The sequence below is a fragment of the Pseudomonas sp. TH07 genome (assembly GCF_016651285.1).
GTDB lineage: Bacteria > Pseudomonadota > Gammaproteobacteria > Pseudomonadales > Pseudomonadaceae > Aquipseudomonas.
The window spans coordinates 3,738,210-3,795,880 of the sequence record NZ_JAEKED010000001.1; the positions used below are offsets into that span (position 1 = coordinate 3,738,210).

The window sequence follows — 57,671 nt, forward strand, 5'->3', positions numbered from 1 at the left end:
TGTATGTCTGTTGCGTAGAACTAATGCAGCGCTTGTGCCAAGTCGCCACCGGCAGGGTTTTGCCGGGGTTGCTCCGCGCACTGGCGCCTGTTCATGCACCGAATCAAGGCGCGGCGCCCTTTTTCAGCGCGGCAGCGACTACGGGGGAGGATTTGGGGTTTCAGTGCAGGAGCAGAAATAGCAGCACCAGATTGAGCAGCAGGGCGGCCAGGGCCACGCTGCGCCAGACTTTCAGCGGCTCGCGTTCGAGCAGGGGGCGCGGGCGTACGCTCAGGCTGCCGCGCTCACCGTGTTCCAGGGCCAGTAGCCATTCCTCGGCGGTCTCGAAGCGTTGGCCGGGGTCGGCATTTACCCCGCGCTCCAGGTTGTGTGCCAACCAGTCCGGCAGATCCGGGCGATAGCGGCTGGCGCTGGTCGGGAGGCCGAAGCGCGGGCGCTGGAAGGCTTCGATCTCGCCATGGGGGTAGTGCCCGGTCAGCAGCAGGTACAAGGTCACGCCCACGGCATACAGGTCCTGCTGCGCATTCGGCGCAGCACCGCTGAAGGCCTCCGGGGCGATGTAGCTGGGGGTGCCCGGCAGCAAGTTGGCCGGGTCCTCGCACAGGCCGGGGCAGTAGGCCAGGCCGAAGTCCAGCAGGCGCAACTCGCCGTCATCGCTGAGCAACAGGTTCTCGGGCTTGATGTCGCGATGCAGGATCTGTCGCCGGTGCAGCAAGCCCACCACGTGCAGCAGGCGCTGGGCCAGTGTCTGCCATTGCGCCAGGGGCAGCGGGCCGTTTTTGGCGAACAGTTCGGCCAGGGTACTGCCCGGGTATTCGCGCATTACGTAGTACAGGTGCTGGCGTGAGGTGCTGGCGTGGACCTCGGGAAAGTAGCGCCCGGCTACCCGACGCAGCAGCCATTCCTCGGCCAACAGGGCTTGTCCGGCCCGATGATCGTTGTCCAGTTGAGTCGGCAGGGTTTTCAACAGCCAGGGCTGCAACTGGGCATCGCGTACCCGATAGCGCAATGACTGCTGGCTTTGCCCGAGCACGGCCTCGACCTGCCAGCCCTCGAACGCCTGGCCGGGCTTGAGTGGCGGCGGCAGGGGCCATTGCTGCAGGTGGATCAGGGCATCGCCGATCGAGTGTTCGCCCAGGGTGTCGACCCGTATCAGCAGTGCGCTGGCATTGTCCTGGCTGCCCGCCAGATGCGCGGCAGCGACCAGGGTCTGCACGGCGCTGTCGAGGTCGGGCTGATCATGCAGGATCGCGGCAATGGCCGTGTCGCCGAGGGTCGCCCAAACCCCGTCGCTGAGCATGAGCAAACATTCACCCTGGCGCAGCTCATCGTCGAGGAAGTCCACCACCAGGTGCTGATCCAGGCCCAGCGCGCGCTTGAGCACGTGCTGCATGCCGGGTTGCTCCCAGACGTGGTCCTCGCTGATGCGCTGCAGATACCCGGCGTGCCAGCGATAGACCCGGCAGTCGCCAACGTGGGCCAGGGTGAATCGCCGGCCACGCAGCACCAGCGCGCTGACGGTGGTCAGCAACGGCTGGCCACCCCCGTTGGCTTGCAGCCAGCGATTCTGCGCCAGCAACAGACGCTCCAGAGCCTGGGCCACGGGCCAGGTTTGCGGGGTGGCGTAGTAGTCCAGTGCCAACGCCTGCAAGGTCGAGCGCGCCGCCAGGCCTCCATCGGCGCATTGGCTGACGCCGTCGGCGATGGCGAATAGCAGCCCTTTGCTGGCCGCCAGCGCCGGTGCCGGCGTCACCAGGCGCAGCGCGTCCTGGTTTTCAGACCGAGGACCGATGGCGCTCGCCTGGGCGTGACTCAGTTGCAGGCTCATGGGCGGCTCAGACCCGCGCCGCGGTGACGGCGGCGGAGCCCCAAGTGGTGCGCCAGCGACGTTTCACCCCATGCAGACCGAACCAGGCCAGGATGCCCAGGCCGGCAAACAGCCACAGTGCCAGTTGATAGCTGCCGGTGCTTTGCTTGATCGCTCCCATGCCCGCCGCCAGGGCAAAGCCGCCGATGCCGCCGGCCATGCCGATCAGCCCGGTCATCACGCCGATCTCGCGACGAAAGCGTTGTGGCACCAGTTGGAACACCGCACCGTTGCCGGCACCCAGGCCGAGCATGGTGCAGACAAACAGCGCCAGCGCCGCGTAGGAACTGGGCAGGTTGAAGCCGACTGCGGCAATGCACAGCACCGCTACGCCGTACATGCCGAGCAAGGTCCGGATGCCGCCGAAGCGATCCGCCAGGGCGCCGCCCAAGGGGCGCATCAGGCTGCCGCCGAAGACACAGGCTGCGGTGTAGTAGCCGGCGGTGACCGGGCTCAGGCCGTACTGGTCGTTGAAGTAGCCGGGCAGAGCGCTGGCCAGGCCGATAAAGCCGCCAAAGGTCACGCTGTAGAAAAACATGAACCACCAGCTGTCACGGTCGCCCAGGGCTTTGAAATAGTCCGCCATGGACTTGGCCTTGGGCCGTTCCGGCGCGTTCTTGGCCAGCCAGGCGAAAATCACCAGGGTCAGAATCAGCGGGATCAAGGCGAAGCCGAACACATTGCTCCAGCCAAAAGCCGCCGCCAGCACTGGCGCAAGCAGGGCCGCAAATACCGTTCCCGAGTTGCCGGCACCGGCAATCCCCATGGCCTTGCCCTGATGCTGCGGCGGGTACCACTGCGAAGCCAGGGGCAACGCCACGGCGAATGAAGCCCCGGCCATGCCCAGAAATACCCCCAGCAGCAGGGCCTGTTCATAACTGTGGATACCCAGTTTCCAGGCGCCGAACAGGGCACAGATCACGATCACCTGGCCGATCAGCCCGGCGGTTTTTGGCGACAGGCGATCAGCCAGCAGGCCCATGGCAAAGCGCAGCAGGGCTCCGGCCAGGATCGGTGTGGCGACCATCAGGCCGCGCTGCTGGGTGGTCAAGTGCAGGTCGGCGGCTATCTGCACTGCCAGGGGGCCGAGCAGGTACCAGACCATGAAGCTCAGGTCGAAATAGAGAAAGGCCGCGAACAGGGTCGGGGCGTGGCCGGATTTCCAGAAGCTTGAATTCATCGCGCACCTCAGCTGAAAAGAGTCTCGAAAGGAGTCATGAGCCTTCAGGTGGTGCACCGTCACGGCCGCACCACCGGCCCCGGGCTGTGGGGCCAAAACGAAAAAACGCCGCAACCCTGTCTGCCTGAGCGAAGGGTGTGCGACGTCTTTGTCGTAGGTGGGGCAACCGCCGTTGGTTACCTGCGGAGTTTCCATAGCAAGAGCTGAGCCAACCCGGCTGAGGCGATGGGGCTCAGCCGAGCAGTTCACTCATGGCGATAATCTGCTCGGCTACCTGGATTAGTTTCTGCTGACGGCTCATGGCTTGGCGGCGCATCAGGGTGTAGGCCTCTTCCTCCTGGCAGTGCTTCATTTTCATCAGCAAGCCCTTGGCTAATTCGATGCGCTTGCGCTCGGCCAACTGCTGGTCCCGCGCATGCAGCTGGGCACGCAGCGCCTGGTCACTTTCAAAGCGAGCCATGGCCACATCGAGGATCGGTTGCAGGCGTTGGGTCTGGATGCCCTCGACTATGTAGGCGCTGACACCGGACTTGATCGCCTGGCGCATCACCCCCGGGTCGTGCTCGTCGGTGAACATCACGATCGGCCGCGGCTGATCGCGGCTGACCAGCACCACTTGCTCCAGTACATCGCGGCTGGGTGACTCGGTATCGATCAGGATCACGTCCGGACGCACCGTTTCGACCCTGGCCGGCAGGTCGATGGTCAAGCCGGACTCGTCGATCACTTCGAAGCCGGCCTCGATCAGTGCCGCCTTGAGCCGGCCGACTTTTTTTGCGGTGTCATTGATCAACAGGATTCGCAACATGCTCCAAGGCTCCTGTCAGCGGCTGGCGAGAAGGGGTGAGCTGTCGCTCATGGCGTGCAATTTGAAGCTGCGTGCATAGCCGCCCGGGTCTGTGCCGTCCCAGATTTTGCCGTCGATCAGTTGGCTGCTGCGCATGTCCTGGCCCCAGGACGCAACGCCCACCGCCGTGGCCGCCTCGCGGTACAACCCAAGCTGTTGCACCTGGCGGGCGACGTCGAGGTAGTCCGGGTCTTCGCGCAGCAGGCCCCAGCGGCGGAACTGGGTCATGAACCACATGCCATCGGACAGGTACGGCAGGTTGACCGCGCCGGCATTGTGAAAGCGCAGGGCATGGGGGTCTTGCCACTGGTTGCCGAGGCCGTCGGCATAGTCCCCCAGCAGCCGCGGCTGGATGCAGTCGAGCGGGGCGTCGAGGTAGGCGCCGGCGCTGAGCAACTGCGCGGTACTTTCACGGTTTTCACGGCTTTGTTCGATAAAGCGGCTGGCCTCGAGGACCGCCATCACCAGCGCACGGGCGGTGTTGGGGTACTGCTCGACAAAGGCGCGGGTGCAGCCCAGGACTTTTTCCGGGTGGTCGGGCCAGATGGCCTGGGTGGTGGCCAGGGTAAAGCCTTGGTCCTGGCGCACCGCGCTGGCGCTCCAGGGCTCGCCGACGCAAAAGCCGTCGATGCGCCCGGCTTGCAGGTGCGCCACCATTTGCGGCGGCGGCACCACCACGCTGTCGACATCCTGCAACGGGTGGATGCCCTGGCTGGCGAGCCAGTAGTACAGCCACATGGCGTGGGTGCCGGTGGGAAAGGTCTGGGCAAAGGTCAGCTTTGCACGACGTTGGTGCACGTGCTGGTAAAGCGCTTCAGGACTGGTCACCTGCAGCCCTTGCAGCTCTCGCGACAGGTTGATGCTCTGGCCGTTCTGGTTCAGCCCCATCAACACCGCCATGTCGCTGGCATTAACGCCGCCGATGCCCAGGTGCACGGCATAAATCAGGCCGTACAGGCTGTGGGCGGCATCCAGTTCGCCGCTGACCAGTTTGTCCCGCAGGCTGGCCCACGATGCCTGGCGCTTGAGGTTCAGGGTCAAGCCATAGGGCTGGGCGAAGCCCTGGGTTGCAGCAACCACCACCGAGGCGCAGTCGGTCAGTGCCATGAACCCCAGGTCGATGGCGCTCTTCTCCGGGGCGTCGCTGCCGTTGACCCAGGCCAGCGGGCCGATTGCGAGTTCATTCATGAGCCTGACCACCTTGCAATGAAAAAGCGCCGTACCCGAGCGCCTGGCAGAGCCAGGGCGGGTGACGACGCCTTTGTCCGTATCGATAGGGGCACCCTGCCGCCGTTGGCAGAAGTACTGATGTACACCTTGGTGCAAGGCATATGCCATTCACCGCTGATTTCACTGTGCGCCTCGCGTGCAGGCCCCGGGCCCGGCTATAATCGCCGCCTTATTCGCCGCCACCGAGTCAAGCCCGCCCATGTATACCCTGGCCCGCCAGCTGTTGTTCAAACTCTCCCCGGAAACCTCCCATGATCTGTCCCTGGACCTGATCGGCGCGGGTGGGCGTTTGGGCCTCAATGGGCTGTTGTGCAAGGCGCCGGCGCAGATGCCGGTGCGGGTCATGGGGTTGGACTTTCCGAACCCGGTTGGCCTGGCTGCCGGTCTGGACAAGAACGGTGCGGCCATCGATGGTTTTGCCCAGCTGGGGTTTGGTTTTGTCGAGATCGGCACCATCACCCCGCGTGCACAGCCCGGCAACCCCAAGCCACGGATCTTCCGTCTGCCCCAAGCTGAAGCGATCATCAACCGCATGGGCTTCAACAACCTGGGCGTCGATCACTTGTTGGCGCGGGTGGCTGCAGCCAAGTATCAGGGTGTGTTGGGGATCAACATCGGCAAGAACTTCGACACCCCGGTCGAGCGCGCGGTGGATGACTACCTGATCTGCCTGGACAAGGTGTATGCCCACGCCAGTTACGTCACGGTCAACGTCAGTTCGCCCAACACCCCGGGCCTGCGCAGCCTGCAGTTCGGCGAGTCGCTCAAGCAATTGCTCGGTGCCTTGAGCGAGCGGCAGAAGGAGTTGGCGCTGCGTCATGGCAAGCATGTGCCATTGGCGATCAAGATCGCTCCGGACATGACCGATGAAGAAACCGTGGACGTGGCCCAGGCCTTGATCGAAACCGGCATGGACGCGGTGATTGCCACCAACACCACCCTGAGCCGCGCAGGTGTCGAAGGGCTGGAGCAAGGTGAAGAGGCGGGCGGCCTGTCCGGTGCCCCGGTGCGCGACAAGAGCACGCACACGGTCAAGGTGCTGGCGGCCGAATTGGCCGGGCGCCTGCCGATCATTGCGGTTGGTGGTATTACCGAAGGCCAGCACGCGGCTGAAAAAATCGCGGCCGGTGCCAGTCTGGTGCAGTTGTATTCGGGGTTCATCTACAAGGGACCGGCGTTGATTCGCCAGTCGGTGGATGCCATTGCGGCATTGGCTGCGCGGCAGTCGTAACCCTCAGGCTTAAGAGCGGCGCGCCCAGGCCTGTTTGGCCTGGTGGCGGGGAGCAGTCTTTCGCCATGAATCGCGGCCAATAAAAAGGGCTCCTTCAAGGAGCCCCTGGGCCGAAGCCCGCCGTCCGGATGGGACGTGCGTGGTTAAGTCACAAGCTATTCAAGTTTTAGTGTCGGAATGGTGCCCTTATTTAGCCGACAGCGTGAAGTTCGTTGAGTCTGTGGATGCCCGCAGTGCCTGTCATACCGTCCCAATTGTCGCCGCGTCCTTCGCGCCAGCCGTTAATCCAGGCTTGACGTACCGACGGTAGAGTAAATGGGCAAAGCTCACGGGATTTGCCGTTAACGCCATAGTGATATCCGCGTACAAATGCTTTTTCCAACGGATCACGCTTAAGTCTTCTCATAGGGTGTTTCCCTCACTTGTTGACTGTACTTATGTCCTATCGACCTCTACCTGAGGTCGGGCAGAATGCTTCTGCCGTTGGTGCTCGCTGCCGGCGTGGCGAGCTTGATTGTTGACGTCATTGCGGCGTCAACCTGTGTTGAGTTCTAACCAATAGGTCACACGGTGGGAATGATCGTTTTGTCATAAGGACGTAACGATAATGCGGGTAAGGCCATAAGAACGGCTGGATGCGAACCGTTTTTATTGGGCAAAGCCTGCTGTGATGAGCCTTTGGTTAGATGACGGTGTTAATGCTTTAGTAAGAATGTCGACCTGTTGCAGTCGGGTATTATTCGACGAAGGGTCGACTTATGACATTTTGTTGCTCGACTTTTTATCTGCCTCTGCCATCTAAGCTTTTTCTACCCCTGTGGTGAGCTGGTCGGCAGGGGTGGGACGGCACACTTTCGTGCCACGCGAGCGCTCTTCAAGAAAAGCGCTTGATTGAAAACCGGGCGGACAATGCGTTGTCCGTTCACTTATGCCAAAGGCCCTGGAACTCCCATGTCGGATCGTTACGAACTCTTCCTCACTTGCCCTAAAGGCCTCGAAGGCCTGCTGATCGAGGAAGCCGTCGGGCTTGGCCTTGAGGAAGCGCGCGAGCACACCTCTGCCGTGCGCGGCATGGCCGACATGGAGACCGCTTATCGGCTGTGTCTCTGGTCGCGCCTGGCCAACCGGGTGTTGCTGGTGCTCAAGCGCTTCCCGATGAAGGACGCCGAAGACCTCTACCACGGTGTGCTGGATATCGACTGGCAAGACCACATGCTCGCTGACGGCACCCTGGCGGTGGAGTTCAGTGGCCACGGTTCGGGCATCGACAACACCCACTTCGGCGCCCTGAAGGTCAAGGACGCCATCGTCGACAAGCTGCGTACCCCGACCGGCGAGCGCCCTTCGATCGACAAGCTGAACCCGGACCTGCGCATTCACCTGCGCCTGGACCGTGGCGAAGCCATCCTTTCCCTCGACCTGTCCGGCCACAGCCTGCACCAGCGCGGTTATCGCCTGCAGCAAGGCGCTGCGCCGCTGAAGGAAAACCTGGCCGCCGCGATCCTGATCCGTGCCGGCTGGCCACGCATTGCCGCCGATGGCGGGGCGCTGGCTGACCCGATGTGCGGCGTGGGTACCTTCCTGGTGGAAGCGGCGATGATAGCTGCCGACATCGCCCCCAACCTGAAGCGCGAACTGTGGGGCTTCACCGCCTGGCTGGGCCACGTCCCGGCGCTGTGGCGCAAGCTGCATGACGAAGCCCAGGCTCGGGCCCAGGCCGGCCTGGCCAAGCCGCCGTTGTGGATCCGCGGTTACGAGGCCGACCCACGACTGATCCAGCCCGGGCGCAATAACGTCGAGCGCGCCGGCTTGAGCGAGTGGATCAAAATCTACCAGGGCGAGGTGGCCACCTTCGAGCCGCGTCCGGACCAGAATCAGAAAGGCCTGGTGATCTGCAACCCTCCCTACGGCGAGCGCCTGGGTGACGAAGCCAGCCTGTTGTACCTCTACCAGAACCTCGGCGAGCGTCTGCGCCAGGCCTGCCTGAACTGGGAGGCGGCGGTGTTTACCGGTGCCCCGGACCTGGGCAAGCGCATGGGCATTCGCAGCCACAAACAGTACTCGTTCTGGAACGGCGCCTTGCCGTGCAAGCTGCTGCTGATCAAGGTCCTGCCGGACCAGTTCGTCACGGGTGAGCGCCGTACCCCGGAGCAGCGCCTGGCCGAACGTGAGCAGGCCGAGGCCGACAAGGCCCCGCTTGAGCCGCAAGAGCGCCAGTACAACAAGAATGGCAACCCGATCAAGCCCGTACCGGCGCCGGCTCCAGTGGTCGAGCAGGCGCGCTTGAGCGAAGGCGGGCAGATGTTCGCCAATCGCCTGCAAAAGAACCTCAAACTGCTGGGTAAATGGGCCAAACGTGAGGGCATCGAGTGCTACCGGGTCTACGATGCGGATATGCCGGAGTACTCCCTGGCCATCGACCTGTATCACGACTGGGTCCACGTTCAGGAATACGCCGCGCCGAAATCCATCGACCCGGAGAAGGCCCAGGCCCGTCTGTTCGACGCCTTGGCCGCCATCCCCCAGGCGTTGAACGTCGACAAGAGCCGGGTAGTGATCAAGCGTCGCGAGCGCCAGAGCGGCACCAAGCAGTACGAGCGCCAGAGCACCCAGGGCAAGTTCACCGAAGTCACCGAGGGTGGAGTCAAGCTGCTGGTCAACCTGACCGATTACCTCGACACCGGGTTGTTCCTCGATCACCGGCCGATGCGCATGCGGATTCAGAAAGAGGCCGCCGGCAAGCGCTTCCTCAACCTGTATTGCTACACCGCGACGGCCAGTGTGCATGCGGCCAAGGGTGGGGCGCGCAGCACTACCAGTGTCGACCTGTCCAAGACTTACCTGGACTGGGCGCGTCGCAACTTCTCGCTCAACGGTTTCTCCGACAAGAACCGCCTCGAGCAGGGCGACGTGATGACCTGGCTGGACGCCTGCCGCGATGAGTTCGACCTGATCTTCATTGATCCGCCGACCTTCTCCAACTCCAAGCGCATGGAAGGGGTGTTCGACGTACAGCGCGATCACGTGCAGTTGCTCGACCTGGCCATGGCCCGTCTGGCACCGGGCGGCGTGCTGTATTTCTCCAACAACTTCCGCAAGTTCCAGCTCGATGAACACCTTGAATCGCGCTATGCGGTCGAGGAAATCAGCGCCAAGACCATCGATCCGGACTTCGCTCGCAACGGCAAGATCCACCGCGCCTGGAAAATCACCGCGCGCTGATCGGCACTTGAATGCACGGAGCCTTGATATTCAAGGCTCTTGGCTATTTTTGCGCTGGTCAAATTAATGGCCAATAGCTATAAGTGACTCGCAGCCAGCTTGGTCCCCAAGCCCCCTCCGGCGTTGTGAGTCTGCTTATGCGGTTACGCGTGGTACGCCCCAGAATTCTCGGTTTCATCAGCGAAGACGTTTCGGCCTGGCTGGTCGCGGGCGTGGCGTTGCTGGCGGGAAGTGTATTGACCGGATTATTGGCCTGGTCGACGCTCAACCTGTACCAGCAACAGTTGCGCCAGCGCTTCCACTTGCTGGCTGGGGAGCGCTTCAGCCGGATTGAAGAGCGCTTTCAGGATCAGGAGCAGCGGCTCGAAGGACTGCGGCGCTTCTTCTCCAATTCCGACGCGGTCACCCGTCAGGACTTCGATGGCTACGCCGCGCCGTTGTTGCTCCGCACTCAAGCCTATGCCTGGGCTCCCAGGGTCAGTCGTGCCGAGCGTCCGTTGCTGGAGCGCAGTGTGCGCGAGCAGGGCATCAGCGATTTTTCCATTCGCCAGTTGAACGCCGCCGGCGAGCTGGAGCCTGCGGCCGAGCGCGATGAATATGTGCCGGTGCTCTACAGCCAGACCCAAAGCTGGCTTGGCTCGCCCTTGGGCTATGACCTGCTGGCCCAGCCCCTGCGTCGCGCCACCCTGGAGCGTGCCCGGAGCCAGGGCGGGATGGCGGTGTCCCAACCCTTGCACCTGGTCAGCGTCGATCCGGCCTACGCCAACGGCATATTGCTGGTAGCGCCGGTCAACCGGCTTTCCACCAGTGGCAGGCCAACCACCGAGCCTTACGGCTACGTCCTGGCGATCATCAGCATGCGGCAATTGGTGGCCGACGGCTTGCCGCAGCCTGCCAGTGACAACCTGGCCGTGCGGATACTCGACCTGTCCACCGAGGGCCGGCATGAGGTCCTGTACGAGTCGAGCAATGCCCCTGCCGACAGCTCGCTGCTGGCAACCCGGCTGCTGCGCCTGGCTGATCACTATTACCAGGTGGATATCCGGCCCAGTGCGGCGTTTCTCCTGGCCAATCATTCATCGGCGGGCAGCCTGATGGTCCTTGGCGGGTTGCTCAGTGTCCTGCTCAGTGCCTTGCTCTATGTGCTGGTCAGCCAGCGCCAGCGTGCGTTGCACCTGGTCGAGCAGCGCACCGAGGAGCTGCGCACCCGGGAGCGTGAGTTGCGTGGCACCCACGGCCAATTGCGCAGCGTGCTGGATGCGGCGACCCAGGTGGCGATCATTGCTACCGACCTGCATGGCACCATCAGCACCTTCAATGCCGGCGCCGAACAGATGCTCGGTTACAACAGCGCCGAGGTGCTGGGCAAGCTGACCCTGGAAAGCCTGCACCTGCCCGCGGAGCTTGCAGACCGCGCGCGCCAGTTCAGCCGGCATTACGGCAAGCACATTTCGCTGGCTCAGGCGATGCTGGCCGGTGCCGAGGAGGAGGGTATCCACGCCGCCCGCGAGTGGACGCTGGTGCGGCGTGACGGTAGCCAGCTGGCGGTGAACATGCTCGCCACCCCGGTGCTCGATGAGCATGGCCTGTGGGTCGGTCACCTGGCGATCTGTATTGATATCACTGAACGCAAGCGGGTCCACGAGGCACTGGCCGCCCGCGATCAGTTGCTGAAAAAGCTCACGGCCCACGTCCCGGGCGGGATCTACCAGTTCAAGATGGAAGTCGCGGGGCACGCCAGCTTCAGCTACGCCAGTGACGGTATCCGTGAGATCTACGAGATCGAGCCCCATTTGCTGCAGCAGGATGCAGCTGTGGTGTTCGATCGGATCCACCCCGAGGATCTGGCGCGGGTGCGGGCCTCGATCCGGGCCTCGGCCACGGACCTCAGCCCCTGGCAGGAAGAATACCGCGTGCTCCTGCCCCGGCGCGGCCTGCGCTGGGTGCGCGGCGCGGCGACCCCGGAGAACCTGCCCGGCGGGGGCGTGGTATGGCACGGCTACATCTCGGATATTTCCGATCTCAAGCGCGTGGAGGAGGAACTGCGGGCGCTGTCGGTCACCGACTCGCTGACCGGTATCCACAATCGCCGGTACTTTCACGAGCGCCTGCAGGCCGAAATGGAACGGGTCACCCGGGGGGCGGGTGATCTGGCGGTGATCATGCTGGATATCGACCACTTCAAACGCATCAACGATCAATTTGGGCACGGGGCCGGTGACCGGGTACTCAAGTGCGTCTGCGAGCGCATTCGCTATCGCCTGCGGCGCAGTGACGTGTTCTGCCGCCTGGGTGGCGAAGAGTTCATGGTGCTGTGCCCCGGCACCGATGGGGGCAAGGCATATGCCCTGGCTCAGGAGTTATGGCAGAGCCTGCGCAGTTCTCCGATCGACAGCGTGGGTGTGGTTACCGCCAGTTTCGGCATTGCCAGCTGGCGTGACGGCGAGGGCGCCGATGCGTTGTTGCTGCGTGCCGACGCGGGGGTGTACGCGGCCAAGCAGGCCGGGCGCGACAGGGTCGAGCGCGAGATACCCTGAACCTGATGGGCTGAGTGCTGGCCTCGGCCCATCAGGTGCAGCGGCTTACAGGTCCGAAGCGGCAGTGGCCAGTTTTGGCTGGCGATACAGGTCCAGCAGCACCTGGTCCAGCACCGACGAGGCGCCGAAAGGTTTCGGATCGTTGAGAATCGCTACCACCGCCCAGGTATTGCCGTTGCTGTCACGGCTGTAGCCGGCGATGGCGCGCACGGTGTTCAGGGTGCCGGTCTTGATGTGTGCTTCGCCGGACATGGCGGTGCGTTTCAGGCGCTTGCGCATGGTGCCGTCCATGCCGGCAATCGGCATCGAACTGATGAACTCGGCGGCGTACGGGCTTCTCCAGGCGGCTTGCAGCAGGCCGGCCATTTCCCGTGCGCTGACCCGCTCGGCGCGAGACAGGCCGGAGCCATTTTCCATCACCAGGTGCGGCGCGGTGATGCCTTTCTTCGCCAGCCACTGGCGCACCACGCGCTGCGCGGCCTTGGCATCGTCGCCATCGGCGTCGTTGCGGTATTGCGCGCCCAGGCTCAGGAACAGCTGCTGGGCCATGGTGTTGTTACTGTATTTATTGATGTCGCGGATGATCTCCGCCAGGTCCGGGGAGAAGGCCCGGGCCAGGACCTTGGCGTCTTTGGGTACCGCAGCCAGGCGGTCTTTTCCCTGGATGCTGCCACCCAGTTCCTGCCAGATCGCCCGTACGGCGCCGGCGGTGTAGGTGGCATGGTCGAGCAGCGACAAGTAGGTCTGGGAGCTGCAGCCATCGCCCAACTGGCCGTTGACGGTGACTGTGACGCTGCCGTCCGCCTGGGCGACCGGGTTGTAGCGCACATCGCCGGTGCATTGCTTGCCGGGCGCGGCCTTGACCTGGTTGTCGATGCGGATCTTGGCGATCGGCGGTTCAACCGACACCAGCACCCTGCCCGAGTCGTTGCGTGCGACAAAACGCAGGGCCTTGAGGTTGACCATCAGCGAGTCGGGCTTGACCAGGAACGGCTTGTTTTCGTCATTGCCGTCGTCATTGAATTCCGGCAGTTGCGGTTGCACGAAGAAGTTGCGGTCCAGCACCAGGTCGCCGGTGACTTGCTGCACGCCGTTGGCTCGCAGGTCACGCATCAGCAGCCAGAGTTTCTCCATGTTCAGCTTCGGGTCGCCACCGCCCTTGAGGTACAGGTTGCCGTTGAGGATGCCGCCGCTGAGGGTGCCATCGGTGTAGAACTCGGTCTTCCACTGATGGTTGGGGCCGAGCATTTCCAGCGCAGCGTAGGTGGTGACCAGCTTCATGGTCGAGGCCGGGTTGACCGAGACGTCGGCGTTGAAAACAGTCGGGGTGCCGGGGCCGTTGAGCGGGATCATCACCAGCGACAGGGCGTTGTCCTGCAGCTTGCTGGCTTTGAGGGCTTGTTGAACCTTGGGGGACAGAGTGGTGTTGACGGGAGCTGCGGAGACGGTGAAGGCCAGGGGCAAGATAAAACTGGCGAGAAGCAATGGACGCAAAGATTTGATCATCTGAAATAAAACCCTGCAGGCGAGGGGGAAAAAGAAGAGGGCATGAAGATAACTTCCCTCGGTGGTCATGAAAGTGTCGGCATTATGCCCCAAGGTATAGCGCCTTGTGCCGTGCGGCGGGCGGCTAATCCGCTATTTTTTTCCCAATGGCCTGCTCGCACGTCTATAGAGTCAGGCAATCACTTGCTTAAACTGCTAAAGTGCCGCCCGTTATTACTTAAGAGGATTGTTCCATGGCTACTAACCGTTCCCAGCGTCTGCGCAAAAAACTGTGCGTCGATGAATTTCAAGAGCTGGGTTTCGAACTGAACCTGGATTTCAAAGAAGATCTGGGTGAAGAGGCTATCGACGCTTTCCTCGAAGCCTTTCTGAAAGAAGCGATGGAAGCCAACGGCCTCGGCTACGTTGGTGGTGATGACTTCGGCCTGGTTTGCCTGAGCAAGCGCGGTTCGGTCAGCGAAGAGCAACGCGCCAAGGTTGAAGCCTGGCTCAAGGCCCGCACCGAGCTGACCAGCGTTGAAGTCAGCCCGCTGTTGGACGTCTGGTACCCGGAAAAGCCAATCAATCCGGTAGCCTGATGTCATGAGTCGGCGGCCCGTCCGGGCCGCTGACTCGTTGCTGCCCCTGGGTGGCGTCTCGATTTCCCCACTGATCCCTTCAATGCCTCGGGCCTGTATCCCGGGATGTGCCGTGGGCGTTGATCAAGGTCATGGCGGCCAGGATTGGGTTGGACCGCCGCGTGCGCCAGTGCCTCAGGCCTTGCGCCAGTTGAGGATCGCCAGGGTCAGGACCCCGGCGACAATCCCCCAGAAGGCCGAACCGATGGAGAGCAGCGTCAGCCCCGAGGCGGTGACCATAAAGGTGATCAGCGCCGCTTCGCGCTCCTTGACTTCACTCATGGCGATGCTCAGGCCGTTGATGATCGAGCCGAACAGCGCCAGGGCGGCAATCGACAGCACCAGTTCCTTGGGAAGCGCGGCGAACAAGGCCGCGAGGGTGGCGCCGAAGACCCCGGCGATGCCGTAGAAGATCCCGCACCAGACCGCTGCGGTGTAGCGCTTGTTGCGGTCTTCGTGGGCGTGGGGGCCGGTGCAGATGGCCGCGCTGATGGCGGCCAGGTTGATGCCGTGGGAGCCGAACGGTGCCAGCAGCAATGAGGCGATGCCGGTGGCGGTAATCAGCGGCGAGGCCGGTACGTTGTAGCCGTCGGCGCGCAGGACGGCGATGCCCGGCATGTTCTGCGAGGTCATGGCCACCACGAACAGCGGGATGCCGATGCTGATGGTCGCCGCCAGGGAGAAGTGCGGTGTGGTCCAGACCGGGGTCGCCACTTCCAGGTGGAAGCCGCTGAAGTCCAGCAAGCCCATCAGGCCCGAGAGCAGGGTGCCGAGCAGCAGCGCCGCGAGCACGGCATAGCGTGGCGACAGGCGCTTGACCACCAGATAGGTGAAGAACATCCCCAGCACCAGGCCGGTCCGGTGCTGGGCGGCGACGAAGATTTCGCTGCCGATCTTGAACAGGATCCCCGCCAGCAACGCCGCCGCCAGGGACGCCGGAATGCGCTTGACCAGGCGCTCGAAGCTGCCGGTCAGTCCGCAAATGGTCACCAGTACCGCGCAGGTGATGTAGGCGCCGATGGCCTCGCCGTAGGTCACCCCGGACAAGCTGGTGATCAGCAACGCCGCACCCGGGGTCGACCAGGCGATGGTGACGGGCGTGCGATAGCGCAACGACAGGCCAATGCTGCACACCGCCATGCCGATGGAGATGGCCCAGATCCACGAGGAAATCTGCCCGCTGCTCAGGCCGGCGGCCTGGCCGGCCTGGAACATCAGCACCAGGGAGCTGGTATAGCCGGTCATCATGGCGATGAAGCCGGCGACGATGGCCGAAGGCGAAGTGTCGGCCAGCGGGCGCAAGGGCGCGGTGGAGGCGTCGGACATGGGGGTGCAATTCCTTGTTCTTGATAAGAGCAGAAGCAGACAACGGGCCGTTGCAGCCAGGGTGCCGGAAGTACCAACAACACTGTTCCGGTAACCGGAGTTCAAGCCTAAACTTAAAAGTAACCGGACATTGCAATACAGCCGCGACCGTAAACAGCCGTACAGTCAGGCCCTGGCGGTCGGCTTTTAACTCTTATTGCGAATGATCCCCATGGGTTGTGTACAATGTGCCATTGTTTTAACGCGATACTTGCCAGCGACCCACTGTGCCGTATTACAGTCACCGTCAAATCGCCGCAGTCCTTCCGACCCGAGTGCCCATGAACGAACAGTTGCAACCCCTCAAGAAACAACCGCGAGCCGGCAAGGCCGGTCGCAGTGGAACCCAGGACGATATTGTCTACGCACATATCTTCGAGGCCATCCTCGAACAGCGCCTGGCGCCCGGTACCAAGTTGAGCGAAGAAGCGCTGGGGGAAATTTTCGGAGTCAGTCGGACCATCATTCGTCGCGCCTTATCGCGCCTGGCCCATGAAGGCGTGGTGCTGCTGCGCCCCAACCGTGGCGCGGTGGTGGCGAGCCCCAGTGTCGAGGAAGCGCGGCAGGTGTTTCTTGCACGGCGCCTGGTGGAGCGAGCGATTACCGAGTTGGCGGTGGAGCATGCCACGGCCGAGCAGTTGGCCGAGTTGCGGCAGATGGTCAACGACGAGCGTGACAGCTTCTCGCGCGGTGATCGCGGCGCCGGTATTCGTCTTTCCGGCGAGTTCCATTTGAAGTTGGCGGAAGCGGCCAAAAATGCACCGCTCATCAGCTTCCAACGTAGCCTGGTGTCCCAGACTTCGCTGATCATCGCCCAATATGAAAGTGGCAACCGCTCCCACTGTTCCTACGATGAGCACACCCAGTTGATCGATGCCATCGAAGCCCGTGACGGCGAGTTGGCGGTGAACCTGATGATGCATCACATGGATCACATCGACAGCAAGCTCAACCTCGACGAAGAAAGCGCTTCGGACGACCTGCACGCAGTGTTCTCGCACCTGCTGCAAACCAAAAAGCCGGGTCGAGCTGCTGCCAAGCTCTGATTGACCTGAAATGAACATCCCCCGCCCGGGTTCCCCGGGACGGGGGATTTTTTTGGCCGGATGAAAAGCGCTGTGCACGTTTTTGCAGCAGTGACGGCTGCGTTCAACGCCTTGTTTTAATTACGGTTAGCCACGAATCTCAACGCGGCCAGCAAACTATTTGAAATGTTGTGATCAATTGTTTGTGCAATTTTGTCACTGTTTGTATACAGTTTTTGCGTCGAGTCCCGATCAGGCGGTAGCGGCAGGGGCCAAGGTGCCGCGCCTCTATTTCCTGGTGGTTCAGGGCTCGATATGCACTGCCCGGCAGCCGGCCGGGCCTGTATCAGGCACAGGACATAATAAAAATGAGAAAGGCACTTCAAGGCGCAACCCTGCTGATGAGCATCATTGGCGCCGGGGAAGCGGTGGCTGTGGAATGGATGAACAACAGCGTCGGGTTTCGTTACGGCAAAGAGTTCACCAACCCCAACAACCCGCACTACATCAGCAAGCGCATCTACAGCTTCACCCATGCCAGCGGCTACCAGTACGGCAGCAACTACCTGCACCTGGACGTGCTGCTTTCCGACAATGACGACCCACGCAAGGGCACTCGCGAAGGCAGCAGCGAAGTCTACGGCGTCTATCGGCACCAGCTCTACGCTTCACGGGTCTTCGATACGCCATTGGGCACTGGCGCGATCAAGGATTACGCGCTGACCCTGGGTTTTGACGCCAGCCGCAACAACAACCTGGGTTCGGCGAAAAAACGCGCCCTGGTGTTCGGCCCGACTCTGAAGTTCAACACCGTCGGTGTGCTTGACCTGAGCCTGTTGTACTACAAGGAAAATAACCATTCCGGGATCCCCGGAGCCAAGGATCCGGATCACACCTTTGATGACACCTACCTGCTGAACCTGGCCTGGATGCGCCCGTTCGAGCTGGGAAGCCATGGCGCCAAGTTCCAGGGTTTCATCAACTACACCGGGGAGAAGGGCCACGATTACAACTACCGCGACACCGCGCCGGAAACCCTGGTACGCACGGCGCTGATGGTGGCGGTGTTGCCGGGTAAAAACGTCAAGCCCAACCTCTACCTGGGCGTGGGCTACGAGTATTGGCACAACAAGTTTGGTGTCGACGGCGGACGCGGAACCCGCACCTCGACTCCGACCCTGAACCTGGAAGTGACCTTCTGATCCACTGCCCGCACAGGTCGCCCTGTGCCTCTGAGCAGGCATGAAAAATCCCCCGCCCGGTTGATCCCGAACGGGGGATTTTGCGTTTGCCCCTAGCGCTGGTGGACCAACTGGCCGGCGGCGTAGGTCTGGGACACGGTGCGGTCATCGCCCAGGGTCATCAGCACGAACAGGGTTTCGGCGATGCTCCTGGCCTGCTTCAGGCGATAGCTGAGCAGCGGTGTGGCGTGGTAGTCGAGCACCAGGAAGTCGGCATCGGTGCCCGGTTGCAAGGTGCCGATCCGGTCTTCCAGGCGCAACGCCCGGGCGCCGCCGAGGGTGGCCAGGTACAGCGACTTGAAGGGGCTCAGGCGCGCGCCTTGCAGTTGCATGACCTTGTAGGCTTCGTTGAGGGTTTGCAGAAGCGAGAAGCTGGTGCCGCCACCGACGTCGGTGCCCAGGCCGACGTTGAGGTTGTGTTTTTCCGCCATCGGCAGGTTGAACAGGCCGCTGCCGAGGAAGAAGTTCGAGGTCGGGCAAAAGGCCACGGCCGAGCCGGTTTCAGCCAGGCGTGCGCATTCGTCGTCGCACAGGTGCACGCCGTGGGCGAACACCGAGCGCTCGCCGAGCAACTGGTAATGGTCGTACACGTCCAGGTAGCCCTTGCGCTCCGGAAATAGCTCCTTGACCCACTCGATCTCCTGCAGGTTTTCACTGATGTGGGTCTGCATGTAGAGGTCGGGATACTCGGTCAGCAACTGGCCGGCCAGGGTCAGTTGTTCCGGGGTGCTGGTGGGGGCGAAGCGTGGGGTCACCGCATAGTGCAGGCGGCCCTTGCCGTGCCAGCGTTCGATCAGCGTCTTGCTTTCCTGGTAACCGGATTCGGCAGTGTCGGTCAGGTAGTCCGGGGCGTTGCGGTCCATCATCACCTTGCCGGCGATCATCCGCAGGTCGAGCTTGTGCGCCGCCTCAAAGAAAGCATTCACCGACTGCGGGTGCACGCTGCCGAATACCAGGGCCGTGGTGGTGCCGTTGCGCAGCAGTTCCTTGATGAAAATATCGGCCACTTCATCGGCATGGGCCTGGTCGGCGAACTGGCTTTCGCAGGGGAAGGTGTAGGTGTTGAGCCAGTCCAGCAGTTGCTCGCCGTACGCACCGACCATGCCGGTTTGCGGCAGGTGGATATGGGTGTCGATAAAACCCGGGGTGATCAGGGCATCCTGATAGTGGTTGATTTCGATATCGGCAGGCAGGCTGGCGAGCAGTTCGCTGGCGTGGCCCAGGGCGCTGATCTGGCCGTTTTCGACCACCAGCAGACCGTCTTCGAAGTACTCGTACGAGGCTTCGATACCGACCACGGCGGGGTCGGCAATGCTGTGCAGGATGGCGGCCCGGTAGGCTTTACGTGTCAGAGGCATGGAGATTTCTCAATCAGTGGTTTTTCAGTTTGAAGCCTGGCTGCGGCGCGAAGCCGGCAGCAGTTTGGCAATGGGTTCGGCGCTGGCGCTGTGCTGGCCGAAATTGGCGTTATAGGTGGCGATGATTTCGCCGGCGATGGAGATGGCAATCTCCACCGGCAACTTGCCTTTGACCTCGCCCAGGCCCATCGGGCAGCGCATGCGTTGCAGCACGCCGCTGTCGAAACCGCGGTCGCGCAGGCGGTGTTCGAACTTGACGCGTTTGGTCTTCGAACCGATCAGGCCGAAGTAGGCAAAGTCGTTGCGCTTGAGGATCGCGGCGGTCAGTTCCAGGTCGAGCTGGTGATTATGAGTCATGACGATGCAATAGCTGCCCACCGGTAACTCGGCAATTTCGTCGACGGGCTCTTCGCTGACGATTTTGCGCACGCCGTGGGGGATCTGTTGCGGGAACTCCTGCTCCCTTGAGTCGATCCAGCGCACCCGGCATGGCAGGCTCGCCAGCAGCGGCACCAGGGCGCGGCCGACGTGGCCGGCGCCGAACACCGCGATCTGCGCCTGCACCTGGCCCATGGGCTCGAACAGCAGCACGGTAACGCCACCACAGCACTGGCCAAGGCTGGCGCCGAGGCTGAACCGCTCCAGGTGAGTGTTCTGCTGGCCGCGCAGGAGCATGTCCCGGGCGATCTGCATGGCTTTGTATTCCAGGTGGCCGCCGCCGATGGTGTCGAAGCTGTGCGCCGCGCTGATGACCATCTTCGAGCCGGCATTGCGCGGCGTGGAGCCGAGCTCTTCGATGATGGTCACCAGCACGCAGGGTTCTCCCTGGTTCTGCAGGTCGGCGAGGGCGCTGATCCAGTTGTTCATAATCACCTCAGAGCGAAGCCAGCTCGGTTTCGGGTACCAGCGCTTTTGCAGCGTTCAGTTGGCGCATCTGCTCGCAGCCCCACAACACCCGCTCCGGCGTCGCCGGGGCGTCAATCTTCGGCTGATGGCGGTAGTCGCCGAGGCTGGCCACGGCATCCTTGATCGCACACCAGGCGGCGATGCCGAGCATGAACGGTGGCTCGCCCACGGCCTTGGAATGGAACACCGTGTCTTCCGGGTTCTTGCGGTTTTCCACCAGCTTGACCCGCAGGTCCAGGGGCATGTCGGCCACGGCCGGGATCTTGTAGCTGGCAGGGCCATTGGTCATCAGCTTGCCCTTGGCGTTCCACACCAGCTCTTCCATGGTCAGCCAGCCCATGCCCTGGATAAACCCGCCCTCGACCTGGCCGATATCGATGGCCGGGTTCAGGGAGGCGCCGACGTCATGCAGGATGTCAGTGCGCAGCATTTTGTATTCGCCGGTCAGGGTGTCGACGATCACCTCGGCGCAGGCCGCGCCGAAGGCAAAGTAATAGAACGGCCGGCCGCGGGCCTGGCTGCGGTCGTAATAGATTTTCGGGGTCTTGTAGAAGCCCGTGCTCGACAACGAGACCTGATTGAAATACGCCTGCTGGATCAGGGCTTCAAAGGTCAGGATGTGGTCGCGCACCCGCACGTGGCCATTGTGGAACTCCACGTCTTCTTCGCTGACCTTGTACTGCCGCGCGGCAAACTCCACCAGGCGCTGCTTGATGATCTCGGCCGCGTTCTGCGCCGCCTTGCCGTTCAGGTCGGCACCGCTGGAGGCGGCGGTCGGCGAGGTGTTGGGCACCTTGTCAGTGTTGGTGGCGGTGATCTGCACCCGGTCCATTTCCACCTGGAACACTTCCGACACCACCTGCGCGACCTTGGTGTTCAGGCCTTGGCCCATTTCGGTGCCGCCGTGGTTCAGGTGAATGCTGCCGTCGGTGTAGATGTGGATCAGCGCGCCGGCCTGGTTGAGGAAGCTGGCGGTAAAGGAAATGCCGAATTTGACCGGGGTCAGCGCCAGGCCTTTTTTCAGGATCGGGCTGTTGGCGTTGTAGCGGCGGATCGCTTCACGGCGCTCGGCATACTGGCTGCTGGCTTCCAGGTCGGCGGTCATTTCCTCGAGCATGTTGTGCTCGACGGTCTGGTAGTAGTGGGTGACGTTGCGTTCGGTCTTGCCGTAGTAGTTCGCCTTGCGCACCGCCAGCGGGTCCAGCGCCAGGTGGCGAGCGATGGCATCCATGACTTCTTCGATGGCGACCATGCCTTGCGGGCCGCCGAAGCCCCGGTAGGCGGTGTTGGACGCGGTGTTGGTCTTGCAGCGATGGCCGTTGATGGTGGCATCGCCCAGGTAGTACGAGTTGTCGGCATGGAACATGGCGCGGTCGACAATCGACGCCGAGAGGTCCGGCGAACAGCCGCAGTTGCCAGCCAGTTCCAGCTGGATCCCGTGCAGCCGGCCGTTGCTGTCGAAGCCGACGTCGTACTCGATGTAGAACGGGTGGCGCTTGCCGGTCATCAGCATGTCTTCGACCCGCGGCAGGCGCATCTTGGTCGGCTGGCCGGTGAGGTGCGCAATCACCGCACACAGGCAGGCCGGGCTGGCGGCCTGGGTTTCCTTGCCGCCGAAACCGCCGCCCATGCGCCGCATGTCGACCACGATCTTGTTCATCGACACGTCCAGCACTTCGGCCACTAGCTTCTGCACTTCGGTGGGGTTTTGCGTGGAGCAGTAGACGATCATCCCGCCGTCTTCGGTGGGCATCACCGAGGAAATCTGGGTCTCGAGGTAGAAATGCTCCTGGCCGCCGATGTGCAGCGAACCCTGGATCCGATGTTCGGCGGTTGCCAGCGCGTTGGCCGAGTCGCCGCGCTGGTGGGTGTGGCTGTCGAGCACGAAGTGGCGCTTGCGCAGGGCCTCGACCACGTCCAGCACCGGTTCCAGGTCCTGGTATTCGATGATCGCGGCCATAGCGGCCTGGCGTGCGGTGTCCAGGTCCCTGGCGGCGACGGCCAGCACCGGCTGGCCGACGAACTGCACATCATCGATGGCCAGCAGCGGATCGCCCGGGAGCAACGGGCCGATGTCCTTGAGCCCGGGAATGTCCTGATGGGTGATGACAATACGTACACCGGCAAAGGCATAGCAGGGAGCGGTGTCGATGCTGAGGATTTTCGCGTGGGCGCGGTCCGAGAGCCGGGCGTACACATGCAGTTGGTTGGGAAACTCCAGCCGGTCGTCGATGTACTGCGCTTCGCCGGACACGTGCTTGTCGGCGCTGTCGTGCTTGACGCTGCGCCCGACGCCGGTGGTGAGGTCCTGCTGGAACAGGGCGGCGAGTTCGGCTTGGGTCTTCTCGACCTTGTGATGATTAGACATAAGCGGTCACCCGAGTCTCGATGTGCGGTGTTTGCAGCTCGATAAAGTATTTGCGCAGCAGGTTCTGGGCGCTGAGCAGGCGGTATTCCTTGCTGGCGCGAAAGTCCGAGAGCGGGGTGAAGTCTTCGGCCAGGGCCGCGCAGGCGCGCTCCACGGTGTGATTGTTCCAGGGTGCGCCGCGCAGCACGGCTTCGCAGTGCTTGGCGCGTTTGGGGATGGCGGCCATGCCGCCGAAGGCCACGCGGGCGTCGACCACCGTGCCGTTTTCCAGGCGCAGGTTGAAGGCCGCGCAGACCGCGGAAATATCGTCATCCAGGCGCTTGGAGACCTTATATGCGCGAAACAGCTGCTCGGCGCTGGCGCGGGGCACGATGATCTTCTCGATGAACTCGCTTTCCTGGCGCGCGGTCACCCGGTAATCGATGAAATAGTCTTCCAGGGCCAGGGTGCGGCGGGTGTTGCCTTTGCACAGCACGATCTGCGCACCGAGGGCGATCAGCAGTGGCGGCGAGTCACCAATGGGCGAGGCGTTGCCGATGTTGCCGCCCAGGGTGCCCTGGTTGCGGATCTGCAGGGACGCGAAGCGCTGCAGCAGTTCGCCGAAGTCCGGGTACTCGGCGTTCAGCGCCTCGTAGCAGTCGGTGAGGGCGGTGGCGGCGCCGATTTCCAGGCGGTCGTCGAAACGTTCGATGCGCTTCATTTCTGCGACGTTGCCGACATAGATCATCACCGGCAGGGTGCGGTGGAACTGGGTGACCTCCAGCGCCAGGTCGGTGCCTCCGGCCAGCAACCGGGCCTGGGGGTAGGCGTCATAGAGGTCGGCCAGATCGGCGACGGTCAGCGGCACCAGGCAGCGTTTGTCGCCACTGTTGAGTTCGCCGGTGTCACTGGGGGCAATGGCCTTGAGGCGGGCGATGGTCTCGCTTTCGCGAGCGTCGAACTGGTCCGGCTGCTCGCCGCAGCAGGCTTGCGCGGCAGCGGCCAGAATCGGCCGATAACCGGTGCAGCGGCACAGGTTGCCGGCCAGGGCTTCGTGGGCCTTGTGGGCGTCTGGCTGGTCGCTGTTCTTTTGCAGGGCAAACAGCGACATGACAAAGCCCGGGGTACAGAAGCCACACTGCGAGCCATGGCACTCGACCATGGCCTTCTGCACGCTGTGCAACTGGCCTTGATGCTTGAGGTCTTCAACGCTGATCAATTGTTTGCCATGCAGCGACGAGACAAAGGTCAGGCACGAGTTGAGGCTGCGATAGCGGATTCGCTCGACGCCTGTGGCGTCCGTCTGCAATTCGCCGACCACCACGGTGCAGGCGCCGCAGTCGCCACTGGCGCAGCCTTCTTTGGTGCCGGGTTTACCCAAGTGTTCGCGCAGGTAATTGAGCACGGTCAGGTTCGGGTCCAGGACGTGCTCACTGCACAGCTCCTGGTTAAGTAAAAACTGGATCACGGAAGGCCTCGCAGACTCATTATTGTTGTTAATCGCTGTGGGCCGAATTTAGTCAGATCTGACTTTTCGGTCAATGAATTTCTGACCTGTGGGTCAGGAATTTTAAGCGATCAACAATTCAAGTATGGCCAAGATCCCCGAGGCCGCCTTGCAGAGCGGTCAGCGCTGCTCAAAGGCGCGCTGTGCGTGCGCTTGCCATCAATCCTTCGCAGTGGCTCGCGGCATCAGGCAATCGCCCCGATCGGGGTGGCTTGAATGAGTAAATGTGCTTATTTCATGCCAATTGTGCTGTTTGGGCACTCCGCCATGACGTGTCAATTGCGCTACACTGCGCCGCCTGTACTGATCGAAGATTTTTGAAGGAAAACCATGACGTTCAAGGCGCCGGACAGCCTCGCCGAGCAAATTGCTCACCACCTCGCCGAACGTATCATTCGCGGCGATCTCAAGCCTGGGGAGCGCATTCAGGAGCAGAAGGTCACGCTGGCACTCAATGTCAGTCGCGGTTCGGTCCGCGAAGCCTTGCTGATCCTCGAACGTCGTCACCTGATCGCGATCCTGCCGCGACGTGGGGCCCATGTCACCGAACTCACCGCGCACAAGGTGCAGAGCCTGTGCACCCTGATGAGCGAGTTGTACATCCTGCTCGGCAACTCGGTGGCCAGCGGCTGGACGGTCCAGGTTGACATGGCGCCGTTCCTGCAGATCCAGCAGCGCCTGATCGCCGCCTACGAGCGCCAGGACATCCGCACCTTCGTTGAAGAAAGCTTCAATGTGATGCGCGCGGCCTATCCCTTTGCCAATAACCCGTACCTGCAGGAAACCGTCGAGAACCTGCAGCCGGCCATGAGCCGTGCCTACTTCCTGGCGCTGGAGCAGCGCAAGGCGGAAATGAGCGAGTTCCTGGCGTTGTTCGAGCAGTTGCTGGCGGCGGTGATGGCCCGTGACCTGCCGCAAATCCGCCTGGTGCTGACCGCCTACGCCCAGCGCAGTTGCGACCTGGTGATTTCTGCGTTGACGGTCGCCTAAACGTGCGGCTCAAGTGCATCAAGCTGGCCGGGTTCAAGTCCTTCGTCGACCCGACGACCGTCAACTTCCCCAGTAACATGGCGGCGGTAGTCGGGCCCAATGGCTGCGGCAAGTCGAACATCATCGACGCCGTACGCTGGGTGATGGGCGAAAGCTCGGCCAAGAATTTGCGCGGCGAGTCGATGACCGACGTCATCTTCAACGGCTCCACCAGCCGTAAACCGGTGAGCCAGGCGAGTATCGAGCTGGTGTTCGACAACTCCGACGGCACCCTGGTCGGCGAGTACGCGGCCTATGCGGAAATCTCCATTCGTCGCAAAGTGACCCGCGACAGCCAGAACAGCTATTTCCTCAACGGCACCAAATGCCGGCGCCGTGACATCACCGATATTTTCCTCGGCACCGGCCTGGGGCCGCGCAGCTACTCGATCATCGAGCAGGGCATGATCTCCAAGCTGATCGAAGCCAAGCCCGAGGACCTGCGCAACTTTATCGAAGAAGCGGCCGGCATCTCCAAGTACAAGGAGCGCCGGCGCGAGACCGAGAATCGCATCCGCCGCACCCACGAAAACCTGGCGCGCCTGACCGACCTGCGCGAAGAGCTCGAACGCCAGCTCGAACGCTTGCATCGCCAGGCCCAGGCGGCGGAAAAGTACCAGGAATACAAGGGTGAGGAGCGTCAGCTCAAGGCCCAGCTTTCGGCGTTGCGCTGGCAGGCCTTGCATGAGCAGGTGGCCCAGCGCGAGTCGATCATCGGCAACCAGGAAATCAGCTTCGAAGCCCTGGTGGCGGAACAGCGCAATGCCGATGCGGCCATCGAACGCCTGCGCGACGGGCACCATGATCTGTCCGAGCGCTTCAATCTGGTGCAGGGGCGCTTCTATTCGGTCGGCGGCGATATCGCCCGGGTCGAGCAGAGCATCCAGCATGGTCAGCAGCGGCTGCGCCAGTTGCAGGATGATTTGCGCGAGGCCGAGCGTGCGCGCCTGGAAACCGAATCGCACCTGGGCCATGACCGCACCTTGCTCGCGACGTTGGGCGAAGAGCTGGACATGCTCGAGCCCGAGCAGGAAGTCACCAGCGCCGCCGCCGAAGAAGCCGCCGCAGCCCTGGAAGACGCCGAAACCACCATGCACGGCTGGCAAGAACAGTGGGACAACTTCAACCTGAGCTCTGCCGAGCCGCAGCGCCAGGCCGAAGTTCAGCAATCGCGTATCCAGCAGCTCGAAGGCAGCATGGAGCGCCTGGCCGAACGGCAGCGGCGTCTGGTCGAGGAGCGGGCATTGCTCGCCGCCGACCCGGAAGACGCTGCGATCCTCGAATTGAATGAAGAACTCGCCGCCAGCGAGGCGACCCTGGAAGACCTGCAGGCCAGCGAAGAGTCCCAGGTCGAGCGCCTGGAGCAGTTACGCCAGGAGTTGCAGCAAGCGACCCAGGCCCAGCAGCAGGCCCAGGGTGAATTGCAGCGTCTCAACGGTCGTCTGGCTTCTCTGGAGGCGCTGCAACAGGCCGCCCTGGATCCGGGCACCGGCACCGCACAATGGCTGCGCGAGCAAAACCTGGCCGAGCGCCCGCGCCTGGCCGAGGGCCTGAAGGTCGACCCGGGTTGGGAGCTGGCGGTGGAAACCGTGCTGGGCGCTGACCTGCAAGCGGTGCTGGTGGATGACTTTGCCGGCTTCGATCTGGCGGGCTTTCATCAGGGCGATCTGCGCCTGCTGCAACTGGCGGGCGATGGTGTGCGGATTGCCGGCAGTCTGCTGGACAAGGTGGAGGCACAGGTCGATCTGTCGCCCTGGTTGGGGCAGGTGAAGCCGGTGGAAAGCCTGGAGCAGGCCCTGGCCTTGCGTGGCCAGCTGGCAGCCGGCGAAAGCCTGATCAGTCGCGATGGCTTCTGGGTTGGGCGGCACTTTTTACGGGTGCGCCGGGCCAGCGAAGCGGAAAGCGGGATGCTCGCGCGCAACCAGGAAATTCAGCAGTTGGGCCTTGAGCGCGATGAGCGTGAAGCCGCGGTCGAGGCCCTGGAAAGCCAGTTATTGAACTTGCGGGCCCAGCAACGCCAGCAGGAAAACGGCCGCGAGCACCTGCGCCGTTTGCTGCAGGACGAAGCCCGCCAGCAGGGCGAGTTGAAAGCCAAGCTCTCCGCCGGCAAGGCCAAGGTCGAACAGTTGGCCCTGCGCCGCACCCGCCTCGACGAGGAAGTGAGCGAGCTGGGCGAGCAGCGCGCCCTGGAGCACGAACAAGTGGGCGAGGCCCGCCTGCAATTGCAGGAAGCCCTCGACAGCATGGCCCTGGATACCGAGCAGCGTGAACTGCTGCTGGCCCAGCGTGACAGCTTGCGCGAGCGCCTCGATCGGGTGCGCCAGGAGGCCCGTCAACACAAAGATCACGCCCATCAACTGGCAGTGCGCCTGGGCTCGCTCAAGGCCCAGCACGACTCCACGCGCCAGGCGTTGGAGCGCCTGGAGCTGCAATCCGAGCGCCTCACCGAAAAGCGCGAGCAACTGAGCCTCAACCTGGAAGAGGGCGAAGCGCCACTGGAAGAGCTGCGCCTGAAACTCGAAGAGTTGCTGGAAAAGCGCATGACGGTGGACGTCGAGCTCAAGACCGCGCAGATCGCCCTGGAAGACGCCGATCGCGAGCTGCGTGACGCCGAGAAGCGCCGCACCCAGGCCGAACAGCAATCCCAGTTGATCCGCGGGCAGCTCGAACAGCAGCGCATGGAATGGCAAGCCCTGACCGTGCGCCGCAAGACACTGCAGGATCAGTTGCTGGAAGATGGCTACGACCTGCAAGGCGTGTTGGCCACCCTGACCGGTGAGGCCAACGAGAAAGACGCCGAAGAAGAACTTGAACGCATTGCCGCGCGGATCCAGCGCCTGGGCGCCATCAACCTCGCGGCCATTGATGAATACCAGCAACAGTCCGAGCGTAAACGTTATCTGGATGCCCAGAACGCCGATCTGGTGGAAGCGCTCGACACTCTGGAAAACGTGATTCGCAAGATCGACAAAGAAACCCGTAACCGCTTCAAAGATACCTTTGATCAGATTAACTCGGGTTTACAGGCACTCTTTCCAAAAGTTTTCGGCGGTGGCAGCGCATATTTGGAACTGACGGGCGAAGATCTACTCGATACAGGGGTAACGATCATGGCGCGTCCGCCGGGCAAGAAGAACAGCACCATTCATTTGCTCTCCGGTGGTGAAAAGGCGTTGACCGCATTGGCCCTCGTATTTGCCATCTTCAAGTTGAATCCGGCGCCGTTCTGCATGCTCGACGAAGTTGACGCGCCGCTGGATGACGCTAACGTTGGACGCTATGCACGCTTGGTCAAGGAGATGTCGCAGACGGTGCAGTTCATCTATATCACCCACAATAAGATCGCCATGGAAATGGCCGATCAATTAATGGGGGTAACGATGCACGAGCCCGGTTGTTCGCGCCTGGTAGCAGTGGATGTCGAGGAGGCGATGGCGATGGTGGACGCCTGAGTCGTGATTGACCCGGGCAGTTGGGGCGGCAAGTAACAGCGTTTTAGCCACTCATACTGCTGGCCAATCAACATAATGGCGCTAGCCATTGCGACAGACGGTGTAAAGTTATCTTTGGTCGTGCTAGTTTAATGTCAATTTTTCGTATGCGTGGGCAAAACGCCATTCAGAACATAGAGTTGGCGCCACGTTTTAAAGCGGTTTGCAGTTTGCTAAACCCCTTATTTTTCAGCATTTTTTATAGAGGCACGGGATTACATGGAAATCGGTCTGCGCGAGTGGCTGATCGTCATCGGCATTATTGTCATTGCCGGTATTCTTTTCGATGGCTGGCGCCGTATGCGCGGCGGCAAGGGAAAGTTGAAGTTCCGTCTGGATCGAAGCCTGTCCAACCTGCCGGACGAGGACACCAGTGTCGAACTGTTGGGCCCGCCACGGGTGCTGGATACCCATAAGGAACCGCAACTCGACGAGCATGACTTGCCGTCGGTGAGCATGCCTGCCCGTGAGCCCCGCGAGTCGGGTTCCAAGCGCGGCAAGCGTGGCAACGAGCCGCATCAGGGTGACCTCAACCTGGACCTGGACAGCGGTCCGAGCTTCAGCAGCCGTGACGATGATTTCCCGGACGAAAACAAAGTTTCCAGCCACGTCGACAAGGACCAGCCGCAGGCCGAAGAAGTACTGGTGATCAGCGTGATCTGCCGCGACTCCGTGGGCTTCAAGGGGCCGGCCCTGTTGCAGAACATTCTGGAAAGTGGCCTGCGCTTTGGCGAGATGGATATTTTCCACCGCCACGAAAGCATGGCCGGTAACGGCGAAGTACTGTTCTCCATGGCCAACGCGGTCAAGCCAGGTGTATTCGATCTCGACGATATCGACCACTTCAGTACGCCGGCCGTGAGTTTCTTCCTCGGTTTGCCAGGCCCGCGTCACCCGAAGCAAGCTTTCGACGTGATGGTGGCGGCGGCGCGCAAGCTGTCCCAGGAACTCAATGGCGAACTCAAGGACGACCAGCGCAGCGTGCTGACCGCCCAGACGATCGAACACTACCGTCAACGCATCGTCGAATTCGAACGTCGCGCCCTGACTCAAAAGCGCTAAGCGCTTGCTCGCCGGCCTGCCGGTTGCCGCCGATCGATCAGGATCGCGCAGGCACCGGTCGGCTGGCGATGCTTCTGGAACCATCTTCAGATCGAGCAGCCTAGGCTGCTCTTTTGCTTTGTGAGAGAACATCATGACCGCCGCCGAAACCCGCATTCTTGAGCTGCGCGCTGAGCTGGATCAGCACAACTACCGTTACCACGTACTCGACGAGCCGAGCATCCCGGACGCTGAGTACGATCGGTTGTTCCACGAGCTCAAGGCCCTGGAAGCCGAGCATCCTGAACTGGTGACCAGCGATTCACCGACCCAGCGTGTCGGCAGCGCGGCGCTCTCGGCGTTCACCCAGGTGCGCCATGAAATCCCCATGCTCAGCCTCGGCAACGCCTTCGAAGAAGTCGACATGCGCGAGTTCGATCGTCGGGTCACCGAGGGCCTGGATCTGCCGGTAGGCGATCTGTTCGGCGCCGGGGCGGCGGTTGAGTACAGCTGTGAGCCCAAACTCGATGGCCTGGCGGTCAGCCTGCTGTATCAGGATGGCGTGCTGGTACGCGGCGCGACACGCGGCGACGGCACCACCGGCGAAGACATCAGCGTCAATGTGCGCACGGTGCGCAATATCCCGCTCAAGTTGCAGGGCAGTGGCTGGCCGCCGACCCTGGAGGTGCGCGGTGAGGTCTTTATGTCCAAGGCCGGCTTCGAGCGCCTGAATGCCACGCAGTTGGAAATCGGCGGCAAGACCTTCGCCAACCCGCGTAACGCGGCGGCAGGCAGCTTGCGTCAGCTGGACTCGAAAATCACCGCCAGCCGCCCGCTGGAGTTCTGCTGCTACGGTATCGGCCAGGTCACGGCCGACATTGCCGACAGCCATATCGGCAACCTGCAGCAACTGAAGCAGTGGGGCATGCCGATCAGCCGCGAACTGAAACTGGCCAAGGGCATCGACGAGTGCCTGGACTACTACCGCGATATCGGCGAGCGCCGCAACGCGTTGCCCTATGAGATCGATGGCGTGGTGTTCAAGGTCAACAGCATTGCCGCGCAGCGCGAGTTGGGTTTCCGAGCCCGCGAGCCGCGCTGGGCGATTGCCCATAAATTCCCGGCCATGGAGGAGCTCACTGAACTGCTCGACGTGGAATTCCAGGTCGGCCGTACCGGGGCAGTAACGCCGGTTGCGCGTTTGAAGCCGGTCAAGGTCGCCGGAGTCACCGTGTCCAACGCCACCTTGCACAACATGGACGAAGTGGCACGCCTGGGGCTGATGATCGGCGATACCGTGATCATTCGTCGGGCAGGCGATGTGATTCCGCAGGTGGTGCAAGTGGTCACCGAGCGTCGGCCGGAAAACGCGCGGCCGGTGCAGATTCCCGAGAACTGTCCGGTGTGCGGCTCCCATGTCGAGCGCACCCAGTTGGTCAAGCGCAGCAAGGGGCGCGAGACCGTCAGCGAAGGCGCGGTGTATCGCTGTGTCGGGCGCCTGGCCTGTGGTGCCCAGTTGAAGCAGGCGATCATTCACTTTGTTTCGCGACGGGCCATGGACATCGAGGGCCTGGGGGACAAGACCATCGAGCAACTGGTGGACGAGAAGCTCATTGGCTCGCCGGCTGACCTGTACAAGCTCAAGTACGACCAGATCATCGGCCTTGAAGGCTTTGCCGAGGTGTCCAGCAACAAGCTGCTCAAGGCCATCGAAGACAGCAAGACCCCAACCCTGGCGCGTTTTATCTATGCCTTGGGGATCCCGGACGTGGGCGAGGAGACGGCCAAGGTCCTGGCGCGGTCCCTGGCGTCTTTGGAGCGGGTCCAGCAGGCCTTGCCCGAAGTATTGACCTACCTGCCGGACGTTGGCCTGGAAGTGGCTCACGAGATTCACAGCTTCTTTGAAGACAGTCACAACCAGGAGGTGATCGGCGCCTTGCTGGACCCGCAACAGTGCGGGCTGGTGCTGCAGGATCAGGGCGAGCTGGGCGCCGACTTTGCCGCCAGCACCACCCTGGAAGGCATGCTCGACAAGCTGCATATTCCCTCGGTGGGGCCGGGCGCGGCGCAGAAACTGGCCGACAAGTTCGGCACCTTGCAGGCGGTGGTGGCGGCTGACTGGCTCGATATGCGCCAGGCCCTGCCGGAGAAGCAGGCCAAAGCGGTGCGCGACTTCTTCGATATCGAGAGCAACGCTCAGCGGGCACTGGCCATCGAGGCGCAGTTAAAGGCGTTCGGCATGCATTGGCAGAGCGAGAAAAGGGTCGTCGAAGGCTTGCCGCTGGCGGGCCAGACCTGGGTGTTGACCGGCTCCCTGGAGTTGATGAGCCGCGACGTGGCCAAGGACAAGCTGGAAAGCCTGGGCGCCAAGGTGGCCGGATCCGTGTCGGCGAAAACCTACTGTGTGGTGGCGGGCCCCGGCGCCGGTTCGAAACTGGCCAAGGCCAATGAACTGGGGCTGAAAGTGTTGGACGAAGAAGCGTTCGTCAGCTTTCTTTCCGGGCACGGCATCACGGTCTGATCGGCGGCGAGCAATCGCGACCACCTGCCGATTAATCGAACGAATCTTGGAACCCCTGAAGCTTGCCCATGATCTAGTCTTGGCAAGCCTCAGGGAGGGATCGTCATGTACCGTTTTTTCGAGCAGCTCAGTTCTCGTATCGCCGCGCCATTCATGGCCGGGCAGAGTCGCAACAGCAAAGTCTGGCAGTGCCGCTGCGGGCAATCGCTGTTCTTTCGCAACAGCCAGTGCCTGGCCTGTTCCGCCGCCCTGGGTTACCAGCCGGAGCAGAGCCGCCTGACGTCCTTGCAGCCTGGTTTTGAGGTCGATACCTGGACGCTCGATGCCGACCCGCCGGCGGGGTTGTTTCGTCGTTGCGCCAACCTTGATACCCCGGCGGCCTGCAACTGGTTGCTGCCGGCTTATGGCGCGGGCACCCTGTGCATTGCCTGCAGCCTCAATCGGACCATTCCTGACCTGTCGGTAGCCGAGAACCCCGAGCGGTGGCGCAAGGTGGAGATCGCCAAGCGGCGTCTGGTCGCGCAGTTGGTCAGCCTGGGTCTGCAGGTCATCCCGAAAACCCAGGATGAGGACTGCGGCCTGGCGTTCGATTTCGTCGGTGTCGACCTTGAAGGCAAGGCTCCCACCACCGGCCATGCCAACGGCCTGATCACCCTGGACATCAAAGAGGCCGACGATGCGCACCGGGAGAAGGTTCGGGTGCAGATGCGCGAGCCGTACCGGACCTTGCTCGGGCATTTTCGCCACGAGGTGGGGCATTACTACTGGGACCGCCTGATCGCCAACAGCCATTGGCTGGAGCCGTTTCGCGGCGTGTTTGGCGACGAGCGGGCCAGTTATGCCGAGGCGCTGGAGCGTCACTATCAACAAGGTGCGCCGCTGGACTGGCAGCAGAACTGCGTCAGTGCCTACGCCACCATGCACCCTTGGGAGGATTGGGCGGAAACCTGGGCCCATTACCTGCACATGATGGACGCGGTCGACACCGCCCTCGGTTTTGGCATGAGTGCGCGGGAGATGGATTTCGATTACCAGCCGTTTCCCTTGAGCACCTTGTATGACCCCGAACACCCGGGCGGGCCGGCCTTCCTCTCGTTCGTCAACGCCTGGATCGAGTTGGCCGGCATGCTCAATGAGTTGTCGCGCAGCATGGGCCAGCCGGACTTCTACCCCTTCGTCCTGCCGCCGGCGGTGATTGCCAAGCTGCACTTCATTCACCTAGTCATCCAGCAGGAAGGCGGCAAGGCCGACGACGTCCTGGCCCTGGACTAACTCCGCTGCTGAAGGCCGGGTGGGGCAGCCCAGCCTTCCAGGCTCCCCGACCAGCCTCATGCCGTATCAGCAACCCGTCCCCGGGATTCGGCGAAACACCCTGCCACAACGCCCGCCCGCAGCGTGCCTGCTCCTGCGACAAGTGCTTGAAGCTCATCATATTTTTTAATCTGCATGCAGCGGTTGTAACTTCGACTCAGATAGGTACAATGGCGCGGCTCGCCGTCAGGTGAGCGTCGTTATGGTGACCCCATCGGTCCCCCCGCAACGATTACCCGTGAACCTGGTCAGAGCCGGAAGGCAGCAGCCACAGCGGGAACATTGTGTGCCGGGGTGTGGCTGGTGGGGTTGCCTCCATAACGCTTACTCGTTGATGTTCTTCAACGAGTCTTTTCTCGAATCACTCTCCCTTTTTTGAATGCCATGCTTCAGGCTTATCGTGCTTGCGGTTGAATTTCGCCTGCCTTGGGCGCAGGGGAAGCTGCATTCGCAATGCGGTGCTGATGACGGGCATGAAGTACAAGGACGTTGTCGCCATGGCTTATAGCAGGCGCATTGAAAATGCCGACACGGCACTCAAAGGGAAAAAATAACGTGGTGATTCGACGTTCTACCTGGCTGGTCCTGACCGCTTCGGTCTTCAACCTGTACCTGGGGGATGCTGCGCTGGCGGCGACATCAACCCTGCAATCGGGCAAATACGAAGCCTTGATGCTGGCGGTAACCCCGGAACATCAGGTCGAGGGTTACTACTCCGAACAGATGGGGGAGGGCGTGAGCCGCAGTTGCACCTTTTACCTGCAAGGTAAGGTTGAGGCGGGGCGCAAGGCAGCGCTGGTCACCTGGCTTGATGTCAGCTACCCCGGCAGCCTTGAAGCCACCGCCACGGGCGTGAGCCTGACCATCGGCAAAGGCCAGCAGCACCCGGGTTGCATCAGTGTGCTGACGCCGGAGATCGCCACCGGCCTGGAGTTGACCCGGACCGCCAGCAAGAAATGGGTCAGCCTGGTCACCGTGACCGCCGACAAGGCGTACCTGCAAAAAGCCCCTGACGCCAAGGCCGGGCATCGCGCCTATCTCGTCAAGGACGATGTGGTCGGGGTGTTGGGCTTCAACAAGGGGTGGGCGCAGGTTGAGTTCATCAACGATCAGGACCGATCGTTCAGCGGCTGGATCAGCCAGGACCAATACGCGAAGTTGACGCCGAAGCAGTAAGGCGTTTATCCGCTAGGGCCTTGGGATTGGGCCGGCATCGCCCCCGCAGTACGGGGGCGATTTTTGGCTCAGGATTTCTTCTTGAACAGTTTGCGGATCAGCACGCCAAGGCCGACCAGGCCAAGCACAATGAATTTCTTGCCCGCCAGGAGCAGTACGCCGAGTTTGGCGAACAGCCCGGCCTTGCTCGCGATACCGCCGGCGACCAGGGCTGCCAGGCCGTAGGAGGCCAGTTTGTCGGTGCCCGGGTTGTAGTCGGCGTAGCGGTTGCCTTCAGTGAAGTTGGTGGAGGCCAGCACCTTCGGCATCTCACGCTTGATGGTCGGCAAGTCGGCCATGGCCGCCACCGCGTTGAGCTCCAGCACGCCCTCGCGGCCCAGCACGCGGATGCTGTAGTTCAGGGTGCTGTCCTTGGCTTCTTCGGCCTTGAGTTCGCGGGCCCAGTACATCTTGTGCGATTGCGCGTCATAGCGCGGCTGTTCGGCCCAACCCAGCAGGTAGAGAGCGCCGTAGCCCTGTTCCTTGCGTTGTTTGTTGTCTTCTTCGTCTTCGGCCTGCATTTGCTTGAGCAGGTCGTTGTAATCGATTTTTGCCGCGTCTTCGTCGGAGATATGCCCGTCGTCGTTGTAGCTGATGATCACGCCCCAGCCTTCGGCTGCCAGCGGGCTGACGTTGCTCGGGACGATCATGCCCAGGTTGTTGAAGCCGGGCGGGTTGCCCCAGCCTTCGGTGAGGAGCTTTTCGGTGTCGGTGGGGTTGAGGTAGTAGAACTCTTTACTCAGGTCGAGGCGGGCAATGTCACCAGGCAGTTTGATGCTGCCGTGCTGCGGCGAGAGTGATGCCAGGAATTGCTCCGGGGTCACCTGGTCGGCGTCGCTGCTGTCGGCAGGTGCGGCGGCGCTGGCGCTGAATGGCGCGGCATAGAGGGTCAGTGCGGCCAGGAGGAGGCGCAGGTATTTCATCGTATTCCCTTACATCTTGTGACAAAAAGATGCGCAGGATACCGGCAGCGTCGGGGGCAGCTCAATCGGATTTTTCCGTTTTGCGCCAGTACGGCAGGGCGTTGCGGCGGTTTTGAATCAGCCTTGGAGCTGCTCCTGCAGCAGGTGCGCAAAGGCGTCACGTGCCGTGTGGCGCTGGATTTCCTGGTGCCAGACAAAGCGATTCTCCACCGGCTGCAATTCGGCAAAGCGATAGATCTGCAAGCTTGCGGACTGGGCGTATCGCTCCAGTACGCCCTCGGGCACCAGGGCCATGCCTGCACCCGCACTGACGCAGCCGATGATGGTGCCCCAGCTGGCGTAGCCGGTGATCGACGCCTGGACCCCGTTGGCGCCCAGCCAGTCTTCCAGGGCACGGCGATAGGGGCAGCCGCTGGGCCACATGAACAGGGTCTGGCCGTGCAGATCGCCGGCACTGAGGATCGGTGCGGCGCAGGCATGGGTGATCAGCACCAATGGCTCGCTGTAGAGCGTGGTGCGCTGCAATTTGGCGGGCAGTGCGTCGGTGGCGACCAGGGCGCCATCGAGCCGATGGTGCTGCAGTTCGTCAAACAGCTGGGACCAGGTGCCGGTGACCAGCTCCAGGATGACGTGGGGATAACGGCGATGGTATTCGGCGAGCAGCGGCGGCAGGCGGCCTCCGGCGCAGGATTCGATTGCGCCGATGCGCAGGCTGCCACGGGGGCTGGCGTTGTGGTCGACGGCGCGCTTGGCTTCGTCCACCAGCGCCAGGATGCGTTCGCTGTAGCCGAGGAATATTTCCCCGGCCGGGCTGATTTTCAAGCCGCGGCCGGCACGGATGAACAGTGCGGTGCCCAGTTCGCTCTCCAGCTGCTTGATCCGGGTGGTGATGTTGGAGGGCACGCAATGCAATTGCAGGGCGGCACGGGCGATGCTGCCGGTGCGCGCTACCGCTCTCACCATGTTTAGTTGGGCCAGTTCCATCGTTCACTTCCAGTGAGGTCTTGGCTCAGTATCCATCAATTGTGGTGAGGTGTGCAGGGCGCGAGACTGAGGTTCTTTCCTCGGCTACCCGGACTTCATCCTTGAACATTTCCCCCATATTGAAAACGGTCCTGGCCGGCGCCTTCGTCATTCTGTGCTGGGCCTATTCCCCGGTGGGTATCCACATCGGGCTCGAGGGCTATGGACCGGGGCACCTGGCGCTGCTGCGCTTTGTCATCGCGTCGGTGTTCATGGCCGGGGTGGCCCTGGTGATGAAGATCTCCCTGCCACGCTGGCGCGATCTGCCGTGGCTGCTGGTGCTGGGATTCTTCGCAATTGCCTTGCATAACGTCAGCCTCAATTACGGCCAGCAAGGGGTCAGTGCCGGTGTGGCGAGTGTGTTGGCGCAGTCGGCGCCGATCTTCAGCACGCTGATCGCGTTTTTCTGGTTGAAGGAGCCAGTCAGCGGCTGGCGCTGGTTTTGCGTGGGGCTCGGGCTGTTCGGGGCGCTGCTGGTGATGGGCGCCGATCGTGGGTTGGCCGGGATTGAGCCCAGGGGACTGCTGATTTTGCTGGCGGCTTTTTCCTGGGGGGTGTATTTCGTTTTGCAGCGTCGTTACTCGGGGTATTACGGGGTGCTGACCACGGTGTGCTACATGGTCTGGTCCGGCACTCTGTTGCTGACTGTGTATGCACCGGGCCTGGCCCAGGCAGTGGTGCAGGCAACATGGCGGGTGAACCTCGCGGTGCTGGTGCTGGGGCTGTTTCCCAGTGCATTGGCTTACCTGGCGTGGGCCTATGTGCTGGCGCGCACCGAAGTCAGTCGGGCGGCGATTGCGATGTACCTGATCCCACCGCTGGCGATGCTGCTGGCGTCGCTGGTGTTGCACGAACCGTTGCGACCCGAAGTGCTGCTGGGGGCCTGCGTAGTGTTGGGCAGTGTACTGGCGATGCAGTGGGAGGGGCGTTGGCGCAAGGGCAGGGGCGCGCCAGCAGCGGGGCAGATCAGTCGAGGGTCAGCGCAAAGACCCTGAGCCGGTGCCCGTCCGGATCGACGGCGACAAAGGTGTAGCCAAAATCCAGGGCGATGGGGGCGAGGAGGATGGGCTGGCCCAGTTCGCTCCAGCGCTGATGCAGGCGGTCGACCTCGGCCAGGCTGTCCACCGCAAGGCCCAATTCGGCCGCGCCCGGGAGTGCCTGGGGCGAAGGCTCTACGGTGTGCCGGGACCACAGCCCGAGCTTGAGACCCGAATCCAGGATGAACAGGGCGAAGGTCGGCGACAGCTCCACGGGCGGCTTGTCCAGCAGGCGGCTGTAGAAGTGGGCGCTGGTGGCCGGGCTGTCGACGTAAAGCAGAAGGTAGGTGTGGGTCATCATGCGACTCCGATTTCCGTGCTGGGTGGCTGAACAGAGGCCACCAGCTTAAGTGGCGCAGCTGTCAGTTCCTGTCAGGAGTCGTGGTTGAAAAAAACCAGGCAGATTATCGCGGGCGATAGCCTGCCTTGTTCGTGCATGACTGGGCTCTAAGGCTTGGACAAGGCCTGGTCAACCGCTGCTATCAGCTTTCCCAGATCCTTCGGGGGGGCGTTGTGAATGACACCGAACAAATAAGCTCGCTGTTCGTCTTCCTCGCCCATATCGGCAAAAAAGGCTTTCAGCTTCACTCCCAGAACATCGGCAAACAGAAACAGAGCTTCAACGCTGGGGGTGTAGGTGCCGGTTTCGAAGCGGCTGATGGTTTTAGGGTCAAAACCGGTTTTTTCACCTAGTTCAGCCTGAGTAAGCCCCGCTACCTTGCGATAACGTCTTATGGCTGGACCCAAACTTGAAATTTGCATCGCTCAATTCCCATTTAGAATCAAGAACTTAACGATAAATCTTTGCATTAGACAACACCATGATTCATCACCTTGCTTTGCAAAATGTGATGTATTTCGTAGAATCGACGCTTCGGACAGGTATTTGGTGATCTGGTTTCAGAAGGCGGAGTTTGCGAAACAGGAACTCATTGCATTTGCCCTGTCCGCCCGGACCCGAGGATATGGCGCGCGCTGGACGTCTCGTTAACCTGCGCCAACACTCCGTCGCCACCGTGCCCGGTGCCCTGTTTGATCCTAGTTGATCTTCGTCTACCCGAAGCTCGACCGTCGCGCAAACCGCTGTACGGCTGCAACCCCGGCATCAGTGTCGGTGGAGCCTTGCCGCCCCGAAGTACATTGCGAACAGCCCGCAGCCGGCCACCCCGGCATGGGTTTGGAATGCTCTCCATGGAGTTCTAACGTGCGTCTCAAATTGCCGGTTACCTGTGTTGAACGGATCTTTCCGGGGCAGCAGCGGCTCGATGTCCGGTGCCCCGGTGCTCCGGATCCAAAACGAATCTCTTCCGGGCCCCAGGCCCTGGTCGAGCGGTTCAACCGCTAGCGACAGTGAGCCTGACTCATGGATGAGAAATACCGCAGGGCCGTAGACGCAGCCGCCATTTTTTCCGAGACCGATCTGGACGGGCGTATCACTTACGTTAACGACCTGTTCTGTAAAGTCTCGGGTTACAGCCGCGAAGAGTTGGTGGGCGCCGATCACAAGATCCTCAGCTCCGGCCTGCACCCGCCCGAATTCTTCACCTCCCTGTGGCGCACCATTGCCCTGGGCCAGGTGTGGAAGGGTGAAATCTGCAACCGGGCCAAAGACGGCACCCTGTATTGGGTCGACAGCACCATGGTGCCGCTGCTCGACGATTCTACCGGGCGCGTGATGCGCTATGTGTCGATCCGCTTCGATGTCAGCGAAAACCGCCAACTCCTGCATTCATTGCAATGGCGGGTGGGGCATGACGTGCTCACGGGCTTGCCCAATCGGGCGTTTCTCTCCGATCTGTTGAACCAGGCACTGGCGTTTTCCCGCCAGGAAGACATCCCCCTGGCGGTATGCATGCTCGATCTCGACGGCTTCAAGGCGGTCAATGATGGTTATGGGCATGCCTGCGGTGACCTGCTGCTGGTCGAAGTGGCCAGCCGCTTGCGCAGCATTGTGCGTGGCGAGGATGTGGTGGCACGGCTGGCCGGTGACGAGTTCGTGCTGATTCTGCGCTATGTGCGCGACGTTCAGGAGTTGCGGGCGGCCCTGCACCGGGTGCTGAGTGCGATTTCCACGCCCTATTCGATTCAGGGCAAGGAAATCAATGTCTTCGCCAGTATTGGTGTGACCCTGTTTCCGGCGGACAACGACGACGCCGATACCTTGCTGCGCCATGCCGACCAGGCGATGTATGTGGCCAAGCAGGGCGGGCGCAATCGCTTCCATCTGTTCGATGTGTCCCGCGATCGCGAGGTCAAGGCTACGCACCAGACGGTCGAGCTGGTGCGCCATGCCCTGAACGCCGGGGAGTTGTGCCTGCATTTCCAGCCCAAGGTGAATATGCGCACCGGTTCGGTGGTCGGTTTTGAAGCCTTGCTGCGCTGGCAGCACCCGCAGCGCGGGCTGGTGGGTCCCAATGAGTTTCTGCCGCTGGTGGAAGAAACCGACCTGATCGTGGATATCGGCGAGTGGGTCATGAATCAGGTCATGACTCAGTTGCAGCAATGGCAAGTGAGCGGTCAGGGTTGGCCGATCAGCGTCAATATTGCCGCGCGGCACTTCCAGCGCGCTGATTTCGTCGAGCGTCTCAGAGCGCTGCTGGCGCGTTATCCGCAGGTGGCGCCGCAGTTTCTGGACCTGGAGATTGTCGAATCGGTGGCGATCGAGAATATCGAGCACGTCAGCGATTGCCTGCAGGCCTGTCAGGCCCTGGGCGTGCAGTTTTCCCTGGGGGATTTCGGCACCGGCCATGCCTCCCTGAGTTACCTCAAGCGCCTGTGCACTCAGACCATCAAGATCGACCGGGTATTTGTCGCCGATATCCTGCAAGACCAGAACGATCTGGCCCTGGCCCAGGCGCTGATCGGCCTGGCCCGTGCGTTCGGGCGCAAGGTGGTGGCCGAGGGCCTGGAAACCCGCGAGCACGGGGAGGTGTTGATGGCCCTGGGCTGTGACGTGGCCCAGGGCTACTTCATTGCCCAGCCGATGCCGGCTCAGGAGATTCTGCGCTGGGTGGCGAGTTTCAGCGCCCCTCTGGAATGGCAGGCCCGGGAAGTCGCGTTGTGAGGCTCAGGGCTGATCGGCGACCGGCGCGGCCTCCGCTGACTCGCGGATGCCGGTGTAGAGCTGGATGATGTCGTCGATTTCGCCGGACATTTTCATCCGCAGCAGGGTGCGCAATATGGTTTGCACCGGCACCTGCGGGTCATTGCGCACGTAGCAGCCGATGGCCTGTTCCTGCAGGACCGCCACGCTGTGCAATTGTTTGTCGGGCATCAGCCGCTGGTTGAACCAGTTCAGGGTCCATTGATTGCTGACCGCATAGTGGTAGCGGCCGGCGCCGAGTTTCTCCAGCACCTGTTCCTGGTTGCGCGCATCGTCGCGTACCAGTTGGCCGCGTTCGAAAAGCGGCTGCAGGGACGGGTAGGTGTAGCTGAGCACCGTGCCGATGTTTTGTGGCGGCAGGTTCGCGGCCGTGATCGCCTGTGGGTCTTGCCCGGTACTGACCAGCAGATCGCGCTGCACGAACAGCGGAATGCTCCAGATGTAGTCGCCCGACTGATTGGGCAGCCAGGACTGCGCGACATAGCAGCGCACGTCGATTTCACCGCGCTCCATGGCGGCCTGTACCCGCGCCCGTGCCAGGACATGAAATTCGGCGGGGCGACCGACCTGGGTGGCGAGGCTGGCCATCATGTCGTGGAGGATGCCCTGGGTCGGTTTGCCCGCCTCAATCTGCACCAGGGGCATGGCCCAGCTATCGGCGATCGCAAAACGCAGCGCCGGCTCGCTGGCCGAGGTACTGGCACTGATCAGTAGCAGGGCGCCCCAGGTTAAGCGCATACGATCTCCGTCCGTGATTAGGCCGCTTGCAGCCCCGCAAAATGCAGCTTAGCCAGATTAGACGAGCACACCGGATGCAATTTCGCCCTTGCTCCGCTAGCATTACCGGCTTCCGCTTCCCAGTTGCGACGGTTTTCGATGAGTTATCAGGTTCTTGCACGTAAATGGCGTCCGCGCTCGTTCCGCGAAATGGTCGGCCAGACCCATGTGCTCAAGGCTCTGATCAATGCCTTGGACAGCCAGCGGCTGCACCACGCCTATCTGTTTACCGGCACCCGCGGGGTGGGCAAGACCACCATCGCGCGGATCATTGCCAAATGCCTGAACTGTGAAACAGGTATCACTTCCACGCCCTGTGGCACCTGCTCGGTCTGCCGCGAGATCGACGAAGGGCGCTTCGTCGACCTGATCGAGATCGACGCCGCGAGCCGAACCAAGGTCGAAGATACCCGCGAACTGCTGGATAACGTGCAGTACGCGCCGAGCCGCGGGCGCTTCAAGGTCTACCTGATCGACGAAGTGCACATGCTTTCCAGTCACTCGTTCAACGCCCTGTTGAAAACCCTGGAAGAGCCGCCGCCCTACGTCAAATTCATCCTGGCCACCACCGATCCGCAGAAACTTCCTGCAACCATTCTGTCGCGCTGCCTGCAGTTCTCCCTGAAGAACATGACGCCGGAGCGTGTGGTCGAGCATTTGACCCACGTGCTGGGCGTCGAGAACGTGCCGTTCGAAGACGACGCCCTGTGGCTGCTGGGGCGTGCCGCCGATGGCTCGATGCGCGATGCCATGAGCCTGACCGACCAGGCCATCGCCTTTGGTGAAGGCAAGGTCATGGCTGCCGACGTGCGGGCGATGCTCGGTACCCTGGACCACGGTCAGGTATTCGATGTCCTGCATTCACTGATCGAAGGCGATGCCAAGGCATTGCTTGAGGCGGTGCGCCACCTGGCCGAGCAAGGCCCGGACTGGAATGGAGTGCTCTCGGAAATTCTCAACGTGCTGCACCGCGTCGCCATTGCCCAGGCATTGCCCGAGGGTGTCGACAACGGCCATGGCGACCGCGACCGGGTGCTGGCCCTGGCCCAGGCCCTGCCGGCCGAGGATGTGCAGTTCTATTACCAGATGGGTCTGATCGGCCGGCGCGACCTGCCGCTGGCTCCGGACCCACGAGGCGGCTTCGAGATGGTGCTGCTGCGGATGCTGGCCTTCCGTCCGGCAGACACTGCGGACGCGCCGAGGCAGGCGCTAAAGCCAGTGGGGATCAGCCAAGCCACAGTTGATTCCGCTCAATCCGTGGCGCGCACCGTACCTGCTGCACCCGTAGCGGCAGTGGTGGCGCCGGTCGCTGCTGTCGAGCCTGTCGCCCCCGTTGTCCCACAGGCTGCCCCACCAGCCGTGCCTGAGCCGGTAGTGGCGGCCGTTGTGGCCCCAGCGCTTGAAGTCGTCCCCGAGCCGACGCCCGAACCGCCGGTTGCCGAAGCGCTGGTCGACTTGCCGTGGAATGACCCGGTTGAGCCGAGCATCGAGCAACAGCCCGCTGTCGAACCGGTGCTGGAAACCGCCGCCGAGCAGCCAGAGCTGACGCCGATGCCGACCCCCACGCCTGACAGCGTGGTGCCGGACGCGCCGGAGTGGGTCAGCGCGCCGGTGCCGGAGCCGACGGTGGCCGAGGTGGACGCCGCGACACCAGGTATCGACCTGGACGACGAGCCGCCGTTGGACGAGGACTATATTGAGCCGGACATGGATTCGGCCTACAGCTACCTGGACGAACTGGCCAGTGAGCACGCCGCTGAACCGGCCCCCGAGCCGGAACCGGAGCCTGCGGCGATGCCGGCCACCGGCCTGGCATTGGAGTGGTTGGAGCTGTTCCCGAAACTGCCGATTTCCGGCATGACCGGCAGCATTGCCGCCAACTGCACCCTGATGGCGGTGGACGGCGACAACTGGTTGCTGCACCTGGACCCGGCGCACAGCGCGCTGTTCAACGCGACCCAGCAACGCCGGCTCAACGATGCACTGAATCAGCATTTCCAGCGCACCTTGAGTATCAGCATCGAGCTGATCAAGCCCGAGCAGGAAACCCCGGCCCAGGCCGCATCGCGGCGGCGGGTCAATCGCCAGCGCGAGGCCGAGGAGTCGATCCACGGCGATCCGTTCATCCAGCAGATGGTGCAACAGTTCGGCGCGGTGGTTCGGCACGATACTATTGAACCTGTCGAGGCCTTGGTCACTCAGGGCTAATAACTGAAGGGCGCCGGGTCCTGTTGGCCGGGCGCGATGTTTATCCAAGTACTTTGAGGTGATTCCCATGATGAAAGGTGGCATGGCCGGCCTGATGAAGCAGGCGCAGCAGATGCAGGAAAAAATGGCCAAGATGCAGGAAGAGCTGGCCAACGCCGAAGTCACCGGCAAGGCGGGTGGCGATATGGTCACCGTGGTCATGACCGGTCGTCACGACGTCAAGCGTGTCAGCATCGACCCAACCCTGCTTGAAGGTGTCAGCGAGGATGACCGCGAAGTACTGGAAGACCTGTTCGCTGCGGCGGTCAACGACGCTGTGCGCAAGATCGAAGCCAATAGCCAGGACAAAATGTCCGGCATGACTGCAGGCATGCAATTGCCTCCAGGCATGAAGCTGCCGTTCTGATTCGCGCGAGCGCATCGGATGTAGTACAAAAAAGCCAGGCTTCGAGCCTGGCTTTTTTTTGCTTCAGCGCACCTGCCCGGCGCCGGCGATGCCTGGCATGAACAGGTAGAAACTTCGAACGCCCCCGGCATGTCGCGGTCTGCACCCTGTATGACCCATTCAATCCTTGATAAGGAGCGCCTCTGATGTCGCAAGCATTGACCCTCAACCAGCGCGTGGTTCTGGTTTCCCGGCCGAACGGAGCGCCTGTGCCGGAAAACTTTCGCCTGGAGCGCGTGGCGTTGCCGGACCTGGCGGACGGCCAGGTACTGCTGAAGACCTTGTACCTGTCGCTGGACCCCTACATGCGTGGACGCATGAGTGATGCACCGTCCTATGCTGCGCCCGTCGAGATCAATGAAGTCATGACCGGCGGTGCTGTCAGCCAGGTCGAACGCTCGCGCAACCCGAAATTTCAGGAAGGTGACCTGGTGGTGGGCGCCACCGGTTGGCAGAGCCACAGCATTTCCGACGGGCGCAATCTGGTGCCGGTGCCGGTGGGGCTGCCCAGCCCGTCCATGGCCTTGGGGGTGCTGGGCATGCCGGGCATGACCGCCTACATGGGGTTGATGGACATCGGCCAGCCTAAGGCCGGGGAAACCCTGGTGGTCGCAGCGGCCTCCGGCGCCGTGGGCTCGGTGGTAGGGCAGGTGGCCAAGCTCAAGGGGCTGCGAGTGGTCGGGGTGGCCGGCGGTGCCGAGAAATGCCGGTATGTGGTTGAGGAATTGGGTTTTGATGCCTGTATCGATCACCACCGCCCAGATTTTGCCGACGAACTGGCCCAGGCCTGCTTCAAGGGGGTGGACATCTATTTCGAGAACGTCGGCGGCAAGGTGTTCGATGCGGTGTTGCCGCTGCTCAACCCGAAGGCACGGATCCCCCTGTGCGGGCTGATTGCCCAGTACAACGCCCAGGAGGCGCCACCCGGACCGGATCGCCTGCCGCTGCTGCAACGTGCATTGCTGACCAAACGCGTGCGCATCCAGGGTTTTATCGTGTTTGATGACTACGCTGATCGCCAGCCGGAGTTTGTCAGCGCCATGGCGCCCTGGGTGCGCGAAGGCAAGGTCAAGTTCAAGGAGGACGTGGTCGATGGCCTGGAACAGGCACCTGAAGCCTTTATCGGCCTGCTCGAAGGGCGCAACTTCGGCAAGCTGGTGGTGCGCGTCGCGCAACCTTGAGCATTTGACGCTAATCGGAGGCGCGGGTATAAACCGCGTCTCGTTGTTTTGTCGGACCTTTGCCCATGAGCTTCAGCCCCCTTATTCGCCAACTGATCGACGCCCTGCGCACCTTGCCCGGTGTCGGTCAGAAAACCGCCCAGCGCATGGCCCTGCAATTGCTCGAACGCGACCGCAGCGGCGGCTCGCGGCTGGCCCTGGCCCTGAGCCAGGCCATGGAGGGCGTGGGTCATTGCCGGCTGTGCCGGACCCTCACCGAAGACGATCTGTGCCCGCAATGCTCGGATAATCGCCGCGACGACACCTTGCTGTGTGTAGTCGAGGGGCCGATGGATGTGTACGCGGTGGAGCAGACTGGTTATCGCGGCCGCTATTTTGTGCTCAAGGGGCATTTGTCGCCGCTGGACGGCCTTGGCCCTGAAGCCATCGGTATTCCACAACTGGTGGCGCGCATCGAGGAACAGGGCAGTTTCACCGAGGTGATTCTGGCGACCAACCCCACGGTCGAGGGCGAGGCTACGGCGCACTACATTGCTCAACTGCTGAGCAACAAGGGCCTGGTGACCTCGCGTATTGCCCATGGCGTGCCGCTGGGTGGCGAGCTGGAGCTGGTGGACGGCGGGACCCTGGCCCATTCGTTCGCCGGGCGCAAACCTATCGCCTTGTAAGGACTCGTGGCGCGCCGAGCGTGGCGCCGCCTTGAAAACCAAGCAAGCGCTTGGTAAGTTCCTCCGACCTTCAGAGGAGCTTGCCGATGTCTGCCTGCCAGGAATACTTCGACCCCAGCCACCAATTGATCCGCGATAGCGTGCGACGTTTTGTCGAGCGCGAGATCCTTCCCGATATCGACCAGTGGGAAGAGGCCGAGACCTTTCCCCGCGAGTTGTACCTCAAGGCCGGCGCTGCCGGGATCCTCGGCATCGGCTATCCGGAGGCACTGGGCGGCAGCCATGAAGGTGACGTGTTCGCCAAGATTGCCGCCAGCGAAGAGCTGATGCGCAGCGGCTCCGGCGGCCTGGTGGCGGCCTTGGGGTCACTGGATATCGGCTTGCCGCCGATCGTCAAATGGGCCCGGGCGGAGGTTCGTGATCGGGTGGTGCCCCAGGTACTGTCCGGGGAGAAAATCAGCGCCCTGGCGGTGACTGAGCCCGGCGGTGGCTCGGATGTGGCCAATCTGCAAACGCGGGCCGTGCGCGAGGGCGATTATTACCGGGTCAGCGGCAGCAAGACCTTTATCACCAGCGGTGTGCGCGCGGACTTCTACACCGTGGCGGTGCGCACCGGGGCGCCGGGCTTTGGTGGTATCAGCCTGCTATTGATCGAAAAGGGTACCCCGGGCTTCAGCGTCGGCCGTCAGTTGAAGAAAATGGGCTGGTGGGCCTCCGATACCGCCGAGCTGTTCTTCGATGATTGCCGGGTGCCTGTGGAACATCTGATCGGCGCCGAAAACATGGGGTTTGCCTGCATCATGGGCAACTTTCAGAGCGAGCGGCTCGCCTTGGCACTGATGGCCAACATGACCGCGCAACTGGCTCTGGAAGAGAGCCTGAAGTGGGCGCGTGAGCGTGAGGCGTTCGGCAAACCCATCAGCAAGTTTCAGGTGCTCAAGCATCGCCTGGCGGAGATGGCCACGGCGCTGGAAGTCTCACGGGAGTTCACGTATCGGCAGGCCGCGAAAATGGCCGTCGGCAAGAGTGTGATCAAGGAGATTTCCATGGCCAAGAATGTGGCCACCGACACCGCCGACCGCATCACTTATGACGCGGTGCAGATCCTCGGCGGGCTGGGCTACATGCGTGAAAGCCTGGTGGAGCGGCTGTACCGCGACAATCGCATCCTTTCCATCGGCGGTGGCACCCGGGAAGTGATGAACGAAATCATCAGCAAGCAGATGGGGTTGTAGCGCGATTTGCCGGCAAGGCCGCTGCCGCATTGCATGGGGCGGTAGCGGCGGGCGTGCCGGCGAGAAGGATAATCAGCGCTCAGTCAGGGAAAACCGGGTCAGGCAAAAGGTCGGGATGCCCATGTCTTCCAGTTTTTGCGAGCCACCCAGTTCCGGCAGGTCGATGATGGCGGCGGCTTCGAAGATCTTCGCTCCCATGCGTCGTACCAGGTTGGCCGCGGCGATCAGGGTGCCGCCGGTCGCGATCAGGTCATCGAACATCAGCACCGAGTCGCCTTCGCACAGGCTGTCGGCGTGCACTTCGAGGAAGGCCTCGCCGTACTCGGTCTGATACCCCTCGGCCAGCACATCAGCAGGCAGCTTGCCCTGTTTGCGGAACAGGATCAGCGGTTTGTTCAGTTGGTAGGCGATGATCGAGCCGATCAGAAACCCACGGGCATCCATGGCGCCAATGTGGCTGAAGTCTTCTTCGACATAACGCTGGGCAAAGCTGTCGGCTACCAGGCGCAGGGCCTTGGGCGACTGGAACAGGGGGGTGATGTCGCGAAAGATGACGCCCGGTTTCGGAAAGTCGATGACGGGGCGGATCAGGGATTTGATGTCGAAGCTGTCGAAGACCATCGTGAGGGTGTCCTGGCGGGCAAATGGGCCGCGCCAGTATACCCGCGCCTGCGCCGCTTGGCTCGGCGCGGGCGGGCGGGGTCAGACTTCCAGTGCCCCGCCGGCGAGGGCGCAGAGCTGGATCGGATCAAGGATGTGCACTTCCTTGCCTTCGGCCGCGATCAGTTCGTTCTGCTGGAAGCGCGTGAACACCCGGGACACGGTTTCCACCGCCAGGCCCAGGTAATTACCGATTTCGTTGCGCGACATGCTCAGACGGAACTGATTGGCCGAGAACCCGCGAGCCCTGAAGCGCGCGGAGAGGTTGACCAGAAAGGTCGCAATGCGTTCGTCGGCGGTTTTTTTCGACAGCAGCAGCATCATTTGCTGGTCGTCACGAATTTCCCGGCTCATGACGCGCATCAGCTGGCGGCGCAACTGTGGCAGTTGCAAGGCCAGTTCATCGAGGCGTTCGAAAGGAATTTCGCAGACTGATGTGGTTTCCAGCGCCTGGGCGGAAACCGGATGGCTTTCGGTGTCCATCCCGGACAGGCCTACCAGCTCGCTGGGCAGGTGGAAGCCGGTGATCTGTTCTTCGCCGCTGTCGCTCAGGCTGAAGGTCTTGAGCGCGCCGGAGCGTACCGCATAGACGGAGTCGAATTTATCGCCCTGGCGAAACAGGAATTCGCCTTTCTTCAGTGGCCGACCACGTTTGACAATTTCGTCCAGCGCATCCATGTCTTCCAGATTCAGAGAAAGTGGCAGGCAGAGGGGGGCCAGGCTGCAATCCTTGCAATGGGCCTGGTTGTGAGCGCGCAGTTTAACTGGCTCGGACATTACTAAAATCCTTGTGGGGAAACACACATAAGCCGTAAGGGTACCTCACAGTACAAGGTTCAAGCCAGTCCGCGCCGCAGTGACGTTCAGTCGTAAAGCATTCCTTTCAGGGGTCGATAACCTGTCATCGCCAATCGTGCAGGGAACCTAAATCATGTCTTCCATTGGCAGCATTTCCAGTGGCAACAACAACTTGCAGTCACTGATCGAGCCTTCGCCGATAGCTGGCGATGACCCCTCTCATGCGGCCAATGGGGCCATTGCACTCAGTGCCGAGGGCGTCAAAGTGTCGCTGTCCGGTGCCGGGCAAAGTAAATCCTCCGCTGCCAAGGGCTCCGACAACGATATTGAAGAAAGCGGCCTGCCCGAGAATATCCAGCAACTGTTGAAGATGATTCGCAAGTTGCAGCAGCAGATCGCCGAAAAATTGGCCGAAATGCAGGCGGTCATGGCCGACAAACATCTCACGCCGGAACAGGTCAAAGCCCGACTCGGCAGCTTGCAAGCCGCCTTGGCGGGGCTCAATGCCGGTTTGCTGACCGCCAACAACGCCTTGGCCAAAGCCATGAAAACGTCCGGCCTGTCTCCTGAGCAAGTGCTCAAGGCCGCCTCCTTGTTGATGAAGTCCTAGATCACCCGGGAAAACCGCTGACGATTCTGTTGTTCCAGGTAGGCGTCGAACACCATGCACACCGAGCGCACCAGAAGGCGCCCGGCGGGCAATACGGTGATGCCGGTGCTGTCCAGCTCAATCAGGCCGTCATTGGCCATGGCCCGCAGTTGTGGCCACAGGTCTTTGAAATAGCCGTGAAAGTCGATATTGAACGCCTGTTCGATGGCTTCGAATTGCAGGCTGAAATTGCAGATCAGTTGCTGAATCACCTCGCGCCGCAGCCGATCGTCCGGGTTGCACACCAGCCCGCGGCTGGTGGCCAGTTGGGCGCCGGCCAGGGCGTTCTGATAGTGATTGAGGTCGCTGCTGTTCTGGCAGTACAGGTCGCCGATCTGGCTGATGGCCGAGACGCCGAGACCAATCAGGTCGCAATGCCCGTGGGTGGTGTAGCCCTGGAAGTTGCGCTGCAGGGTCGAGTCTTCCTGGGCAATGGCCAGCTCGTCGTCGGGCAGGGCGAAATGGTCCATGCCGATATAGCGATAGCCCGCCGCTGTCAGTTGCTCGATGGTGCGCTGGAGCATCTGCAATTTGTCGGCCGGGGCCGGTAGTTCATTGCCGTTGATCCGCCGCTGAGGCATGAAGCGCTCGGGCAGGTGAGCGTAGTTGAACACCGAGAGCCGATCCGGCTGCAGGTTGATCACCTCGTCCACGGTGCGGGCGAAGTTGTCCGGGGTCTGCTTGGGCAGGCCGTAGATCAGGTCGATGTTGATCGAGCGAAACTGCAGGGTGCGCGCGGCTTCGATGACAGCGCGGGTTTCTTCCAGGCTTTGCAGGCGGTTGACCGCACGTTGCACGGCCGGGTCGAGGTCCTGCAGGCCGATGCTGACCCGGTTGAAGCCCAGCTCGCGCAGCAGGCCCATGGTCGACCAGTCGGCTTCACGGGGATCGATCTCGATGCCGTAGTCGCCGGAGTCGTCGTCCAGCAGGTTGAAGTGCTTGCGCAGCTGGGCCATCAGTTGCCGCAGTTCGTCATGGCTGAGAAAGGTCGGGGTGCCGCCGCCGAAGTGCAGCTGCTCGACTTTCTGGTTGGGGTCCAGGTGGCAGGCGATCAGCTGGATTTCCTGCTCCAGGCGCTGCAGGTAGGGCTGGGCGCGGCCGCGGTCCTTGGTGATGACTTTATTGCAGGCGCAGTAATAGCAAATGTTGGCGCAGAACGGCACATGCACATACAGCGACAGCGGGCGCAGGGCCTTGCGACTGTCGCGAAGGGCGTGCAGCAGGTCGAACGTACCGACCTGGCTATTGAATTGCACGGCGGTCGGATAAGAGGTGTAGCGAGGCCCCGCCAGGTCGTAACGGCGGATCAGATCAGTGTCCCAACGAATGGCGTCGAGCATGCGGGAATTCCCCCGGATAGGCTGGCAGTGTTCGCGAGTCTAGGGGGTCGATGCGGCGCCCATCTTGATTTGCATCAAGGGTGGTCGGTGGCTCGCGGGTCGATGCGACCAGCGTAAAGCGTGATGCTAGACGCCTGTCGGACTTTCCTCAGTGCCCCATCAGCCAGTGCTGGTGCGGGCCGGGCAGGGTCCAGATACCAAACAGGATCACCAGCAGGCCACCCGTCATGCGGATGCTGCGCTTGCGCAACAGGGCCGTGACCCGCTCGGCGGCCAGCCCGGTGGCCAGCAGCACCGGCCAGGTGCCCAGGCCGAAAGCCAGCATCAATAGTGCGCTGTCCACGGCATTCCCCTGGCTGGCCGACCACAGCAGGGTGCTGTAGACCAGCCCGCACGGCAGCCAGCCCCAGAGCGCGCCCAGGAGCAGGGCGCGGGGCAGGCTCGACACCGGCAGCAAGCGATTGGCGAATGGCTGTATATGGCGCCACAGGCCGCGTCCGAGGCTTTCGATGCGGGTCAGGCCGCTCCACCAGCCGGCCAGGTACAGGCCCATGACAATCAGCAGCAGCCCGGCGAGTACCCGCATAAACAGCGCCGCCGGGCTGTTGGCCACCGCCCATCCGGCGAGACCGAGCAACAGGCCGGCCGTGGCGTAACTGAGAATCCGCCCCAGGTTGTAGGCCAGCAACAGGCGAAAGCGTCGGCTGCGCTGCTCTTTGGGGATTGCCAGGGTCAGCGCGCCCATCAGGCCGCCACACATGCCCAGGCAATGCCCGCCGCCGAGGAGGCCGAGGATGACGGCGGAAACCAGCAGCGGCGCCAGTTCAAGCATGGGGCGGTGCCTGGTCTTTGCCGGGCGCCGGCTCAGCCTCGGGCTGGCCTTTGGCTTCGTCGACGGCGGCCTGGTGCTTCGGGTCTTGGTCGTCGAACAGAATGCTGTGGGCCGGGCCGTCGAGGTCGTCGTACTGACCGCTGTCGACCGCCCAGAAGAAGATGTAGATGGCGATGCCCACGATCAGCAGGGCCGCCGGGATCATCACATAAAGAGCTGGCATCTGGACTCCATGCTCGCGCGGCTCAAGCCGGCAACGGGCGGGTTTCAGGCGTGGCGCTGGCTGCCTGCACGGCTGGCATGCGGGTCAGGCGCAGTGCGTTGAGCACCACGGTCAGGGAACTGATGGACATGCCGACCGCAGCCCAGACGGGAGTGATCCAGCCGAGGGCGGCGAACGGCAGCATGAGGCCATTGTACAGCCCGGCCCACAGCAGGTTTTCGATGATCACCCGCCGGGTACGCCGGGCCAGGCTGAAGGCCTGTACCAGGGCCTCCAGGCGATTGGACAGCAGCACCGCGTCGGCACTGGTTTTCGCCAGGTCTGTGGCCGAGCCCATGGCCACGCTGATATCGGCCGCGGCCAATACCGGCACATCATTGACCCCGTCGCCGAGCATCAGCACCTTGCGCCCCTGTTGATGCAACTGTTGCAGGACTTGCAACTTGTCATCCGGGCGCAAGCCGCCGTGGGCTTCATCGATCCCCAGTTCAGCGGCGACACTGGCAACCATCGGCGAGCTGTCGCCGGACAGCAGCAAGGTGCGCCAGCCGCGTGCCTTGCAGGCGGCGAGCAGGGCACGGGCGTCGGCGCGCAGCCGATCATCCAGGACGAACCAGGCCAGCGGGCCCTGGCGGTTGCCCAGCAGCAGCCATTGTCCGGCCTCATCAGGCAGGGCTGGCAGTGCCGCGCCGCTCAGGGCGCAGACAAAGGCCGGCTGGCCGATGCGCAAGTGCTGTTCGCCGACTCGGCCTTCAAGGCCCAGGCCCGGGGTGCTGAGTACTTCTTCGGCTGCCACCGGGGCGCGTCCGAATGCGCGGGCGATCGGGTGCTCCGAACGATTTTCCAACGCGGCGGCAAGGCCCAGGCACTGCTCGCTGTCGAGGTGGCTCAGCGGCCGGATGGCGCGCAAGGCCAAGCGCCCTTCGGTGAGGGTGCCGGTCTTGTCGAAAATGACCGTATCGATCTGGTTCAGGCCCTCCAGTACATGGCCGCGAGTCAGCAGCAGGCCCAGTTTGTGCAGGGTGCCGGTGGCCGCGGTGAGGGCGGTCGGGGTGGCCAGGGACAGCGCGCACGGGCAGGTGGCGACCAGCATCGCCAGAACGATCCAGAACGCCCGGGAGGCATCCAGTTGCCACCACAGCAGGCCGATGGCGGCTGCGGCGATCAATGACAGCAGGAGGAACCACTGGGCGGCGCGGTCGGCGATTTCCGCTAGGCGCGGCTTCTCCGCCTGGGCCCGGTCCAGCAGGCGCACGATGGCCGAGAGGCGGGTGTCCTGGCCCAGGGCCAGAACCTCGACGGTCAGCGCGCCCTCGACGTTGAGGGTGCCGGCGGTGACCGCATCCCCAGTGGTGCGCGGTTGCGGCAGGTATTCTCCGGTCAGCAGCGATTCATCGACGCTCGATTGGCCGTCGAGGATCTTGCCATCGGCCGGCAGTATGGCGCCGGGGTGCACCAGCACCCGGTCGCCCAGGGCCAGTTCGCTGAGCAGGATGCGCTCGCTCTGGCCGTCCGCGCCCAGGCGCAGGCACGAGGCGGGCAGCAGGTTCACCAGTTGTGCGGTGGCGGCAGCGGTACGTTCCCGGGCCCGGCGCTCCAGGTAACGCCCAGCCAGCAGGAACAGGGCGAACATGCCCACCGCATCGAAGTACAACTCGCCTACCCCGCTGATGGCGGTCCAGATCCCGGCAATGTAGGCGCCGCCAATGGCCAGGGACACCGAGACGTCCATGGTCAGGTGGCGGGTGCGCAGGTCGCGCATGGCGCCCTTGAAGAACGGTGCGCAGCTGTAGAACACGATCGGGGTGGTCAGGAACAGCGCGACCCAGCGCAGGATGGTGTGCAGTTCGGGGCTGAGGTCGATGTTGAATTCCGGCCAGGTGGCCATGGTGGCCATCATCGCCTGGAACCACAGCAAGCCGGCCACCCCCAATTGGCGCAGGGCCAGGCGATTTTCGCTGGCCAATTGCTCGGAGGCGCGATCGGCCTGGTAGGGGTGGGCCGCGTAGCCGATATGCCGCAGTTCACTGAGCAGTTGGCTCAGTGGCAGTTGGCTGTCGACCCAGCTTACGTGCAGGCGATGGTTGGACAGGTTCAGGCGCGCCTCAGCCACGGCGGGCAGGCTGCGCAGGTGTTTCTCGATCAGCCAGCCACAGGCGGCGCAACTGATGCCCTCCATCAGTAGCGTGGTTTCTGCCAGGTCGCCCTGGTGCCGGACAAAGGGTTTTTGCACATCGGCGCGGTCGTAGAGCGCCAGTTCATCCACCAGTTGCACCGGCAGCGCCTCAGGGTTGGCCGAGGCTTCGCTGCGATGCTGGTAGTAGCTTTCCAGGCCGCCGGCGACGATCGCCTCGGCAACCGCCTGGCAGCCGGGGCAGCAAAATTCGCGGGCCTGGCCCAGGACGACAGCGGTGAAGCGGCTGCCGGACGGAACCGGCAATGCGCAGTGGTAGCAGGGGAGGGGCGTGGTCATGTGCGTAGCCATTAAAACCGTTGTGGCCAGGAAGCGGGCGCGTGCCCGCCAGTCAGGTCGATGCACTGTCGCGCAAGCGCAGGACCTGAACGATCGGCGTCGCAAACCATGGTGCCGCGGTGCGGCCTTGCGGGAGCACGCTCCCTAGCCACAGGGGAGCGCATTACTTCTTCAGGTCTTCGGCGCCTTGCAGAGGCTCGTCGCCCAGCAGCAGGTCCTTGTCATGGCTGACTTGTTCCTCTTCGAACATGCGCCAGGTCTTGTCGCCCTCCACGCCCAGCAGTTCGACAAAACGACGGCCCTCGACCTTGTCGGTCAGTTGCCCGATATAGCGGCCTTGCTCGGTTTCGCTGCGGGCCAGGGTGATCTTGCGGTCTTTTTCCGGCTGGGTCGGCGAGATCAGGTTCAGCTCCAGGGTGGTGGGCTGGCTGTTGCCGCTCAGGCGCAGCTCGACTTCGCCGGTCAGCTCGTCGAGGTGCACGTTGGCGCGCATTTTCAGGGTCTGGGCCAGCAGTTCGCGGTCCAGCGAGCGATTGATACCCTTGCCGGCCTCGTAGTAGTTGTCGTTGACCAGGTTGTCCGGGTTGTTCACTGCAATGGTCACCATGGACAGGGTCAAGGTCACCGAACAGGCCAGGATGCCGATGATGATCCAGGGCCAGAGGTGCTTGTACCAAGGGCTTGCGGCGGTTGCTGCGGGCATGATGACTTCTCTCAACGAATTTGTGGGCCGATGAACCGGCTCTTGGCTTCAACGTGGACGCTTTCATCGTCGGCGTCCTTGAGGATGAACTTCACCTCGTTGGTGCTCGACGGCAGTTGTTCCGGGGCGCTCGACAGCTCGACCGGCATGCTGACGATATCGCCGGCCGCCACCTTGATCTCGCGTTTGCCTTGCAGTTTCAGGTCCGGCAGGCCGGCAGCGTCGAGGACGTAGGTGTGGTCGCGCTGGTCCTTGTTCATGATCTTCAGGCTGTAGACGTTTTCGATCCGGCCCTCGGCGTTTTCACGGTAGAGCACGCGGTCTTTGCTGACGTCGAAACCCACCAGCGAACGCATGAAGAACGCGGTGACCAGCAGGCTGATCATGGCCAGCAGCACCAGCGCATAACCGATCAGGCGCGGGCGCAGTTTATGGGTTTTCTGCCCGGAAAGGTTGTGCTCCGTGGTGTAGCTGATCAGCCCCCGCGGGTACTCCATCTTGTCCATGATGCTGTCGCAGGCGTCGATGCAGGCGGCGCAACCGATGCACTCGATCTGCAGGCCGTCGCGGATGTCGATGCCGGTCGGGCAGACCTGTACACACATGGTGCAGTCGATGCAATCGCCCAGGCCCATGGCCTTGTAGTCGGCGCCTTTCTTGCGCGGGCCACGGGCTTCACCCCGGCGTGGGTCGTAGGAGACGATCAGGGTGTCCTTGTCGAACATCACGCTCTGGAAGCGCGCATACGGGCACATGTAGATGCACACCTGCTCGCGCAGCCAGCCGGCGTTGCCGTAGGTGGCCAGGGTGAAGAAGCCGACCCAGAAGTACGACCAGCCATCTGCCTCGCCGGTGAAAAAGTCGATCACCAATTCGCGAATCGGTGAGAAGTAACCGACGAAGGTCATGCCGGTGACGAAGCCGATCAGCAGCCACAGGCTGTGTTTACTGAATTTGCGCACGAACTTGTTGGCGCTCATTGGCGCCTTGTCGAGCTTGATGCGCTGGTTGCGGTCGCCTTCGGTGACCTTTTCGCACCACATGAAGATCCAGGTCCAGACGCTTTGCGGGCAGGTGTAGCCGCACCAGACACGCCCGGCATAGACGGTGATGAAGAACAGGCCGAAGGCGGCGATGATCAGCAGCCCGGACAGCAGAATGAAGTCCTGGGGCCAGAAGGTGGCGCCGAAGATGAAGAATTTGCGCTCCGGCAGGTTCCACCAGACGGCCTGGTGGCCACCCCAGTTGAGCCAGACGGTGCCGAAATACAGCAGGAACAATCCGGCACCCCCGAGCATCCGCAGGTTGCGGAACAGTCCGGTGAAGGCGCGTGTGTAGATTTTTTCTCGGGAGGCGTAAAGGTCGACGCTGTTGTTCGCGTTCTTGGCAGGCGGGGTAACGTTTTGTACCGGAATCTGATTGCTCATCATTGCATCCCACGGCAGTGGAAAAATGCCTCGGTCAGTACGTGCCGACCGCGGTCAAGAAAGGTAGTGCAGTGGCGCAATGATACGCCTGTCGCTCTGGCCCAAGGGTGCGACCTTTGGTCGCGTTGGGGGAAATCAATTGATGGTGTAATGACTTGAATCAATTGACTTGTGAATTATGGACAGCTTTGCCGGGGCGGCGAGGGCATAAAAACAAAAAGGCCCCGCTCATTTACATGGGCAGGGCCTTTTTTTGTTTCAGGCGTTTGCCTTACTGGGCGTCTGTCTCAGGCGCCTTGTCGCTGTGCGACAGGCTGTAGACATAAGCGGCCAGCAGGTGAACCTTGTCGTTGCCTTGCAGTTGTTCCTGGGCAGGCATCTGGCCCTGGCGGCCGTAACGGATGGTCTGCTGCAGTTGGGCAAAGCTCGAACCGTAGATGAAGGCGGCCGGGTGGGTCAGGTTAGGTGCGCCCATTGCTGGAGTGCCCTTGCCTTCCGGACCGTGGCAGACCGCGCAGTTGGCGGCGAACAGCTTCTGCCCCGCAACCACGTCGGCCTTGGCGCCTTCCGGCAGCTTGCGCCCATCGAGGTTGGTCAGGACGTAAGCCGCCACATCGCTGACGCCTTGCTCGCCAATGACTTCGGCCCAGGCCGGCATCACTGCGTGGCGACCGCCCATGATGGTGGTCTTGATGGTTTCCGGCTCGCCGCCCCAGCGCCAGTCGGCGTCGGTCAGGTTCGGGAAGCCGTAGGCGCCCTTGGCATCGGAACCGTGGCACACCGAGCAGTTGGAGGCGAACAGGCGACCACCCATTTTCAGCGCTTGAGGGTCCTTGGCCACTTCTTCAATGGGCATCGAAGCGAATTTGGCGAAGATCGGCCCAAACTTGGCATCCGACTTGGCCATTTCCTTTTCCCATTCGTGAACGCCGGTCCAGCCGGACTGGCCGTTGGCGAACTCGGTTTTCTTGTCGTTATCCAGGTAGGCATAACCCGGCAGCAGGCCTTTCCAGTTGCCCAGGCCCGGGTACAGCACCAGGTAACCCAGGGCGAAGATGATGGTGCCGACAAACAGCATGAACCACCATTTCGGCAGCGGGTTGTCGTACTCCTCGATCCCGTCGAAGGAGTGGCCAACCGTCTCGTCGGTCTGCTCGGCGCGCTGGCCCTTGCGGGTCGACAGCAGCAGCCAGGTCAGGGCGAAGATGGTACCCAGACTGAGGACTGTGACGTACAGACTCCAGAACGTAGTCATTCTTTGTTACTCCTAGAAGCTTGCTCGACGTGCTTGATGGCTTCGGGATCATCCGCGAAGGGCAGCAAGGTCGCATCTTCAAACTCGGACTTGCGCTTGGGGCTGAACACCCATAGC

The 57,671-nt window shown here is 62.4% G+C and carries 46 protein-coding genes and 1 other RNA gene (1 of these 47 only partly in view); 21 read left to right on the forward strand and 26 right to left on the reverse strand.

Annotated features, from left to right (window positions below; all coding sequences use genetic code 11):
• Positions 1-160: 160 nt before the first annotated feature.
• From JFU57_RS17415 to JFU57_RS17430, 4 genes are all read right to left on the reverse strand, one after another.
• A complete protein-coding gene (locus JFU57_RS17415; protein WP_201130176.1) occupies positions 161-1,828 on the reverse strand; it encodes a bifunctional protein-serine/threonine kinase/phosphatase in 1,668 nt (555 codons plus the stop codon).
• Between the two features lie 7 nt (positions 1,829-1,835).
• Positions 1,836-3,047 carry a nitrate/nitrite transporter gene (locus JFU57_RS17420; protein ID WP_020300360.1) on the reverse strand — a complete coding sequence of 404 codons (1,212 nt, stop codon included), beginning with the start codon at positions 3,045-3,047 and terminating at the stop codon, positions 1,836-1,838.
• Positions 3,048-3,279: 232 nt separating this feature from the next.
• Entirely contained in the window at positions 3,280-3,855 is a 576-nt protein-coding gene (locus JFU57_RS17425) for an ANTAR domain-containing response regulator (protein WP_020300361.1), read from the reverse strand.
• A 15-nt stretch (positions 3,856-3,870) separates the two neighbouring features.
• Positions 3,871-5,082 carry a CmpA/NrtA family ABC transporter substrate-binding protein gene (locus JFU57_RS17430; RefSeq protein ID WP_078471154.1) on the reverse strand — a complete coding sequence of 404 codons (1,212 nt, stop codon included), beginning with the start codon at positions 5,080-5,082 and terminating at the stop codon, positions 3,871-3,873.
• Between the two features lie 241 nt (positions 5,083-5,323).
• On the opposite strand from JFU57_RS17430, the gene JFU57_RS17435 reads away from it, so the two are divergent.
• The gene (locus JFU57_RS17435) at positions 5,324-6,355 is read left to right on the forward strand and encodes a quinone-dependent dihydroorotate dehydrogenase (protein ID WP_201130178.1); all 1,032 of its coding nucleotides are present in this window, start codon (positions 5,324-5,326) and stop codon (positions 6,353-6,355) included.
• Between the two features lie 190 nt (positions 6,356-6,545).
• On the opposite strand, the gene rmf is transcribed toward JFU57_RS17435, so the two are convergent.
• Entirely contained in the window at positions 6,546-6,761 is a 216-nt protein-coding gene (gene rmf / locus JFU57_RS17440) for a ribosome modulation factor (protein ID WP_020300364.1), read from the reverse strand.
• Between the two features lie 545 nt (positions 6,762-7,306).
• Here rmf and rlmKL point away from each other — a divergent pair.
• Both rlmKL and JFU57_RS17450 read left to right on the forward strand, forming a co-directional pair.
• Positions 7,307-9,577, forward strand: coding sequence for a bifunctional 23S rRNA (guanine(2069)-N(7))-methyltransferase RlmK/23S rRNA (guanine(2445)-N(2))-methyltransferase RlmL (gene rlmKL / locus JFU57_RS17445; protein ID WP_078471156.1), 2,271 nt, complete (start codon positions 7,307-7,309; stop codon positions 9,575-9,577).
• A 137-nt stretch (positions 9,578-9,714) separates the two neighbouring features.
• Positions 9,715-12,114, forward strand: a complete 2,400-nt coding sequence (locus JFU57_RS17450) for a sensor domain-containing diguanylate cyclase (RefSeq protein WP_201130180.1) — start codon at positions 9,715-9,717, stop codon at positions 12,112-12,114.
• 45 nt (positions 12,115-12,159) lie between these two features.
• Here the strand turns inward: JFU57_RS17450 and dacB are convergent, their stop codons facing one another.
• Positions 12,160-13,620: a D-alanyl-D-alanine carboxypeptidase/D-alanyl-D-alanine endopeptidase gene (gene dacB / locus JFU57_RS17455; RefSeq protein WP_078471158.1), complete on the reverse strand. Its 1,461-nt coding sequence runs from the start codon at positions 13,618-13,620 to the stop codon at positions 12,160-12,162.
• 233 nt (positions 13,621-13,853) lie between these two features.
• Between dacB and JFU57_RS17460 the strand changes: the two genes are divergently transcribed.
• Positions 13,854-14,198 (forward strand): YggL family protein, encoded by a 345-nt coding sequence (locus tag JFU57_RS17460; RefSeq protein WP_020300368.1) that lies wholly within the window; start codon positions 13,854-13,856, stop codon positions 14,196-14,198.
• 174 nt (positions 14,199-14,372) lie between these two features.
• On the opposite strand, the gene JFU57_RS17465 is transcribed toward JFU57_RS17460, so the two are convergent.
• The gene (locus JFU57_RS17465) at positions 14,373-15,563 is read right to left on the reverse strand and encodes a benzoate/H(+) symporter BenE family transporter (protein ID WP_201130182.1); all 1,191 of its coding nucleotides are present in this window, start codon (positions 15,561-15,563) and stop codon (positions 14,373-14,375) included.
• Positions 15,564-15,883: 320 nt separating this feature from the next.
• On the opposite strand from JFU57_RS17465, the gene JFU57_RS17470 reads away from it, so the two are divergent.
• Both JFU57_RS17470 and JFU57_RS17475 read left to right on the forward strand, forming a co-directional pair.
• The gene (locus JFU57_RS17470; protein ID WP_020300370.1) at positions 15,884-16,648 is read left to right on the forward strand and encodes a GntR family transcriptional regulator; all 765 of its coding nucleotides are present in this window, start codon (positions 15,884-15,886) and stop codon (positions 16,646-16,648) included.
• A 347-nt stretch (positions 16,649-16,995) separates the two neighbouring features.
• Complete coding sequence (locus JFU57_RS17475; protein ID WP_201130184.1) at positions 16,996-17,829, forward strand: nucleoside-binding protein; 834 nt, start codon at positions 16,996-16,998, stop codon at positions 17,827-17,829.
• A 92-nt stretch (positions 17,830-17,921) separates the two neighbouring features.
• On the opposite strand, the gene guaD is transcribed toward JFU57_RS17475, so the two are convergent.
• The 4 genes from guaD to xdhA are packed head-to-tail and all read right to left on the reverse strand — an operon-like array spanning position 17,922 to position 23,947.
• Positions 17,922-19,226, reverse strand: a complete 1,305-nt coding sequence (guaD, locus tag JFU57_RS17480; RefSeq protein WP_078471161.1) for a guanine deaminase — start codon at positions 19,224-19,226, stop codon at positions 17,922-17,924.
• Between the two features lie 24 nt (positions 19,227-19,250).
• Entirely contained in the window at positions 19,251-20,093 is an 843-nt protein-coding gene (gene xdhC, locus JFU57_RS17485) for a xanthine dehydrogenase accessory protein XdhC (RefSeq protein ID WP_201130186.1), read from the reverse strand.
• 7 nt (positions 20,094-20,100) lie between these two features.
• Positions 20,101-22,500, reverse strand: a complete 2,400-nt coding sequence (gene xdhB / locus JFU57_RS17490; RefSeq protein WP_078471163.1) for a xanthine dehydrogenase molybdopterin binding subunit — start codon at positions 22,498-22,500, stop codon at positions 20,101-20,103.
• Entirely contained in the window at positions 22,493-23,947 is a 1,455-nt protein-coding gene (gene xdhA, locus JFU57_RS17495) for a xanthine dehydrogenase small subunit (RefSeq protein WP_201130188.1), read from the reverse strand. Before xdhA ends, xdhB begins: the two co-directional genes overlap by 8 nt.
• Positions 23,948-24,316: 369 nt before the next feature.
• Here xdhA and JFU57_RS17500 point away from each other — a divergent pair, with 369 nt between their 5' ends.
• The 7 genes from JFU57_RS17500 (at position 24,317) to JFU57_RS17530 (ending at position 34,555) form a co-directional block, all read left to right on the forward strand.
• On the forward strand, positions 24,317-24,976 hold the full coding sequence (locus JFU57_RS17500) for a GntR family transcriptional regulator (protein WP_078471165.1): 660 nt from the start codon (positions 24,317-24,319) through the stop codon (positions 24,974-24,976).
• Positions 24,977-24,978: 2 nt separating this feature from the next.
• Positions 24,979-28,467 carry a chromosome segregation protein SMC gene (gene smc / locus JFU57_RS17505; RefSeq protein WP_201130190.1) on the forward strand — a complete coding sequence of 1,163 codons (3,489 nt, stop codon included), beginning with the start codon at positions 24,979-24,981 and terminating at the stop codon, positions 28,465-28,467.
• A 258-nt stretch (positions 28,468-28,725) separates the two neighbouring features.
• Positions 28,726-29,568, forward strand: coding sequence for a cell division protein ZipA (gene zipA / locus JFU57_RS17510; RefSeq protein WP_201130192.1), 843 nt, complete (start codon positions 28,726-28,728; stop codon positions 29,566-29,568).
• Positions 29,569-29,701: 133 nt separating this feature from the next.
• Positions 29,702-32,068 (forward strand): NAD-dependent DNA ligase LigA, encoded by a 2,367-nt coding sequence (gene ligA, locus JFU57_RS17515; protein WP_201130194.1) that lies wholly within the window; start codon positions 29,702-29,704, stop codon positions 32,066-32,068.
• Between the two features lie 105 nt (positions 32,069-32,173).
• Positions 32,174-33,340, forward strand: coding sequence for a zinc-binding metallopeptidase family protein (locus JFU57_RS17520; protein WP_201130195.1), 1,167 nt, complete (start codon positions 32,174-32,176; stop codon positions 33,338-33,340).
• A 251-nt stretch (positions 33,341-33,591) separates the two neighbouring features.
• Positions 33,592-33,688: signal recognition particle sRNA small type (gene ffs, locus JFU57_RS17525), an RNA gene on the forward strand.
• Between the two features lie 276 nt (positions 33,689-33,964).
• Positions 33,965-34,555 carry a hypothetical protein gene (locus JFU57_RS17530; RefSeq protein WP_446739673.1) on the forward strand — a complete coding sequence of 197 codons (591 nt, stop codon included), beginning with the start codon at positions 33,965-33,967 and terminating at the stop codon, positions 34,553-34,555.
• 68 nt (positions 34,556-34,623) lie between these two features.
• Here the strand turns inward: JFU57_RS17530 and JFU57_RS17535 are convergent, their stop codons facing one another.
• Positions 34,624-35,517 (reverse strand): DUF2167 domain-containing protein, encoded by an 894-nt coding sequence (locus JFU57_RS17535; protein WP_201130198.1) that lies wholly within the window; start codon positions 35,515-35,517, stop codon positions 34,624-34,626.
• A gap of 117 nt (positions 35,518-35,634) precedes the next feature.
• Positions 35,635-36,501, reverse strand: coding sequence for a LysR family transcriptional regulator (locus JFU57_RS17540; RefSeq protein WP_201130200.1), 867 nt, complete (start codon positions 36,499-36,501; stop codon positions 35,635-35,637).
• Between the two features lie 101 nt (positions 36,502-36,602).
• Between JFU57_RS17540 and JFU57_RS17545 the strand changes: the two genes are divergently transcribed.
• Positions 36,603-37,535: a DMT family transporter gene (locus tag JFU57_RS17545; protein ID WP_242487552.1), complete on the forward strand. Its 933-nt coding sequence runs from the start codon at positions 36,603-36,605 to the stop codon at positions 37,533-37,535.
• Here the strand turns inward: JFU57_RS17545 and JFU57_RS17550 are convergent.
• The gene (locus tag JFU57_RS17550) at positions 37,507-37,878 is read right to left on the reverse strand and encodes a VOC family protein (RefSeq protein WP_078471171.1); all 372 of its coding nucleotides are present in this window, start codon (positions 37,876-37,878) and stop codon (positions 37,507-37,509) included. The two genes, JFU57_RS17545 and JFU57_RS17550, sit on opposite strands and share 29 nt — an antisense overlap.
• 146 nt (positions 37,879-38,024) lie before the next feature.
• Positions 38,025-38,339 (reverse strand): helix-turn-helix domain-containing protein, encoded by a 315-nt coding sequence (locus JFU57_RS17555; protein WP_020300385.1) that lies wholly within the window; start codon positions 38,337-38,339, stop codon positions 38,025-38,027.
• Positions 38,340-38,940: 601 nt separating this feature from the next.
• Here JFU57_RS17555 and JFU57_RS17560 point away from each other — a divergent pair.
• On the forward strand, positions 38,941-40,641 hold the full coding sequence (locus JFU57_RS17560; protein ID WP_201130202.1) for a putative bifunctional diguanylate cyclase/phosphodiesterase: 1,701 nt from the start codon (positions 38,941-38,943) through the stop codon (positions 40,639-40,641).
• A gap of 3 nt (positions 40,642-40,644) precedes the next feature.
• Here JFU57_RS17560 and JFU57_RS17565 read toward each other — a convergent pair whose 3' ends face one another.
• Positions 40,645-41,418 carry a substrate-binding periplasmic protein gene (locus JFU57_RS17565; protein ID WP_201130203.1) on the reverse strand — a complete coding sequence of 258 codons (774 nt, stop codon included), beginning with the start codon at positions 41,416-41,418 and terminating at the stop codon, positions 40,645-40,647.
• A 138-nt stretch (positions 41,419-41,556) separates the two neighbouring features.
• Here JFU57_RS17565 and dnaX point away from each other — a divergent pair, with 138 nt between their 5' ends.
• The 5 genes from dnaX to JFU57_RS17590 all read left to right on the forward strand — a co-directional run bounded on the left by dnaX (position 41,557) and on the right by JFU57_RS17590 (position 47,194).
• Entirely contained in the window at positions 41,557-43,665 is a 2,109-nt protein-coding gene (gene dnaX, locus JFU57_RS17570) for a DNA polymerase III subunit gamma/tau (RefSeq protein WP_201130204.1), read from the forward strand.
• Between the two features lie 67 nt (positions 43,666-43,732).
• Complete coding sequence (locus JFU57_RS17575) at positions 43,733-44,071, forward strand: YbaB/EbfC family nucleoid-associated protein (protein WP_020300389.1); 339 nt, start codon at positions 43,733-43,735, stop codon at positions 44,069-44,071.
• A 185-nt stretch (positions 44,072-44,256) separates the two neighbouring features.
• Entirely contained in the window at positions 44,257-45,291 is a 1,035-nt protein-coding gene (locus JFU57_RS17580) for an NADP-dependent oxidoreductase (protein ID WP_201130205.1), read from the forward strand.
• 65 nt (positions 45,292-45,356) lie between these two features.
• The gene (recR, locus tag JFU57_RS17585) at positions 45,357-45,959 is read left to right on the forward strand and encodes a recombination mediator RecR (RefSeq protein ID WP_078471177.1); all 603 of its coding nucleotides are present in this window, start codon (positions 45,357-45,359) and stop codon (positions 45,957-45,959) included.
• An 86-nt stretch (positions 45,960-46,045) separates the two neighbouring features.
• On the forward strand, positions 46,046-47,194 hold the full coding sequence (locus tag JFU57_RS17590; protein WP_201130206.1) for an acyl-CoA dehydrogenase family protein: 1,149 nt from the start codon (positions 46,046-46,048) through the stop codon (positions 47,192-47,194).
• Positions 47,195-47,266: 72 nt separating this feature from the next.
• Here the strand turns inward: JFU57_RS17590 and JFU57_RS17595 are convergent, their stop codons facing one another.
• Entirely contained in the window at positions 47,267-47,815 is a 549-nt protein-coding gene (locus tag JFU57_RS17595; RefSeq protein WP_078471179.1) for an adenine phosphoribosyltransferase, read from the reverse strand.
• 81 nt (positions 47,816-47,896) lie between these two features.
• A complete protein-coding gene (gene fnrA, locus JFU57_RS17600) occupies positions 47,897-48,631 on the reverse strand; it encodes a Crp/Fnr family transcriptional regulator FnrA (RefSeq protein WP_201130207.1) in 735 nt (244 codons plus the stop codon).
• Between the two features lie 154 nt (positions 48,632-48,785).
• Here fnrA and JFU57_RS17605 point away from each other — a divergent pair, with 154 nt between their 5' ends.
• Positions 48,786-49,262: a hypothetical protein gene (locus JFU57_RS17605; protein ID WP_201130208.1), complete on the forward strand. Its 477-nt coding sequence runs from the start codon at positions 48,786-48,788 to the stop codon at positions 49,260-49,262.
• On the opposite strand, the gene hemN is transcribed toward JFU57_RS17605, so the two are convergent.
• From hemN to JFU57_RS17645, 8 genes are all read right to left on the reverse strand, one after another.
• On the reverse strand, positions 49,259-50,641 hold the full coding sequence (gene hemN / locus JFU57_RS17610; protein ID WP_201130209.1) for an oxygen-independent coproporphyrinogen III oxidase: 1,383 nt from the start codon (positions 50,639-50,641) through the stop codon (positions 49,259-49,261). The genes JFU57_RS17605 and hemN overlap by 4 nt on opposite strands.
• 148 nt (positions 50,642-50,789) lie before the next feature.
• Positions 50,790-51,473, reverse strand: a complete 684-nt coding sequence (locus JFU57_RS17615) for a sulfite exporter TauE/SafE family protein (RefSeq protein ID WP_078471183.1) — start codon at positions 51,471-51,473, stop codon at positions 50,790-50,792.
• The gene (gene ccoS, locus JFU57_RS17620) at positions 51,466-51,696 is read right to left on the reverse strand and encodes a cbb3-type cytochrome oxidase assembly protein CcoS (RefSeq protein WP_078471184.1); all 231 of its coding nucleotides are present in this window, start codon (positions 51,694-51,696) and stop codon (positions 51,466-51,468) included. Before ccoS ends, JFU57_RS17615 begins: the two co-directional genes overlap by 8 nt.
• Before the next feature lie 22 nt (positions 51,697-51,718).
• The gene (locus JFU57_RS17625) at positions 51,719-54,169 is read right to left on the reverse strand and encodes a heavy metal translocating P-type ATPase (protein ID WP_201130210.1); all 2,451 of its coding nucleotides are present in this window, start codon (positions 54,167-54,169) and stop codon (positions 51,719-51,721) included.
• 163 nt (positions 54,170-54,332) lie between these two features.
• On the reverse strand, positions 54,333-54,872 hold the full coding sequence (locus JFU57_RS17630; RefSeq protein WP_201130211.1) for a FixH family protein: 540 nt from the start codon (positions 54,870-54,872) through the stop codon (positions 54,333-54,335).
• Between the two features lie 11 nt (positions 54,873-54,883).
• Positions 54,884-56,299 (reverse strand): cytochrome c oxidase accessory protein CcoG, encoded by a 1,416-nt coding sequence (ccoG, locus tag JFU57_RS17635; RefSeq protein WP_020300401.1) that lies wholly within the window; start codon positions 56,297-56,299, stop codon positions 54,884-54,886.
• Positions 56,300-56,570: 271 nt separating this feature from the next.
• Entirely contained in the window at positions 56,571-57,554 is a 984-nt protein-coding gene (ccoP, locus tag JFU57_RS17640; protein WP_201130213.1) for a cytochrome-c oxidase, cbb3-type subunit III, read from the reverse strand.
• Positions 57,551-57,671 carry the 3' portion of a CcoQ/FixQ family Cbb3-type cytochrome c oxidase assembly chaperone gene (locus tag JFU57_RS17645; RefSeq protein WP_003175465.1) on the reverse strand. Its footprint extends 65 nt past the window's final position, so the window shows 121 of its 186 coding nt (coding positions 66-186); its start codon lies beyond the right edge, outside the window — the gene reads right to left on this strand; the stop codon is at positions 57,551-57,553. The genes ccoP and JFU57_RS17645 overlap by 4 nt, the downstream gene beginning before the upstream one ends.

Bases quoted from the DNA above. Each gene is read 5' to 3' on its own strand.
- JFU57_RS17465 (WP_201130182.1), bottom strand. From the start codon at position 15,563: ATGTCCGACGCCTCCACCGCGCCCTTGCGCCCGCTGGCCGACACTTCG.
- ccoG (WP_020300401.1), bottom strand. From the start codon at position 56,299: ATGAGCAATCAGATTCCGGTACAAAACGTTACCCCGCCTGCCAAGAAC.
- JFU57_RS17475 (WP_201130184.1), top strand. From the start codon at position 16,996: ATGAGAAAGGCACTTCAAGGCGCAACCCTGCTGATGAGCATCATTGGC.
- JFU57_RS17420 (WP_020300360.1), bottom strand. From the start codon at position 3,047: ATGAATTCAAGCTTCTGGAAATCCGGCCACGCCCCGACCCTGTTCGCG.
- JFU57_RS17535 (WP_201130198.1), bottom strand. From the start codon at position 35,517: ATGAAATACCTGCGCCTCCTCCTGGCCGCACTGACCCTCTATGCCGCG.
- fnrA (WP_201130207.1), bottom strand. From the start codon at position 48,631: ATGTCCGAGCCAGTTAAACTGCGCGCTCACAACCAGGCCCATTGCAAG.
- ccoS (WP_078471184.1), bottom strand. From the start codon at position 51,696: ATGCCAGCTCTTTATGTGATGATCCCGGCGGCCCTGCTGATCGTGGGC.
- ccoP (WP_201130213.1), bottom strand. From the start codon at position 57,554: ATGACTACGTTCTGGAGTCTGTACGTCACAGTCCTCAGTCTGGGTACC.
- JFU57_RS17630 (WP_201130211.1), bottom strand. From the start codon at position 54,872: ATGCCCGCAGCAACCGCCGCAAGCCCTTGGTACAAGCACCTCTGGCCC.
- JFU57_RS17425 (WP_020300361.1), bottom strand. From the start codon at position 3,855: ATGTTGCGAATCCTGTTGATCAATGACACCGCAAAAAAAGTCGGCCGG.
- JFU57_RS17615 (WP_078471183.1), bottom strand. From the start codon at position 51,473: ATGCTTGAACTGGCGCCGCTGCTGGTTTCCGCCGTCATCCTCGGCCTC.
- JFU57_RS17550 (WP_078471171.1), bottom strand. From the start codon at position 37,878: ATGATGACCCACACCTACCTTCTGCTTTACGTCGACAGCCCGGCCACC.
- xdhB (WP_078471163.1), bottom strand. From the start codon at position 22,500: ATGTCTAATCATCACAAGGTCGAGAAGACCCAAGCCGAACTCGCCGCC.
- rlmKL (WP_078471156.1), top strand. From the start codon at position 7,307: ATGTCGGATCGTTACGAACTCTTCCTCACTTGCCCTAAAGGCCTCGAA.
- JFU57_RS17460 (WP_020300368.1), top strand. From the start codon at position 13,854: ATGGCTACTAACCGTTCCCAGCGTCTGCGCAAAAAACTGTGCGTCGAT.
- JFU57_RS17565 (WP_201130203.1), bottom strand. From the start codon at position 41,418: ATGCGCTTAACCTGGGGCGCCCTGCTACTGATCAGTGCCAGTACCTCG.
- JFU57_RS17580 (WP_201130205.1), top strand. From the start codon at position 44,257: ATGTCGCAAGCATTGACCCTCAACCAGCGCGTGGTTCTGGTTTCCCGG.
- JFU57_RS17435 (WP_201130178.1), top strand. From the start codon at position 5,324: ATGTATACCCTGGCCCGCCAGCTGTTGTTCAAACTCTCCCCGGAAACC.
- JFU57_RS17540 (WP_201130200.1), bottom strand. From the start codon at position 36,501: ATGGAACTGGCCCAACTAAACATGGTGAGAGCGGTAGCGCGCACCGGC.
- dnaX (WP_201130204.1), top strand. From the start codon at position 41,557: ATGAGTTATCAGGTTCTTGCACGTAAATGGCGTCCGCGCTCGTTCCGC.
- guaD (WP_078471161.1), bottom strand. From the start codon at position 19,226: ATGCCTCTGACACGTAAAGCCTACCGGGCCGCCATCCTGCACAGCATT.
- JFU57_RS17625 (WP_201130210.1), bottom strand. From the start codon at position 54,169: ATGACCACGCCCCTCCCCTGCTACCACTGCGCATTGCCGGTTCCGTCC.
- recR (WP_078471177.1), top strand. From the start codon at position 45,357: ATGAGCTTCAGCCCCCTTATTCGCCAACTGATCGACGCCCTGCGCACC.
- xdhC (WP_201130186.1), bottom strand. From the start codon at position 20,093: ATGAACAACTGGATCAGCGCCCTCGCCGACCTGCAGAACCAGGGAGAA.
- JFU57_RS17450 (WP_201130180.1), top strand. From the start codon at position 9,715: ATGCGGTTACGCGTGGTACGCCCCAGAATTCTCGGTTTCATCAGCGAA.
- JFU57_RS17415 (WP_201130176.1), bottom strand. From the start codon at position 1,828: ATGAGCCTGCAACTGAGTCACGCCCAGGCGAGCGCCATCGGTCCTCGG.
- JFU57_RS17500 (WP_078471165.1), top strand. From the start codon at position 24,317: ATGACGTTCAAGGCGCCGGACAGCCTCGCCGAGCAAATTGCTCACCAC.
- JFU57_RS17575 (WP_020300389.1), top strand. From the start codon at position 43,733: ATGATGAAAGGTGGCATGGCCGGCCTGATGAAGCAGGCGCAGCAGATG.
- rmf (WP_020300364.1), bottom strand. From the start codon at position 6,761: ATGAGAAGACTTAAGCGTGATCCGTTGGAAAAAGCATTTGTACGCGGA.
- JFU57_RS17470 (WP_020300370.1), top strand. From the start codon at position 15,884: ATGAACGAACAGTTGCAACCCCTCAAGAAACAACCGCGAGCCGGCAAG.
- zipA (WP_201130192.1), top strand. From the start codon at position 28,726: ATGGAAATCGGTCTGCGCGAGTGGCTGATCGTCATCGGCATTATTGTC.
- JFU57_RS17560 (WP_201130202.1), top strand. From the start codon at position 38,941: ATGGATGAGAAATACCGCAGGGCCGTAGACGCAGCCGCCATTTTTTCC.
- ligA (WP_201130194.1), top strand. From the start codon at position 29,702: ATGACCGCCGCCGAAACCCGCATTCTTGAGCTGCGCGCTGAGCTGGAT.
- hemN (WP_201130209.1), bottom strand. From the start codon at position 50,641: ATGCTCGACGCCATTCGTTGGGACACTGATCTGATCCGCCGTTACGAC.
- JFU57_RS17595 (WP_078471179.1), bottom strand. From the start codon at position 47,815: ATGGTCTTCGACAGCTTCGACATCAAATCCCTGATCCGCCCCGTCATC.
- JFU57_RS17555 (WP_020300385.1), bottom strand. From the start codon at position 38,339: ATGCAAATTTCAAGTTTGGGTCCAGCCATAAGACGTTATCGCAAGGTA.
- JFU57_RS17430 (WP_078471154.1), bottom strand. From the start codon at position 5,082: ATGAATGAACTCGCAATCGGCCCGCTGGCCTGGGTCAACGGCAGCGAC.
- JFU57_RS17520 (WP_201130195.1), top strand. From the start codon at position 32,174: ATGTACCGTTTTTTCGAGCAGCTCAGTTCTCGTATCGCCGCGCCATTC.
- JFU57_RS17590 (WP_201130206.1), top strand. From the start codon at position 46,046: ATGTCTGCCTGCCAGGAATACTTCGACCCCAGCCACCAATTGATCCGC.
- dacB (WP_078471158.1), bottom strand. From the start codon at position 13,620: ATGATCAAATCTTTGCGTCCATTGCTTCTCGCCAGTTTTATCTTGCCC.
- JFU57_RS17605 (WP_201130208.1), top strand. From the start codon at position 48,786: ATGTCTTCCATTGGCAGCATTTCCAGTGGCAACAACAACTTGCAGTCA.